This is a genomic window from Proteus terrae, assembly GCF_003144325.1.
GTDB classification, from domain to species: Bacteria; Pseudomonadota; Gammaproteobacteria; order Enterobacterales; family Enterobacteriaceae; genus Proteus; species Proteus terrae.
Genome location: NZ_PENS01000013.1, coordinates 1 through 57,671, shown reverse-complemented (window position 1 = coordinate 57,671; position 57,671 = coordinate 1). Strand labels below are relative to the sequence as shown.

61 protein-coding genes and 1 pseudogene (1 of these 62 running past the window's edge) are annotated in these 57,671 nt (G+C 35.7%); 33 read left to right on the top strand and 29 right to left on the bottom strand.

Annotated elements, in window-relative coordinates; all coding sequences use genetic code 11:
* A protein-coding gene (locus DK857_RS13850; protein WP_109394281.1) for an MATE family efflux transporter crosses the window boundary here: on the bottom strand, positions 1 to 765 show its 5' portion. The gene continues 609 nt to the left of window position 1, outside the view; the window shows 765 of its 1,374 coding nt (coding positions 1-765); its start codon is at positions 763 to 765; its stop codon lies beyond the left edge, outside the window.
* Between the two features lie 313 nt (positions 766 to 1,078).
* Between DK857_RS13850 and DK857_RS13845 the strand changes: the two genes are divergently transcribed.
* Positions 1,079 to 1,750: a riboflavin synthase subunit alpha gene (locus DK857_RS13845; RefSeq protein WP_109394282.1), complete on the top strand. Its 672-nt coding sequence runs from the start codon at positions 1,079 to 1,081 to the stop codon at positions 1,748 to 1,750.
* Between the two features lie 80 nt (positions 1,751 to 1,830).
* On the opposite strand, the gene cfa is transcribed toward DK857_RS13845, so the two are convergent.
* Both cfa and punC read right to left on the bottom strand, forming a co-directional pair.
* Positions 1,831 to 2,985: a cyclopropane fatty acyl phospholipid synthase gene (cfa, locus tag DK857_RS13840; RefSeq protein WP_109402470.1), complete on the bottom strand. Its 1,155-nt coding sequence runs from the start codon at positions 2,983 to 2,985 to the stop codon at positions 1,831 to 1,833.
* 305 nt (positions 2,986 to 3,290) lie between these two features.
* Positions 3,291 to 4,508: a purine nucleoside transporter PunC gene (gene punC, locus DK857_RS13835; RefSeq protein WP_109394284.1), complete on the bottom strand. Its 1,218-nt coding sequence runs from the start codon at positions 4,506 to 4,508 to the stop codon at positions 3,291 to 3,293.
* A gap of 118 nt (positions 4,509 to 4,626) precedes the next feature.
* Here punC and punR point away from each other — a divergent pair, with 118 nt between their 5' ends.
* On the top strand, positions 4,627 to 5,529 hold the full coding sequence (gene punR, locus DK857_RS13830; RefSeq protein WP_109394285.1) for a DNA-binding transcriptional activator PunR: 903 nt from the start codon (positions 4,627 to 4,629) through the stop codon (positions 5,527 to 5,529).
* A gap of 26 nt (positions 5,530 to 5,555) precedes the next feature.
* Here punR and purR read toward each other — a convergent pair whose 3' ends face one another.
* Positions 5,556 to 6,581, bottom strand: a complete 1,026-nt coding sequence (gene purR / locus DK857_RS13825) for an HTH-type transcriptional repressor PurR (RefSeq protein WP_075673235.1) — start codon at positions 6,579 to 6,581, stop codon at positions 5,556 to 5,558.
* Positions 6,582 to 6,849: 268 nt separating this feature from the next.
* Between purR and cydH the strand changes: the two genes are divergently transcribed.
* Positions 6,850 to 6,933, top strand: a complete 84-nt coding sequence (gene cydH / locus DK857_RS19600; protein WP_103004765.1) for a cytochrome bd-I oxidase subunit CydH — start codon at positions 6,850 to 6,852, stop codon at positions 6,931 to 6,933.
* Positions 6,934 to 7,070: 137 nt separating this feature from the next.
* On the opposite strand, the gene sodB is transcribed toward cydH, so the two are convergent.
* The gene (gene sodB, locus DK857_RS13815) at positions 7,071 to 7,649 is read right to left on the bottom strand and encodes a superoxide dismutase [Fe] (protein ID WP_072062546.1); all 579 of its coding nucleotides are present in this window, start codon (positions 7,647 to 7,649) and stop codon (positions 7,071 to 7,073) included.
* Between the two features lie 374 nt (positions 7,650 to 8,023).
* Here sodB and DK857_RS13810 point away from each other — a divergent pair, with 374 nt between their 5' ends.
* Both DK857_RS13810 and DK857_RS13805 read left to right on the top strand, forming a co-directional pair.
* Positions 8,024 to 8,383, top strand: coding sequence for a hypothetical protein (locus DK857_RS13810; protein WP_109394286.1), 360 nt, complete (start codon positions 8,024 to 8,026; stop codon positions 8,381 to 8,383).
* Positions 8,384 to 8,558: 175 nt separating this feature from the next.
* Complete coding sequence (locus DK857_RS13805) at positions 8,559 to 8,966, top strand: hypothetical protein (protein ID WP_157957609.1); 408 nt, start codon at positions 8,559 to 8,561, stop codon at positions 8,964 to 8,966.
* A gap of 186 nt (positions 8,967 to 9,152) precedes the next feature.
* Here the strand turns inward: DK857_RS13805 and DK857_RS13800 are convergent, their stop codons facing one another.
* Positions 9,153 to 9,968, bottom strand: a complete 816-nt coding sequence (locus DK857_RS13800) for a sulfite exporter TauE/SafE family protein (RefSeq protein WP_109402469.1) — start codon at positions 9,966 to 9,968, stop codon at positions 9,153 to 9,155.
* Between the two features lie 545 nt (positions 9,969 to 10,513).
* Here DK857_RS13800 and DK857_RS13795 point away from each other — a divergent pair.
* Both DK857_RS13795 and DK857_RS13790 read left to right on the top strand, forming a co-directional pair.
* A complete protein-coding gene (locus DK857_RS13795; protein ID WP_109394289.1) occupies positions 10,514 to 10,978 on the top strand; it encodes an OB-fold protein in 465 nt (154 codons plus the stop codon).
* Positions 10,979 to 11,333: 355 nt separating this feature from the next.
* The gene (locus DK857_RS13790) at positions 11,334 to 11,675 is read left to right on the top strand and encodes a Grx4 family monothiol glutaredoxin (RefSeq protein ID WP_109402468.1); all 342 of its coding nucleotides are present in this window, start codon (positions 11,334 to 11,336) and stop codon (positions 11,673 to 11,675) included.
* Positions 11,676 to 11,797: 122 nt separating this feature from the next.
* On the opposite strand, the gene rnt is transcribed toward DK857_RS13790, so the two are convergent.
* Both rnt and gloA read right to left on the bottom strand, forming a co-directional pair.
* Positions 11,798 to 12,436 carry a ribonuclease T gene (gene rnt, locus DK857_RS13785; protein WP_075673239.1) on the bottom strand — a complete coding sequence of 213 codons (639 nt, stop codon included), beginning with the start codon at positions 12,434 to 12,436 and terminating at the stop codon, positions 11,798 to 11,800.
* Between the two features lie 96 nt (positions 12,437 to 12,532).
* On the bottom strand, positions 12,533 to 12,940 hold the full coding sequence (gloA, locus tag DK857_RS13780) for a lactoylglutathione lyase (protein WP_109402467.1): 408 nt from the start codon (positions 12,938 to 12,940) through the stop codon (positions 12,533 to 12,535).
* 185 nt (positions 12,941 to 13,125) lie between these two features.
* Between gloA and DK857_RS13775 the strand changes: the two genes are divergently transcribed.
* Positions 13,126 to 13,365 (top strand): DUF1289 domain-containing protein, encoded by a 240-nt coding sequence (locus DK857_RS13775; RefSeq protein WP_109402466.1) that lies wholly within the window; start codon positions 13,126 to 13,128, stop codon positions 13,363 to 13,365.
* Between the two features lie 453 nt (positions 13,366 to 13,818).
* Entirely contained in the window at positions 13,819 to 14,247 is a 429-nt protein-coding gene (slyA, locus tag DK857_RS13770; RefSeq protein ID WP_075674400.1) for a transcriptional regulator SlyA, read from the top strand.
* 311 nt (positions 14,248 to 14,558) lie between these two features.
* Here the strand turns inward: slyA and DK857_RS13765 are convergent, their stop codons facing one another.
* Positions 14,559 to 15,026 carry an outer membrane lipoprotein gene (locus DK857_RS13765; protein ID WP_075672187.1) on the bottom strand — a complete coding sequence of 156 codons (468 nt, stop codon included), beginning with the start codon at positions 15,024 to 15,026 and terminating at the stop codon, positions 14,559 to 14,561.
* Between the two features lie 221 nt (positions 15,027 to 15,247).
* Here DK857_RS13765 and anmK point away from each other — a divergent pair, with 221 nt between their 5' ends.
* The 4 genes from anmK to pdxY all read left to right on the top strand — a co-directional run bounded on the left by anmK (position 15,248) and on the right by pdxY (position 19,456).
* Entirely contained in the window at positions 15,248 to 16,360 is a 1,113-nt protein-coding gene (anmK, locus tag DK857_RS13760; RefSeq protein WP_109394292.1) for an anhydro-N-acetylmuramic acid kinase, read from the top strand.
* Between the two features lie 43 nt (positions 16,361 to 16,403).
* Positions 16,404 to 17,057, top strand: coding sequence for a pyridoxamine 5'-phosphate oxidase (gene pdxH / locus DK857_RS13755; protein WP_109402465.1), 654 nt, complete (start codon positions 16,404 to 16,406; stop codon positions 17,055 to 17,057).
* Between the two features lie 132 nt (positions 17,058 to 17,189).
* The gene (tyrS, locus tag DK857_RS13750; protein ID WP_109402464.1) at positions 17,190 to 18,464 is read left to right on the top strand and encodes a tyrosine--tRNA ligase; all 1,275 of its coding nucleotides are present in this window, start codon (positions 17,190 to 17,192) and stop codon (positions 18,462 to 18,464) included.
* 122 nt (positions 18,465 to 18,586) lie between these two features.
* Positions 18,587 to 19,456: a pyridoxal kinase PdxY gene (pdxY, locus tag DK857_RS13745; RefSeq protein ID WP_109394293.1), complete on the top strand. Its 870-nt coding sequence runs from the start codon at positions 18,587 to 18,589 to the stop codon at positions 19,454 to 19,456.
* Between the two features lie 68 nt (positions 19,457 to 19,524).
* On the opposite strand, the gene gstA is transcribed toward pdxY, so the two are convergent.
* The 9 genes from gstA to pspF form a co-directional block, all read right to left on the bottom strand.
* Positions 19,525 to 20,136: a glutathione transferase GstA gene (gene gstA, locus DK857_RS13740; RefSeq protein ID WP_109402463.1), complete on the bottom strand. Its 612-nt coding sequence runs from the start codon at positions 20,134 to 20,136 to the stop codon at positions 19,525 to 19,527.
* A 212-nt stretch (positions 20,137 to 20,348) separates the two neighbouring features.
* On the bottom strand, positions 20,349 to 21,053 hold the full coding sequence (locus tag DK857_RS13735; RefSeq protein WP_109394295.1) for a DUF3592 domain-containing protein: 705 nt from the start codon (positions 21,051 to 21,053) through the stop codon (positions 20,349 to 20,351).
* Between the two features lie 244 nt (positions 21,054 to 21,297).
* The gene (gene fabI / locus DK857_RS13730; RefSeq protein WP_006537026.1) at positions 21,298 to 22,086 is read right to left on the bottom strand and encodes an enoyl-ACP reductase FabI; all 789 of its coding nucleotides are present in this window, start codon (positions 22,084 to 22,086) and stop codon (positions 21,298 to 21,300) included.
* A gap of 207 nt (positions 22,087 to 22,293) precedes the next feature.
* Positions 22,294 to 23,103: a putrescine export ABC transporter ATP-binding protein SapF gene (gene sapF / locus DK857_RS13725; RefSeq protein ID WP_109394296.1), complete on the bottom strand. Its 810-nt coding sequence runs from the start codon at positions 23,101 to 23,103 to the stop codon at positions 22,294 to 22,296.
* Positions 23,093 to 24,094: a putrescine export ABC transporter ATP-binding protein SapD gene (sapD, locus tag DK857_RS13720; RefSeq protein ID WP_109394297.1), complete on the bottom strand. Its 1,002-nt coding sequence runs from the start codon at positions 24,092 to 24,094 to the stop codon at positions 23,093 to 23,095. The genes sapF and sapD overlap by 11 nt, the downstream gene beginning before the upstream one ends.
* Entirely contained in the window at positions 24,094 to 24,987 is an 894-nt protein-coding gene (gene sapC, locus DK857_RS13715; protein WP_023582324.1) for a putrescine export ABC transporter permease SapC, read from the bottom strand. Before sapC ends, sapD begins: the two co-directional genes overlap by 1 nt.
* Positions 24,974 to 25,939 (bottom strand): putrescine export ABC transporter permease SapB, encoded by a 966-nt coding sequence (sapB, locus tag DK857_RS13710; RefSeq protein ID WP_088496042.1) that lies wholly within the window; start codon positions 25,937 to 25,939, stop codon positions 24,974 to 24,976. The genes sapC and sapB overlap by 14 nt, the downstream gene beginning before the upstream one ends.
* Positions 25,940 to 25,942: 3 nt before the next feature.
* On the bottom strand, positions 25,943 to 27,628 hold the full coding sequence (sapA, locus tag DK857_RS13705; RefSeq protein ID WP_109402462.1) for an ABC transporter substrate-binding protein SapA: 1,686 nt from the start codon (positions 27,626 to 27,628) through the stop codon (positions 25,943 to 25,945).
* Between the two features lie 294 nt (positions 27,629 to 27,922).
* Positions 27,923 to 28,918, bottom strand: coding sequence for a phage shock protein operon transcriptional activator (pspF, locus tag DK857_RS13695; protein WP_109394300.1), 996 nt, complete (start codon positions 28,916 to 28,918; stop codon positions 27,923 to 27,925).
* 215 nt (positions 28,919 to 29,133) lie between these two features.
* On the opposite strand from pspF, the gene pspA reads away from it, so the two are divergent.
* The 8 genes from pspA to tyrR all read left to right on the top strand — a co-directional run bounded on the left by pspA (position 29,134) and on the right by tyrR (position 35,889).
* Complete coding sequence (gene pspA / locus DK857_RS13690) at positions 29,134 to 29,802, top strand: phage shock protein PspA (RefSeq protein WP_072062534.1); 669 nt, start codon at positions 29,134 to 29,136, stop codon at positions 29,800 to 29,802.
* Between the two features lie 36 nt (positions 29,803 to 29,838).
* On the top strand, positions 29,839 to 30,069 hold the full coding sequence (gene pspB, locus DK857_RS13685; RefSeq protein ID WP_069369279.1) for an envelope stress response membrane protein PspB: 231 nt from the start codon (positions 29,839 to 29,841) through the stop codon (positions 30,067 to 30,069).
* A complete protein-coding gene (gene pspC, locus DK857_RS13680) occupies positions 30,069 to 30,425 on the top strand; it encodes an envelope stress response membrane protein PspC (RefSeq protein WP_098943052.1) in 357 nt (118 codons plus the stop codon). Before pspB ends, pspC begins: the two co-directional genes overlap by 1 nt.
* 118 nt (positions 30,426 to 30,543) lie before the next feature.
* Positions 30,544 to 30,798, top strand: a complete 255-nt coding sequence (locus tag DK857_RS13675) for a peptide permease (RefSeq protein ID WP_227003174.1) — start codon at positions 30,544 to 30,546, stop codon at positions 30,796 to 30,798.
* Positions 30,779 to 32,173, top strand: coding sequence for a YcjX family GTP-binding protein (locus DK857_RS13670; protein ID WP_109402461.1), 1,395 nt, complete (start codon positions 30,779 to 30,781; stop codon positions 32,171 to 32,173). The genes DK857_RS13675 and DK857_RS13670 overlap by 20 nt, the downstream gene beginning before the upstream one ends.
* Complete coding sequence (locus DK857_RS13665) at positions 32,170 to 33,213, top strand: YcjF family protein (RefSeq protein WP_109394303.1); 1,044 nt, start codon at positions 32,170 to 32,172, stop codon at positions 33,211 to 33,213. The genes DK857_RS13670 and DK857_RS13665 overlap by 4 nt, the downstream gene beginning before the upstream one ends.
* Positions 33,214 to 33,750: 537 nt before the next feature.
* Positions 33,751 to 34,170 (top strand): hypothetical protein, encoded by a 420-nt coding sequence (locus DK857_RS13660; protein WP_202611117.1) that lies wholly within the window; start codon positions 33,751 to 33,753, stop codon positions 34,168 to 34,170.
* A gap of 153 nt (positions 34,171 to 34,323) precedes the next feature.
* Positions 34,324 to 35,889 carry a transcriptional regulator TyrR gene (gene tyrR, locus DK857_RS13655; RefSeq protein WP_109394304.1) on the top strand — a complete coding sequence of 522 codons (1,566 nt, stop codon included), beginning with the start codon at positions 34,324 to 34,326 and terminating at the stop codon, positions 35,887 to 35,889.
* Between the two features lie 68 nt (positions 35,890 to 35,957).
* On the opposite strand, the gene tpx is transcribed toward tyrR, so the two are convergent.
* Entirely contained in the window at positions 35,958 to 36,461 is a 504-nt protein-coding gene (gene tpx, locus DK857_RS13650; RefSeq protein WP_109394305.1) for a thiol peroxidase, read from the bottom strand.
* A 223-nt stretch (positions 36,462 to 36,684) separates the two neighbouring features.
* On the opposite strand from tpx, the gene DK857_RS13645 reads away from it, so the two are divergent.
* Complete coding sequence (locus DK857_RS13645; RefSeq protein ID WP_109402460.1) at positions 36,685 to 38,304, top strand: peptide ABC transporter substrate-binding protein; 1,620 nt, start codon at positions 36,685 to 36,687, stop codon at positions 38,302 to 38,304.
* Between the two features lie 594 nt (positions 38,305 to 38,898).
* Here the strand turns inward: DK857_RS13645 and DK857_RS13640 are convergent.
* The gene (locus DK857_RS13640) at positions 38,899 to 39,459 is read right to left on the bottom strand and encodes an Ail/Lom family outer membrane beta-barrel protein (RefSeq protein WP_109394307.1); all 561 of its coding nucleotides are present in this window, start codon (positions 39,457 to 39,459) and stop codon (positions 38,899 to 38,901) included.
* Between the two features lie 300 nt (positions 39,460 to 39,759).
* Positions 39,760 to 40,101: a DUF4377 domain-containing protein gene (locus DK857_RS13635; RefSeq protein ID WP_109394308.1), complete on the bottom strand. Its 342-nt coding sequence runs from the start codon at positions 40,099 to 40,101 to the stop codon at positions 39,760 to 39,762.
* Positions 40,102 to 40,480: 379 nt separating this feature from the next.
* Here DK857_RS13635 and zntB point away from each other — a divergent pair, with 379 nt between their 5' ends.
* Positions 40,481 to 41,464, top strand: a complete 984-nt coding sequence (zntB, locus tag DK857_RS13630; protein ID WP_109402459.1) for a zinc transporter ZntB — start codon at positions 40,481 to 40,483, stop codon at positions 41,462 to 41,464.
* A 306-nt stretch (positions 41,465 to 41,770) separates the two neighbouring features.
* Here zntB and ttcA read toward each other — a convergent pair whose 3' ends face one another.
* The 3 genes from ttcA to leuE form a co-directional block, all read right to left on the bottom strand.
* Positions 41,771 to 42,694, bottom strand: coding sequence for a tRNA 2-thiocytidine(32) synthetase TtcA (gene ttcA / locus DK857_RS13625; RefSeq protein ID WP_075672144.1), 924 nt, complete (start codon positions 42,692 to 42,694; stop codon positions 41,771 to 41,773).
* A 323-nt stretch (positions 42,695 to 43,017) separates the two neighbouring features.
* Positions 43,018 to 43,566, bottom strand: coding sequence for a 4Fe-4S dicluster domain-containing protein (locus DK857_RS13620; RefSeq protein ID WP_109402458.1), 549 nt, complete (start codon positions 43,564 to 43,566; stop codon positions 43,018 to 43,020).
* Between the two features lie 270 nt (positions 43,567 to 43,836).
* Entirely contained in the window at positions 43,837 to 44,478 is a 642-nt protein-coding gene (gene leuE / locus DK857_RS13615; RefSeq protein WP_083629078.1) for a leucine efflux protein LeuE, read from the bottom strand.
* A 258-nt stretch (positions 44,479 to 44,736) separates the two neighbouring features.
* Here leuE and DK857_RS13610 point away from each other — a divergent pair, with 258 nt between their 5' ends.
* The 6 genes from DK857_RS13610 to DK857_RS13585 all read left to right on the top strand — a co-directional run bounded on the left by DK857_RS13610 (position 44,737) and on the right by DK857_RS13585 (position 48,134).
* A complete protein-coding gene (locus tag DK857_RS13610) occupies positions 44,737 to 44,949 on the top strand; it encodes a nucleotidyltransferase domain-containing protein (protein ID WP_109402457.1) in 213 nt (70 codons plus the stop codon).
* Positions 44,925 to 45,362: a hypothetical protein gene (locus DK857_RS13605; RefSeq protein WP_109402456.1), complete on the top strand. Its 438-nt coding sequence runs from the start codon at positions 44,925 to 44,927 to the stop codon at positions 45,360 to 45,362. The genes DK857_RS13610 and DK857_RS13605 overlap by 25 nt, the downstream gene beginning before the upstream one ends.
* 469 nt (positions 45,363 to 45,831) lie before the next feature.
* Positions 45,832 to 46,371, top strand: coding sequence for an Ail/Lom family outer membrane beta-barrel protein (locus DK857_RS13600; RefSeq protein ID WP_075672134.1), 540 nt, complete (start codon positions 45,832 to 45,834; stop codon positions 46,369 to 46,371).
* A 202-nt stretch (positions 46,372 to 46,573) separates the two neighbouring features.
* Entirely contained in the window at positions 46,574 to 47,029 is a 456-nt protein-coding gene (locus DK857_RS13595; RefSeq protein ID WP_109402455.1) for a GNAT family N-acetyltransferase, read from the top strand.
* A 193-nt stretch (positions 47,030 to 47,222) separates the two neighbouring features.
* Complete coding sequence (locus DK857_RS13590) at positions 47,223 to 47,504, top strand: hypothetical protein (RefSeq protein WP_109394315.1); 282 nt, start codon at positions 47,223 to 47,225, stop codon at positions 47,502 to 47,504.
* A 198-nt stretch (positions 47,505 to 47,702) separates the two neighbouring features.
* Entirely contained in the window at positions 47,703 to 48,134 is a 432-nt protein-coding gene (locus DK857_RS13585; protein WP_109402454.1) for a carboxymuconolactone decarboxylase family protein, read from the top strand.
* A gap of 350 nt (positions 48,135 to 48,484) precedes the next feature.
* Here DK857_RS13585 and DK857_RS13580 read toward each other — a convergent pair whose 3' ends face one another.
* Positions 48,485 to 48,814, bottom strand: a complete 330-nt coding sequence (locus DK857_RS13580) for an HI1450 family dsDNA-mimic protein (RefSeq protein ID WP_369961051.1) — start codon at positions 48,812 to 48,814, stop codon at positions 48,485 to 48,487.
* Between the two features lie 111 nt (positions 48,815 to 48,925).
* On the bottom strand, positions 48,926 to 50,386 hold the full coding sequence (cls, locus tag DK857_RS13575; protein WP_109394317.1) for a cardiolipin synthase: 1,461 nt from the start codon (positions 50,384 to 50,386) through the stop codon (positions 48,926 to 48,928).
* A gap of 306 nt (positions 50,387 to 50,692) precedes the next feature.
* On the opposite strand from cls, the gene DK857_RS13570 reads away from it, so the two are divergent.
* Together DK857_RS13570 and tonB are read left to right on the top strand one after the other, a co-directional pair.
* Positions 50,693 to 50,875 (top strand): YciY family protein, encoded by a 183-nt coding sequence (locus tag DK857_RS13570; RefSeq protein ID WP_036913581.1) that lies wholly within the window; start codon positions 50,693 to 50,695, stop codon positions 50,873 to 50,875.
* Between the two features lie 112 nt (positions 50,876 to 50,987).
* Positions 50,988 to 51,701, top strand: coding sequence for a TonB system transport protein TonB (tonB, locus tag DK857_RS13565; protein ID WP_109402453.1), 714 nt, complete (start codon positions 50,988 to 50,990; stop codon positions 51,699 to 51,701).
* A gap of 143 nt (positions 51,702 to 51,844) precedes the next feature.
* Here tonB and yciA read toward each other — a convergent pair whose 3' ends face one another.
* Both yciA and DK857_RS13555 read right to left on the bottom strand, forming a co-directional pair.
* Positions 51,845 to 52,276: an acyl-CoA thioester hydrolase YciA gene (gene yciA / locus DK857_RS13560; RefSeq protein WP_006536988.1), complete on the bottom strand. Its 432-nt coding sequence runs from the start codon at positions 52,274 to 52,276 to the stop codon at positions 51,845 to 51,847.
* 286 nt (positions 52,277 to 52,562) lie between these two features.
* A pseudogene (locus DK857_RS13555) lies at positions 52,563 to 53,111 on the bottom strand (septation protein A); the annotation flags it as partial.
* Positions 53,112 to 53,420: 309 nt separating this feature from the next.
* Between DK857_RS13555 and DK857_RS13550 the strand changes: the two are divergent.
* A complete protein-coding gene (locus tag DK857_RS13550; protein WP_109394320.1) occupies positions 53,421 to 55,241 on the top strand; it encodes a SulP family inorganic anion transporter in 1,821 nt (606 codons plus the stop codon).
* 116 nt (positions 55,242 to 55,357) lie between these two features.
* Here DK857_RS13550 and DK857_RS13545 read toward each other — a convergent pair whose 3' ends face one another.
* A complete protein-coding gene (locus DK857_RS13545; RefSeq protein WP_098943021.1) occupies positions 55,358 to 56,131 on the bottom strand; it encodes a YciC family protein in 774 nt (257 codons plus the stop codon).
* A 433-nt stretch (positions 56,132 to 56,564) separates the two neighbouring features.
* On the opposite strand from DK857_RS13545, the gene ompW reads away from it, so the two are divergent.
* Entirely contained in the window at positions 56,565 to 57,200 is a 636-nt protein-coding gene (ompW, locus tag DK857_RS13540) for an outer membrane protein OmpW (protein ID WP_006536979.1), read from the top strand.
* Positions 57,201 to 57,671 lie beyond the last annotated feature (471 nt).

Sequence of the window (57,671 nt, the reverse complement as noted above, 5' to 3'; positions counted from 1 at the left end):
TAGAGTTACCTCAAAGAATAAGGCTAAGCCAACAGGTAATCCTAAAAACGTAATACGCTTTATCGTGTGAAAATCCGGGCTTACTAAACGTTTCTTTGGCATAACGTCACGTTGTGTTGGCGCTCGCCGCACGTAATAACGCATCATTAAGAACATTGCCCAGAAAACGGAGGCTGTTGCAACACCACAACCAATACCTCCTAATTGTGGGGCACCAAATTTACCGTAAATAAAGGCGTAGTTAATAGGGATATTAATTAATAAGCCAACAAAGCCAATTATCATGCCAGGTTTCGTTTTAGATAAACCCTCACATTGGCTTCTCAATACCTGATAGTAAAGGCAACCTGGTGCCCCCCACATAATGGCATGAATAAATCCAATGGCTTTTTCGGCTAATTCGGGTTCTATGTCATGTTGCGCTTCAATAATAAAACGGCTGTTATAAAGAATAGCAATTACCATGATTGATAAGAAAGTGGCGAGCCAAAAACCTTGTTGTGTGCGATTAGCAATATGTTTTCGTTGTCCTGAACCATTTAATTGAGCAACGATTGGAGTTAATGCCATTAATATGCCTTGGCCTAATAAAATCGTTGGTAACCAAATAGACGTACCTACTGCCACCGCCGACATTTCTGTGGCATTTACAGCGCCCGCCATGACAGTATCAACGACACCCATTGCTGTCTGGGAAAATTGCGCGATGATAACGGGGATACCGAGAGCAAGTAAGCTACGCGCTTCTCTTATGTACTTCTGCACGCATACACCTTTATTTATTATAAGAAAACGAAAGGAAAGGAAGAGAACAAACGTCGCATCATTAAAATGACGTAAAGAGATCCTCAAGACCGCTTATTCTAATGATAAAAGTTTAATAAGCAACGAAAGAAGTTTAGCTTTTCAAACACAGGATTTTGATAATTTATTAGGTGTTTTTACGTTATATTTAACGGCAATCATCGATAAGGAATAAATACGATAATTGTTCCTTTGTATTAATACGAGCTATGTTATCCTTAATGGTATAAGCCTAAATTGAGTTTACCAATTTATCGATCCAAGGAGATGTAAGATGTTTACAGGTATTGTTCAGGGAAAAGGGCGGGTTATTGCTATCGAAGATAAAGGCGATTTTCGTACCCATATCATTGAATTACCCAAAGAGTTAGTCGGCAATTTAGAAACAGGTGCTTCTGTTGCAAATAATGGTTGCTGTTTAACGGTCACTAAAATTGAAGATACACATATTAGCTTTGATTTAGTGAAAGAGACATTACGTTTAACTAACCTTGGTGAATTAAAAGTTGGTTCTGAAGTGAATATTGAACGTGCAGCTAAGTATGGTGATGAAATTGGTGGCCATGTTATGTCTGGTCATATTGTAACAACTGCTGAAGTTGCCAAAATTATTACATCAGAAAATAATTTACAAATTTGGTTTCGCATTTTTGATAAAGCATTAATGAAGTACATTTTACACAAAGGTTTTATTGGTATTGATGGAATAAGTCTAACTGTGGGCGATGTGGTTAATAACCGTTTTTGTGTACATTTAATTCCTGAAACGCGAGATAGAACGACATTAGGTCGCAAACGCCTTGGTGATAAAGTCAATATTGAACTTGATCCTCAAACCCAAGCAATTGTTGATACAGTAGAGCGCGTTATGGCGCAACAAGCACAGCAACAAGCTTTATTAGCAGCACAACAAATTGAAAATGAAGAACAAGCTTCACATAATTAATGTTGTTGCTCTTAAAACAGAACTAAAAAAAAGCCAGTTTGATTGATAAACTGGCTTTTCTCTTTTTATAAAAAGAATAATTAGCGAGGGATCTGTAAACCGCCAATATGACCTTTAGGGCTTAGTACGATTTGCCATAGCTGAATATCTCTAGCACGAAAGGCACCAGCACAGGCATTAAGATAATAGCTAAACATACGTTTAAAACGCGGTGTGTAATTAGATTCAATATCTGGCCAACAGGCTAAAAAACGCTGATACCATGCCATTAATGTTTTATCGTAATCAGCACCAAAATTATGCCAATCTTCCATCACAAATTTACAGTCCATTGCATGAGCAATTTTTTGAATAGACGGTAAACATCCATTAGGAAATATATATTTGCTTATCCAACTATCTACATTCACTTTATCGCGGTTAGAGCCAATGGTGTGCAATAAAAACAGACCTTCTTCCTTTAAATTACGACGAACCACATCAAAATAAGTGGCATAATTTTTGGGCCCTACGTGCTCAAACATACCCACTGAAACTATACGATCAAACTTTTCATGTAAATCACGATAATCTTCTAAAATAATATTTACATCAAGTCCTTGGCATCGAGCTTGTGCCAATTTTTGCTGTTCACCAGAAATGGTGACTCCCGTGACAGAAACACCAAAATGTTTGGCTGCATAGCCTGCAAGTCCACCCCAACCACAGCCAATGTCTAATAAGGTCATTCCTGGTTTTAAATCTAATTTTCGGCAAATTAAATCTAATTTATGTTCTTGAGCTTGAGTTAAATTATCTGCGTTTTTCCAGTAACCACAGGAATATTGCATATTAGGATCGAGCATGGCTGTAAATAAATCATTACCAAGATCGTAATGCTCTTTACCTACCATCCATGCACGTTTTTGAGTTTGTAGATTAAAAAGGCGGGCTGTCGCAATTTTAACAATATCACGTAGATTTTGTGGGAGCTTATTTTCAAGACCAGCACGTAAAACTTTATGAAAGAATATATCCAGTCGCTCACAATCCCACCAACCATCCATATAGCTTTCACCGAGACCTAATGAGCCTTGTTGCAATACTCTTTTATAAAAATTTTGATTATGAACCTGAATATCATAAGGTTTTGAACCGTTGACTCGAATATCAGCGTGAGTTAGTAGTTCTGTAGCAATCCTTTCATAAGGATCATTGGAGGTCTTTCGGCCTTCTTCTACACAAGATGTACTCATATACTCTCCGGCGTAAACTAAGCGGGTTTTGAGACATAAGCTAAGAAAGAGTGTGTGCAGATTGACAGTATTAAAATGGTATTGTGTTCAATATGGGTTGAACGAATAGAATTAATAAGACAACTAATCTGACATAATCAGCTAATAATCTATTTAATGCCTCAAAATCCGAAAGAAAAATAGATAAAACGCTATTACAGCGTATGGATAAGTATAGAGACGTAAAATATTTTTCTCTAGAAAAGAAAAAGGCTATTTTTTATAAAATAGCCTTTTTAAGATAATTCTTAAAAGAGTGGGCGTGATTATTCTGCGGTTTGAACTGTGTGTTTGGTAACAGATTTATTACGCTGAATAAAGTAGCCAACTGCCATTGGAATTGCTGTTAACGCCATAATTGCTGTGGTGTTAATCAGAGGTTGTTGGCTAATAAATGCAGATACAATAAAACTTGCTAAGCTACAAAGACCCAGTTGAAGTGCATTTTGTAACGCAGCTGCTTTACCACTAATTTCAGGATAAGCAGATAAAGCATTAGAGACTGCTATTGGATAAGATGCACCATTCATTGCAGCCATAATACAGAACGGAATTAAAATAGTTGTCAATGTTGGTTCCGTAAATTTAGCTACAAGGTATAACGCAGTCATACTGACAGCATAACCAATTAATAACAGCGGTAGCAGTGTTTTACCTGTCATTTTTGACAGTAAAATACGACAACCATAACCACCGACCATAAAGGCAATAGTTTGTGGAATATAACTTAAACCGATATCCTGTGGAGAGTAGCCCATCTTTTCAAGAATGATTGGGGAGCCTGCTAACCAAGCAAAGAAACCTGCACTACAAGAAGCATAAACTAATACATTACCAGTGTAGAGAGGGGATTTTAGTAAAGTTATAAATGATGCAGAAGATTGGTTTGCATCTATAACTGATTTTTGTTTAATATTTTTTAGCATTAGTGTCGGTAACATGAGAACTAACGTTACGGCCATTAACAGCATAAAAATCATACGCCAGCCACCGTGATTTAATAACGATGCACCGATTAAAGGTGCAAGTGCTGGTGATAATGCAACCAGTGGCATAATTAAAGCAAAAACGTGCTGAGCGCGAGATTCATCAAAACGGTCGATGACAAGAGCTTGCCAAATAACAGCAGCAGAGCAGACGCCGAAAGCTTGTAGGAAGCGCATAGCAAGTAAGCCAGTTGCACTTTCAACCCATAGCATACCAAGGCAGCCTAAAGAGAAAAGGCTTAAACCAATAAGAAGAATAGGTTTACGACCGACTTTGTCAGAAAGTGGTCCCCAAAGTAACTGAGCAACAGCAAAACCAAATAAAAAGATACTTAAGCTATTACTAATAGCACCTTCGCTGATAGAGAGCTCACGTTGCATCATACCAAATGCAGGTAAGTACATATCAATAGCTAAGTAACCTAGCATACTCAAACCGGCTAGGTACACCATAAAGCTCATAGGTGTTTTTGATTGTGTGGATGTTTTAGAATTCATTTTATTTTCTATGCTATGTGATGTAGAACATTTTATGTATTGTAACTAAGACCTATTTTACTTGTGAAACGGGAATATTTGGTTAATGCTGTGAAAAATTTTCAAAGGAATAAACTCTATGTGGTCAGAATACTCTTTAGAAGTTGTTGATGCAGTCGCAAGAACAGGAAGTTTTAGCTCGGCTGCTCAAGAATTGCACAGAGTGCCATCCGCTGTTAGTTACACTGTTCGGCAATTAGAGGAATGGCTTGCCGTTCCTTTGTTTGAGCGCCGTCATCGTGATGTAGAATTAACCGACGCAGGTAAAATTTTCATCAAAGAAGCACGATCTGTTATCAAAAAAATGAATGACACTCGGCATCTTTGTCAACAAGTTTCTAATGGATGGCGCGGTCAATTTAGTATAGCAGTTGATGGCATTGTTAAACCTGAAAGAACACAACAACTTATTCTCGATTTCTACCGCCATTTTCCGGATATAGAACTGTATGTCTACCCTGAAGTGTTTAATGGCGTATGGGACTCCTTAGTTAATGGTCGTGTTGATTTAGCCATTGGTGCAACAAGAGCCTCACCAATCGGTGAGCGTTATAGTTTTAGAGATATGGGATTTATGCCTTGGCGCTGTGTTTGCCATGTTGATCACCCTTTAGCGAAAGCACTGCATCCATTAACGGATGATGAAATGCGACCTTATCCAAGTTTATGTTTAGAGGATACCTCACGCAGTTTACCAAAACGTGACACGTGGGCACTCAATAATCAGCGTAGAATGGTTGTTCCGACATGGGATATGGGGCTTGAGTGCTTGTTAGCGGGATTATGCGTTGGAATGGTGCCTTGGCACCGTGCTGAACCTTTAATTGAACAAGGTAAGTTGGTAACTTTACAACTGGCACAACCATTGCCAGACAGCCCATGCTGCCTGACTTGGGTCGATAAAAGTGAATCACCCGCTTTGACATGGTTGTTAGATTATCTTGGAGATAGCCAAACCTTAAATGAGGAATGGCTTCGCTAGAAATCCGATAGCTAAATAAATATGAATTAGCGACGATAGTCGATAAAAGGACCGTCAGCAACTGAACGGCGCTCAACTAATCGTGGATGAACTTCGATTGTTTGGGCGTCTTCGCGTTTATTGACGATACGATCAAGTAGCATCGATAATGCCATTTGACCTAGACGTTCTTTTGGCTGGTGGACGGTTGTTAGTGCAGGTGTAAAATAACGTGCATTACGAATATTGTCATAGCCAACAATAGAAATATCTAAAGGAACACGCAGGCCAAGTTCATCCGCAGCGCAAATTGCACCCATTGCCATCACATCACCACCACAAAAGACAGCAGTCGGTCGATGTTTTTGGTTTAGCATTTGGTACATGGCTTTATAGCCAGATTCTGGCTCAAAGTCGCCTTGTACAATCCACTCGTCTTTAACTGTGATTTTGGCTTCTTCCATGGCTTTTAAGAAACCTTGTAAGCGGCCACCACCTGTATTGCGTTCTAATGGGCCTGGGATAATACCAATATCACGATGACCTCGCTCAATAAGGTAACGACCCGCAATATAACCACCATGGAAAGCGTTATCAATAATGGTATCTGTAAAGTCACCACGCGCTTTGCCCCAATCCATGACAACCATTGGAATATTACGATAGCCCTCTAAAAGAGTAAGAAGGTGATCGGGATATTCAGAACACATGACTAATAATCCATCAACACGTTTTTGTGCCAGCATCGCTAAATAGGCTTTTTGTTTATCGAGGTTATTATGTGAATTACATAAAATCAGTGTGTAGCCTTTGCTATAACAACTATTTTCAACAGCTTCAATCACTTCAGCAAAGTAAGGAGCTTCACTGGACGTGGCTAACAGGCCAATAGATTTTGTGTGATTGACTTTTAAACTACGCGCAACGGCACTAGGTGAATAATTTAATTCTTTTATAGCGGCCCAAACTGCTGCCCGTGTGTTCTCAGCAACAAAACGTGTTTTGTTGATCACATGAGAAACAGTCGTGGTTGATACGCCTGCGCGTTTTGCCACGTCTTTTATTGTTGCCATGGTGTGGAAAACTCCTGACCTTCATTGGTCTCTTTTATCTAATTTTATGGTTTAACTGCCAGTATAGTCATACATAGGGCAAACACTGGCAATAATTTAGCGATTAGCTGTGAATTTTGTATGATCTAGCTCAAAAGTGAAAGTATTAATCAATGTTATAAATTGTGCACTGGTCGCTATTTTAGCAAATTTTGATATGTGATAATAATTAACCATGACAAGGTTATGGTTAAAAATGTGTATTATAATCATTTTGAGGGAGAAATAGATGGATACGGATCTGAAATTTGGTTTGAGTACAGCAGTAGCAGCGCTTGTTATGATTGTTTTATTTTCGACTATGTTGTTCTAATCACTGCTTTATAGAATATCCGATCAATTTAAATTGTAGATTATCGAATATCTGAATATAACAAAGGGCTCAAGGCCCTTTGTTATTTTGTCACCAAAAATGAATCTCAATCACTCACCTTTGATTATCAAGCTCAATTAAGCAAGATTAGCTTCAACAAATGACCAGTTAACCAGTGCCCAGAACTCTTCTAAATATTTAACGCGCGCATTGCGGTAGTCGATGTAGTAAGCATGTTCCCATACGTCTACTGTTAACAGTGGTTTGTCTGCTCCTGAAACTGGAGTTGCAGCATTAGAGGTGTTAACAATTGCAACTGAACCGTCCGCTTTTTTAACTAACCAAGTCCAACCTGAACCGAAGTTTTTAGCAGCAGCATCATTAAATTGCTTTTTGAACTCTTCAAAAGAGCCAAATGCTTTGTTGATAGCATCAGCAATTTTACCTGTTGGTGCGCCACCTGCATTTGGTGCTAAGCAGTTCCAGTAGAAAGTGTGGTTCCATACTTGAGCAGCATTATTAAAGATACCGCCATCAGTAGATTTGATGATTTCTTCTAAAGATTTGCTTTCTAAATCAGTACCTTTAACCAGATTATTTAAATTGGTTACATAGGTCTGGTGGTGTTTGCCGTAGTGATATTCTAAAGTTTCTTTAGAGATGTGTGGCTCAAGAGCATCTAACGCATAAGGTAATTTTGGTAATTCGAAAGACATTGCGTACTCCTTTAAACTATCTATTTCGGGTTTTGTGCCTGAAATCATTCAATCAAAAGCATTTGAATTGATGGAATGAGGCAAATGAATCACTAAGTTGTTACTATTTTGCTAATTATTTTAACAAAAATCTGCTGAAATAACAGCTAAATATCTTTTATCTATAGTTATAAGCCATATAGATTAATTATATTCATAAGAGTATATCCCTCTTGTCTGCACGTAAAGTAGCAAAAGCGCATTTGTAAGAAGAGATGTAAAAATGAAGGGGAGTATGAATTTTATTCTATTTATGTGATTTAATGAAATTTGTATATTTATTGTAGCAACCGTATTTTATATTGAAATTATACAAATAGAGTGTAGGAGTTAAAATGAGTTATAATATTGCACTATTTGATTTTCCCATTCCGAATGATTTTGAAAAAGCGTGTGAGTGCTTCGAAAAATATGAAGATGAAGATATTCAGGAATTAAGCCCATCAATGTTGTGTTTTTATCAAGAAATTTCTCATCTATATCCGTGCCTTTGCGAATTACCTGATGATGAAATAGATGATAGTGTGTGGTGTGATGGGCCTTTAATTAATAACTTTATGACCAAAATCCCAGTTATTGGTTTTGTTTACTCCAAAGTAGATGAGGCTCTCCCTGTAGTTATTAAATTAGCAAATAAAATGGGAGTTTCAGTCCTTGATTGGCAGCAAGGAGCGGTATTTAATGCTAAACAATAAAAATGATATTTGTGATGATATAAGGATTGATTTAAATTTTTCGACAATGGTTTAAGTTTTTTCAATGGAGTGATAAAGCATGCATGGAAGTATTATTTTTAAGTGTTTTTCTATAAAAAGTTTAGTTCAAAGTTTATTTTTGCTTATTTTTTGTAGCGTGCTAAATGGCTGTAGCATGTTCTATGGTATTGCATGCAGTACCAGTATTTTATTTACACCGTCAGAATCACAAGAAAAAATCTATATGCCAGAAGCTGTTATTAATCAAAATTATGATCAACAGATTGAACTTGGTGTATTTTCTGGTTTAGCTCCATATTATATTGTGGAAAGTCCTGAATGGGTTACTGTTACATTAATGGTAAAAAATAAAGATGGGGAGTGGTTTTCTCTTATTACACATGAAGATTGGCAAAAGCATGTCATGCATCAAGAAGAGCGTCCTATCATTTTTGCTCGTTTACAAGGAACAGCACCTAAAAGTGGCAATGTACGGATAAAATTAAAAGCCACGGTAGGGCGTACTATGTGTGGTACAACGGATCCTGTTTTTGCTTTACAAGTCAAAGTGAGAAAAGAATAAAGTTATCCGTGATACTTAAATATATTTATTTTAATTAAGTGAAGATTGCCTAATAAGACTCGTCCATTTTATCTTATCTATAAATACTCTAACTTACTAAAATCTAAAATTATTATAAATGTTAGATTTTAGTATTGCTTGTTTGTATAGAATAATTTAATGGAATACAACTTTCAGATCACGTTCTTATCCTGTAATAAGTGTATACATCATTTTCACTACAACTAAGAATAGGAATAATGCAAATATTTGGCGAACTCTAGGAATTGGTAGGCGATAAGCAACTTTTACACCTACAGGTGCGAAGAGTACGCTGGTAATGCTTATTCCGATAAAGGCAGGTAAATAGATAAAGCCGAAATAATAGTCATCAATATTTGTTTGATTCCAACCATAGATAATACCCATGATTGTGCCTATAGAAGCAATGATGACACCAATCATTGAAGAGGTTGCAATACATTTACGTGTATTAAATCCCCAGTGACTTAAAAGAGGAATGGTGATAGTACCACCAGCAATACCGATAAAACTGGATATAAAACCAATTAAAGAACCACCACTTGTTAACGCTGATTTTGAAACAATAGGATCTTTCACATTTTCAATGCGTTCCGCTTCTTTCTTTTTAGTTAATAAACCATAGATGGTATATACCATGAAAATACAGAACACGATTTGTAATATCGTGTTTGACATTTTTTGTACCAGAAATGTCCCCACAAGCATACCAATGATGGTGCCGAGAGATAATAGAGGGAATTGCTGCCATAAAATGGCTTTATGTTTGTTATGAGAATATGCTGAAGATGCCGTGGAAAATATAATGACAGAGAATGAGGTAGATAAGGCAATTTTCATTACCATATCTGTTGGGATAGCTTGTTGACTGACTACATACATAACCACCGGAACAATGATTGCACCGCCTCCTATGCCAAGTAGCCCAGCAAAAAAGCCAGTGATACATCCCACTAAAAGAAACAGCAAAATCATGTCCATAGTTAATACTCATCAGGATTTATAATAAACCCATTTATATACATTATATCTTTTTAAGAAGGTAGTGTTTTATCTTAATGTATAGATTATGAAATTTAATGTGTTTATTTTGATATGAAAATTGTTATTTCTTCTCTTGTTACCTCTTTAATATTAAAGGATATATAGCTAAATATAATTCCAATAAAGAGATATGTTAAATATTTAATCTTGAGTTTTATAATAAATTATATTTTTAAACTACAAACTAAAATAATAATATTAATTTTATAGGTAAAACCAATCGGAATTTGACTGGCTTATTTTTATTTATTTATGGAAGTCTAGGGTGGCAAGATTTTTCTTATTTAAAATAAGTTAACGAAAAGTTATAGTGCTATTTTTTATAATCTATACTGTCAGATCAAAATATTAAGCGATTTAGAAATAGTCATACATTTATCCATAATGTTGGCGAGGGCGTTGTTTTATTTAATTAAAATCGATTTTTATCTTATTGGATTTATATTTTATCTATCTTTTTTTGACTTTATAAAGGAATTTGTATGAAGAAGACGGTGTTATTACTATCTATAATCACATTATTATCAGGGTGTAAAATAAACGAGGCTATTCGTTCAGTTAATAGTGCTGTAAATCAAATCGTTCCATCAATGGAATCTCCAGTAACTGAAGCGACTTATGCGGGAATATGTAAGGACTTTAGTGATAATGAGATTGCGGCGAAGAAAAAATGGAGAGGGAAGTGGGTTATTTTAGAAGGAAGAGTGACCACTATTGCAAGTTTAGAAGAAGTAGTCAGATACGACCTCTATAAACCAACACCACCTAAAGTTGTTGCTATTTCATTTAATAATAAAGCCAGTGCTTCATATACTTTAAAACCAAGTGAAGAAGATAATGTTCTTAAAATTAAGAAAGGACAAACTGCAAAAATAAAAGGTGAAATAAGCGATATTACTTATACACTGGGCTGTTTGATCCTTTTAGAGAACGGAACCATACAGTAATAAGTCATTTCAATTGAACCAATCGATTCGAGCATTGACGATTTTCTTAATTGAAATGCTCTCAGCCTCTTAATTGAGGCTTTTTATTTCTCCTAACATTTTGGTCAGTGATTATGTCAGTAGTAAGAGATGAAATAATAAGATAAAACACACTCATAAGCATCTGTAACGTATTGATTTATTTTTTATGTTTTATTGTGTGTTTTCTCACCAATAGTACTGTAATTTAGTACCAACTTGTTGTTTTATATCGATAACTAAACTTATATAGAGGTTTCTAATATAAAGTGGTATTCTTCTTTCATGTTTTCCCCTATAAAGCATATCGAATATAAAAGGCTGTAAGGACTTACAAATGACGACTATTGAAAAAATTGAACGCCAGATCAACGAAAACCCAATTATTTTATACATGAAAGGTTCACCAAAATTACCAAGTTGTGGTTTTTCTGCTCAGGCAGTTCAAGCTATCTCTGCTTGTGGTGAGCGTTTTGCGTATGTTGATATCCTGCAAAACCCAGATATTCGTGCAGAATTACCAAAATATGCACACTGGCCAACCTTCCCACAATTATGGGTAGATGGTGAATTAGTCGGTGGATGTGACATTATTTTAGAAATGTATCAGCACGGTGAATTACAAAAGTTATTAAAAGAGACTGCTGATAAATATCGTGGTGAAGAAGAAGCACAGTAATTAATTTTTATCGTTTCGGTATTGAAACGTATAAAAATAGTGAGATCTTCAGTAAAAAAGCCAGTTCATCTTTGAACTGGCTTTTTTCTGTTATTCATAAATGTACCAGAGACACCATGACTTTAAGGTGTAGGTAATGGCCATCCACCAAGCTTTTTCCAGCGGTTAACTAATTCACAAAAAAGTAATGATGTGCGATTTGTATCGTATAACGCGCCATGCGCTAATTTGCTATCAAAGGGAATACCAGCAGTGATGCAGGCTTTAGCTAAAATTGTCTGCCCTAATACCAATCCGCTTAAAGCTGCTGTATCAAAGGTGGCAAATGGATGAAAAGGATTGCGTTTTAATCCAGCTCGCTCAGCGGCAGCCATTACAAAGCTGTGATCAAAATTTGCATTGTGAGCCACAATAATGGCGCGATTACAATCTGCATCCTTCATTCCTTTACGTACCATTTTAAAAATGGCATGAAAGGCTTCATATTCACTGACTGCACCACGTAAAGGATTGGTCGGATCAATACCTGTAAATTCTAAGGCTGCTGGTTCAAGATTAGCCCCTTCAAAGGGTTCAACATGAAAATGTAAAGTGTTGTCTGGTTTTAGCCAACCTTGTTCATCCATTTTTAATGTAATAGCGGCAATTTCAAGTAAACCGTCTGTTTTCGCATTAAATCCACCTGTTTCAACATCAATGACAACAGGGTAGTAACCCCGAAAACGGTTACAAAGCTTATTGGGATTATTTATATCAGGCATTAAATTGTACTTATCCGACAAAAAATAGAGTATCGGAAATTGATAATCAGTAAGGCCAGAAAGATAAGCATGTTATCTTTCTGGTTTTAATAAAAATTATTTACCTAGAGCGTGACTTGCACTTTTGTTTTCGATGAGCTCGATTTTGTATCCATCAGGATCTTCAACAAAAGCAATAATTGTTGATCCGCCTTTTACTGGGCCTGCATCACGGGTAACATTACCGCCAGCTTGGCGAATGGTTTCGCAGGTTGCAGCAACATCATCAACTCCTAATGCTACATGCCCAAAAGCAGTTCCCATTTCGTAGCTGTTTACACCCCAGTTATAGGTTAATTCGATAACCGCACCGGTGCTTTCATCACCATAACCAACAAAAGCTAACGAGTATTTATATTCCTCATTCTCGCTAGTGCGTAGAAGTTGCATACCTAAAACCTTGGTATAAAAGTCGATAGAACGTTGCAAATCGCCCACTCGGATCATGGTATGAAGTACTCGCATATAAACCTCTTGTGTTTTTCTAATGATTAAACCCTACAGATAAACTGATGGCGGAGTACTATAACGCGTTAAAGCCCTAAAGTTCAATTTTACTACGCCTTTAACAGTTCAATAAATCATGTTGTGCAGATAATATCTCTATTAACTATACTCTATTGTAACAAACAATAGGGAGGGAAAATCAATTGCAAGAACAATTAGAATTTTTTGATATTCCTAGTCCTTGTATTGGACGTTGCGAAATGAATGCACAAGGATATTGCATGGGGTGTTATCGTAGCCGTCAAGAGCGGTTTAATTGGTCAAAAATGAATCAACATGAGAAAAGAAATATATTACGACTTTGTCAGCAACGTTATTTAAGAACATTAAAAAGAGTGGGTTCTTCAATTGAAAAAGAGAATGAACAACTCAATTTATTTTAAATGTTCCACTTATTTTTTAATATTAAAATAATAATTAACTATCTTTTTAATTCATTGTTTTTATTTATTGTAGTTATGTAGTTTATTATTTTTTCTTTATTAATATAAAGTTATAACTTTAAAGTGTTACTCTGGTTGTTTGTTTTTTTAACCATTTGATAATAATGCTATTTTTATTGTTTTTTAGTGTTGAGTTTAAAATAATAATTATTATTATGTAAAAAAATATAGATTAGTTTTTATAACAAGGTTATTCTTTATGGACTTTCGTTGCTAGAAAGAAATGATTTAATTACATCTGGAAAATAATTACTTATCTAATAAATAGGATTATAACTATATTAGTTATTAAAGGTAATATTTTAATTAAAAAGAATAGGTAAATATTGCATTAAAAATGAATATCTAAACTTTGTAATAAGTTGACTGAAAATGCTAATTAAGGAGAGATAAGTGGAATCAACATTAGGAGCTGATTTAGCGCGTTTAGTTCGATTATGGCGTGCTTTAATTGATCATCGTCTCAAACCGTTAAAATTAACCCAAACCCATTGGGTTACTTTGTATAATATCAGCCAATTACCTCCAGAGCAGTCACAAATCCAATTGGCAAAAGCAATAGGAATCGAGCAACCATCTTTAGTGAGAACCTTAGATCAACTGGAAGAAAAAAAACTGATATGTCGGCATACATGTGCAAATGATCGCAGAGCAAAACGTATAAAATTAACAAAAGAATCTGAGCCTTTTATTAATGAGGTTTACACAGTAATAGAAAAAACGAGACGAGAGATATTGGGTGGTATCCAACTAGAAGAAATCGAAAGGTTAATAGGTACAATCAAAAAATTAGAAAAAAATATAAATAGGCTAAATGACTAATAATTTCAAATTTAATATATATTCTATTTAAATGATATTAATTACATGATGGTAACTATACTCTAAATAATTCAGTACTCAGCTAGATAACAAGTGAATGAGTCACTAGGACATATAAAATATGTAACTGGTGTGAGTAAACGATGTCTACAACACTGAACTTGAAATATGACGAGTATATAACGTAAATCATTATATAGTTTGAATTGTGATAACTAGATTATATATTCGCGCTCTCTTTCGGTTACTTATTATTAAGTCATAAAATAAAACAGGCAACTTTAATGTTGCCTGTTTTTTGTTGCTAATTATTAGCGAGGAGAAACAGTTAAGTTATTTCCGTTACCGATAACGGCAACACGTTGACCTTGGCTGTAAACAGTATTATCTGCTTTTTGAACGATAGCGACAGTTCTACCGCTATCTAAACGAACTTCAATTTGAACACCCTTAGTAGTGTTTAATGCGCCTTGTGCTTGTTGTCCTGCCATACCACCAGCAATTGCACCAGCGGCTGTTGCAAGGTTACGGCCTGTACCACCACCCACAGTGTTACCTAACATACCACCGAGAACGGCACCACCAATCGCACCTAAAATATTCTCATCGCTACCCGCTTGAATATTCACTGCACGCACAGAAACCACTGTACCATAAGTAATATTTTGAGCTTGTTTTGCTTGGCTTGCGGTGTAAGTATCACCGGACAGTGAATTTGTATTCACACAACCAGTAAGTACAGTCATTGTAAAAAGACCAATAAGTAAATGCTTAAACATAGTTACTCCTAAAGAAAACCTGAGGCGAGTTGCTCAGATTATACCAATGTTATCTAGTATCAGTTATAGCTCGTTTTTTGCGTTTGTCGACACTGATTTTAATAATATATAGCTTACTATATAGTAAAGGCCGATAGTAAAAACAGAAGAGATTTCTGAAAAAAGAGAATATAACATTATATGTTAAAAATTTGCATCATCTTGATTATAAGGAAAAGAACATGATAGCAGGGCGGTACATTGGTGTGATGTCTGGCACTAGTTTAGATGGTGTTGATGTTGTATTAGCTGCAATCAATAATAAGTTCGTTGCACAACAAGAAAATCACTTTCTGCCTTACCCACAGAATCTACGCCAACGAATTTTAGCTGTTTGCCAAGGGCAACCTACTACCTTACATGAAATCGGCCTATTAGATGCCCAATTGGGCGAGCTTTATGCGCAAGCAATTATAGAGTTACTTGCAAAAGTAAAACTTAGTGCGAGTGATATTACGGCGATAGGGTGCCATGGACAAACCATTTGGCATGAGCCAGAAAGTGATATGCCATTTACTATGCAAATTGGTGACAACAATCGTGTTGCTGCATTAACAGGAATTACGACGGTTGGTGATTTTCGTCGCAGAGATATTGCTTACGGCGGGCAAGGTGCACCTTTAGTACCTGCTTTTCATCTTGCTGTATTAGGACATTCTGTTGAAAAACGTATTATTTTAAATATCGGTGGTATCGCCAATATTTCATTGTTATTACCTGGTGTTGCAGTTAAGGGCTACGATACAGGTCCTGGAAATATGCTATTAGATAGCTGGAATTGGATCCATAACCAAACACCTTATGATGATAATGGTAAATGGGCTGCTACTGGCACTGTAAACCCAATTTTATTGAAAGATATGCTTTCGGATCCTTACTTTTCGCGTTCAGCACCTAAAAGTACAGGGCGAGAATATTTCAATACACAATGGTTAAATTACCATTTAGCAAGAGTACCTAATGTTTTTCCTGAAGATGTACAGGCAACTTTAGTCGAATTAACTGCAATAAGTATTGTGCAACAGATCCAACTAAACGGTGGATGTGAACGTTTACTCGTTTGTGGTGGTGGGGCGCGTAATGGGCAAATTATGCATCGTTTAGCTTCACTATTACCGGGTACAGAAGTCGCGACAACGGATAAATATGGTTTAAGTGGTGATGACATGGAAGCGTTGGCATTTGCTTGGTTAGCCGCGCGTACTATTGCAAATGAATCAGGGAATTTACCTTCTGTAACAGGGGCATCAAGAGAAACCGTTTTAGGGGCGATTTACCCTACAAATCCTCGTTAAGCGTGATATGCTGAATGCAGTTTCTCAAAAGAGAGAGTGAAAAATGACAGAACTTGATTTTATTGACGTCGCAGATTTACGCCGTGAATATATGAACGGTGGACTACGACGTCATGAATTAACTGAACAGCCGTTAGTTTTGTTTGAAAAGTGGCTAAAGCAGGCTTGCGAAGCGCGTTTGAGTGATCCTACTGCAATGTGTGTCGCAACAGTTGATGAAAATGGGCAACCTTACCAACGTATCGTGTTATTAAAACACTTCGATGAACATGGCTTAGTTTTTTATACCAATTTGGGTAGTCGTAAGGCGAGTCATTTAGAGCACAATCAACGAGTTAGTTTATTATTTCCTTGGTATCCCTTAGAAAGACAAGTTTGTTTTTTAGGGAAAGCAGAAAAACTTTCTCCTATTGAAGTGATTAAATATTTCCATAGCCGCCCTAAAGATAGCCAAATTGCGGCCTGGGCTTCTCAACAGTCTTCTCGCATTTCCGCAAGAGGTGTGTTGGAAGGTAAGTTCTTGGAATTAAAACAGAAATTCCAAAATGGAGAAGTGCCGTTACCGAGTTTCTGGGGTGGATATCGTGTGACATTTGATTCTGTTGAATTTTGGCAAGGTCGAGAAAATCGTCTGCACGATCGCTTTATCTACCAAAAATCACCACAAGGATGGGACATTGAGCGATTAGCACCTTAATAGTGTGTTAATAAATTTGCCTCAAAAAGTCTTTTTCTACTGGTACTTAATGTAGTGGCGCTTTATGCTATACCACTTATGTTTCACTTATATTTTAAATAGACAAAAAACAATAAACCGATGGAGTCATTGATGTCTAGCAAGAACCTAATCACACAATTGCAGGAGCGTGGGCTAATAGCTCAGGTCACGGATGAGGCAGCTTTAGTAGAGCGTTTGGAGCAAGGTCCTGTCGCTCTCTATTGTGGCTTCGATCCTACCGCTGATAGCCTGCATTTGGGGCATTTGGTTCCTTTGCTGTGTTTAAAACGATTCCAACTAGCCGGGCATAAGCCTGTGGCGTTGGTGGGTGGTGCAACGGGTCTAATTGGTGATCCTAGTTTTAAAGCCACCGAGCGCAAACTGAATACCCAAGATACTGTTCACGAATGGGTAGAAAAAATTCGTAAGCAGGTGTCACCTTTCTTAGATTTCAACAGTGGTGAAAACAGTGCGGAATTAGCAAACAACTATGACTGGTTCGGTCAAATGGATGTGCTGACATTCCTGCGTGATATCGGTAAACACTTCTCTGTGAACCAAATGATCAACAAAGAAGCGGTTAAACAGCGTTTAAACCGTGACGATGTGGGTATCTCTTTTACTGAATTCGCCTATAACCTATTACAAGCTTATGACTTTGCGTCATTAAATACGCATTTGGGTGTTGAATTACAAATCGGTGGCTCTGATCAGTGGGGTAATATCACTTCAGGTATCGATTTAACCCGTCGTTTCAATCAGAAACAAGTATTTGGTATGACCGTACCATTAATTACTAAATCTGATGGAACTAAATTTGGTAAGACAGAAGGCGGTGCGGTTTGGTTAGATCCTAAGAAAACCAGCCCATACAAATTCTACCAGTTCTGGATCAATACAGCGGATGCTGACGTTTATCGCTTCTTGAAATTCTTCACATTTATGAGTATTGAAGAAATTAATGCACTTGAAGAGGAAGATAAAAATAGCGGTCAAGCGCCTCGTGCTCAGCGTGTATTAGCAGAATTGGTTACTGGTTTAGTTCATGGTGAAGAGGGTTTAATCGCCGCTAAACGTATTACTGAAAGCTTATTCTCTGGTGCAATTGCAGACTTAACACAAGCTGACCTTGAGCAATTAGCACAAGACGGTATGCCAACTATTGAGTTAGAAAAAGGCAGTGATTTGCAACAAGCGCTGGTTAACGCAGAATTAGTTCCTTCTCGTGGTCAGGCTCGTACAATGATTGGCTCTAACGCAGTTTCAATTAATGGCGAAAAACAGGACAATCCTGAATACGTCTTTGAAGAAAAAGATTTCTTATTTGGTCATTACTCCATTTTACGTCGCGGTAAAAAACATTACTGCCTCGTTATCTGGAAATAATTGACAGTAAAGGGCAGCCGGTGAGTTGCCCTTTTTCTTAATAACAATAAATAAACGTATATACCTCGCCTATGATGATAAAGCTTGGGTGTTGTGTGTATTCACAATAATCGGTTTATGTCATGAAAAATATACTCTCTATTCAGTCACATGTTGTTTTCGGTCACGCAGGTAACAGCGCCTCTGAGTTCCCAATGCGTCGTATGGGGGTGAATGTTTGGCCTCTAAATACAGTGCAATTTTCAAATCACACGCAATATCCAGAAAAATGGACTGGGTGTGTTATGTCAGCAGAGCACATTACTGAGATTGTTGATGGTATTGCCGCAATCGGTAAACTCTCACAATGTGATGCAGTGTTAAGTGGTTATTTAGGATCGGCTGAACAAGGTTTGCGTATTGTTGATATTGTGAAAAAAGTGAAACAAGCGAATCCTAACGCATGGTATTTCTGTGATCCTGTAATGGGACATCCTGAAAAAGGGTGTATTGTTCCTCCTGCTGTTTCAGGTGTACTGTGTGAAGAAGCATTACCTATCAGTGATATTATTGCACCTAACTTATTAGAGCTTGAAACATTAAGTGGTGGCAAAGTCCTTCATAATGTTGATGAGTGCGTAAATGCTGCTCGTGAATTGTGTAAACAAGGCCCTAAAGTTGTATTAGTAAAACACTTATCACGTGCTGGATATCGTCATGATCGCTTTGAAATGCTGTTAGTAACCGCGGAACACAGCTGGCATGTTAGCCGTCCATTAGTCGATTTTGGTGAGCGTCAACCTGTGGGTGTTGGTGATTTAACCAGTGGTTTAATGCTGGTGGATTTACTCAAAGGTGTTGAATTACAAACCGCATTAGAGCACGTTGCCGCAGCAGTTTATGAAGTGATGCTAAAAACAAAAGAGATGAATGAGTATGAACTGCAACTAGTTGCTGCTCAAGATCAAATGGTGCATCCAACACATAGATTTTGTGCAACACAATTAGATTAATAGTGCTATAACAAGCTTAAAAAATAGCTCAAATTATTTTATATAACTTGAGCTATTTAAATCAAAAGTTACTCTTTAATTAACCCTTCAGTTACTAGTGCACTGTGTACATTAGGGCGTTGTGCAATACGTTTTAGGTAGTTTTGTAGATGTGTTAAATCAGTTAAATCTAAACCAACATGTGGCGCCCATTGGCTTAATGTGAATAAATAGGCATCAATAACCGTAAAATGCTCACCACATGCACATTTTTGTTTGCTCAATACATCATTAATGTAAGTGAATTTACTTTTTAATTTAGTTTTAACGACAGGTATATAGCTTTCAGGTGTATCTGGTGAAAATAGCGGGCCATAGCCTTTATGTACTTCACTTGCGAGAAAGTTTAACCACTCAATTTGATGGTAACGTTCTAGTGATTTTGGTGGTGCAATTAAATTTCTATCAGGTTTTAAGTCTGCAAGATATTGAACAATAGCAACACCTTCAGTCAAAATATCACCATTATCTAATTGAAGAACAGGGACTTGGCCTTTTGGATTGATGGTTAGAAAGTCTTTCCCCGACTCTGTCTTCTTAGCCTGTAAATCGATACGCTCTATTGAAAAATCTAAACCTGTTTCACGTAAAACGATATGAGGGGAAAGCGAGCAACTACCTGGCGTGTAGTACAATTTCATGTTGAATAGCTCCCTATCAATAAGGTGGTGAATTAACTTACAGATATCAGAATATCTTCATTAATATAAGATGATAAAAGGTTCTAAGAAATTAGCAAACTCAAATGATGCGAATAAAAAAGGCTTTTGTAAATCTGTGAACAAGGCTGTTAATTGATGAAAATATACGAAATAAATACTCCTTATATTAATAACATATAAGGAGTATTTTATTATGACTCTTCAAACGAAGGTAAGAATGAAATATCAAGGTAATAAATTTTGGGATTCTTTTTATCAACATAGACTGTAACAAGCTCTCTATTAATATAAGGTGTGGGATCAAAGAAGATATAACCACTCTTGTAACGAATCAATCGATTGTTTAATGTATCATGATAATCAGCAATAATTTGATAGGGAGAGCGGTGATTAAAACTGATATTACTATTAATAATAATTTCAGAAATTTTCACATTAATAGGCATTCCATCACGTTTTAATCGTTGATCCCTTGTAGCTCTTCTTCTGATAAAATACAAGGGGATAAGCCCTATTGATGCAAATACCAATCCGAAAATACTTAATATAGTCCCAGCACCATATAAGCCTAAAAAGTTGTTAATAGTCGCTCTTTGTGGATCACTTGGGAGATAAATAACATTAATTTTTTCACCAAGATAAAAGCGGGATTGACTGCCACCTTCTGGTGAACGAAACGTTATTTCTCTATTATCTTCAGTATAGAATTGAATAATAGGGTGATAAAAATAGTTACCATCAGAAGATTTACTCACACTTTGGTCAATAACAACACCAGTTGTTTCTATTCCATTCCTTACTACATTTAATTCAGATTTAATAACAAATAAAGCTACAACAAAAATAATCGCACCAATAAGAGCAAAAATATAAAACAGAAATTTAAATTTCTTCATACATTAAATCCTTTTATTAATAGATTATTATCTTATCGCTAATATACAAAAAGATTATAGGAATAAGCTAAAAAACAAAAGTGAAATCTATCTAATACGTAGCATTATTAAAAATAAAAGGGATAAGGGAGATATTAGATAAAAATTCGATAGTTAATGGAGTTAAGAAGAGTAAAAATAGTAGAACAACATAAAAAAACCAGCCTTAACAATGAGGCTGGTTTTTATTATTCATAGAATAGAATTATTTCAGTTCTAATTCATTCATAGCAGCGATGCTGAAACCACCATCTACGTGAACGATTTCACCTGTAATACCACCAGATAAGTCAGAGCATAAGAATGCTGCTGTATTACCTACATCTTCGGTTGTTACAGTGCGACGCAGAGGAGTGACTGACTCGCAATGGCTTAACATTTTACGGAAATCTTTGATACCAGATGCCGCTAATGTACGGATTGGGCCAGCAGAGATACCGTTAACACGAATACCTTCAGGACCCATAGCATTTGCCATATAACGAACGTTAGCTTCTAAAGAAGCTTTCGCCAGCCCCATAACGTTATAGTTAGGGATTGCACGTTCAGCACCTAAATAAGTCAGAGTTAACAGAGCTGAGTTTGGATTTAGCATTTCACGGCTTGCTTTCGCCATAGCAACGAAGCTGTATGCACTGATGTCGTGAGCAATTTTAAAGCCTTCACGAGTTACTGCATTAACGTAGTCGCCATCTAATTGGTCAGCAGGAGCAAAACCGATAGAGTGAACAAAACCATCATATTTTGGCCAAACTTTTGCAAGTTCTGCATACATAGTATCGATGCTTTCGTCTTTTGACACATCACACTCTAATACGATATTTGAGTCTAATGATGCTGCAAATTCTTCAACGCGTGGTTTCAGTTTTTCATTTTGGTAAGTAAATGCAAGTTCTGCACCTTGGTCACGCATAGCTTTGGCAATACCATAAGCAATTGATAATTTACTAGCAACACCAGTAATAAGAATGCGTTTGCCGGTCATAAAGCCCATAGCTGTATCCTTGTTTTTTCGTAAATCGCGATAATAACATCATTCACAGTTTTATTTATCTGTTAGGTTATCACGCTTATTGTTAATAAACGTGGCTGATTCTACCACGACATTTGTAAATTTGTTTAATTTCCCTAGCACCTCCGAGGAGTTAAGGGAAAAGGGTGAAATAATGTGCAATCAACATTATGCCTATATTGTTTACACTTAAATTAAATCTTGGCGCCAAGCTTCTGCTGTTAAGGCTTCACCAAAGTGACTAGCGACTAATCTTCGTGTGACTTCATGTAATGGCGATGCAAGAACTTCTGCTGTATTGCCACGTTCAACGACTTCACCATTATCCATCACAATAATTTTATCGCTAATATGTTTTGTCATGCCTAAGTTTTGTGTCACATAAATATAGGCAATATTATGAGTCTCTTGCAGTTCTAACATCAAATTTATAATTTGTGAGCGCAAAGACATATCCAGCGAAGCTATAGCTTCATCGGCAATAATAACTTGAGGTTGTAATATTAATGCTCGTGCAAGCGCAATTCGTTGGCGCTGGCCTGATGCAAACATATGAGGATAATAGTTTGCATGTTCAGGTAAAAGGCCCACTTGGCGTAATGTTTGATAAATTCGTTTCTCACGCTCAATTGCACTTAAGTCTGTATTCAGGCGTAAAGGGATTTCTAATGTTTGACCGATACGCTGGCGTGGGTTTAATGAGTTAGTGGGATCTTGAAATATCATTCTAATTCGCTGACTACGATAAGGGTAATCACCAAAAGTTAGTTGATGTCCATTAATAAAGATATCACCACCCGTAGGCTCAGTCACACCTGATAGCATTCTCGCGAGTGTAGATTTTCCTGAACCATTAGCGCCAATAATGGCTAAAGTTTGCTTGGGTTCTAGCGTAAAACTTATAGGTTTTACGGCTTCTAACTGTTGACGCCGAAATAATCCAGTACGATAACGAAATGTCTTTGATAGGTTTTTTACCTCAAGCAGTTTATCGAACATCAGTTGGCTCCACATTTAATGGAAAATGACAAGCCACGGCATGGTTTTTAAATAAACGTAACCGAGGTGCTTCAATACATTGTCGCTGTGCATAAGGGCAACGAGGCCCTAAACGGCAACCCACAGGTAAATGCTCAAGTGAGGGGATTGCACCGGGTAATGTATTTAAACGGCTCTTATGTGCCAATGAGTTGGTAAAGTCAGGAATAGAGCGGATCAACGCTTGAGTATAAGGATGATAAGGTGTTATTAACAACTCGTCAGGGGATGCTGTTTCGACAGTTTGCCCACAATACATAACCGTAATTTTATTCGCCAATTTACTCATCCATTGCAAATCATGGCTAATCAACAAAATGGTCATATTGTTATTTTGATTGAGTCGAGTCAGTAAACGAAAGATTTGGGTCTGTGTTGCGGGTTCCATTGCGTTAGTAGGTTCATCCGCAATCAGTAATCGAGGTTGATTTGCAATAGCAATAGCAATCATCACTTTTTGGCATTCACCCTCAGTTAATTCATAAGGGTAGCTGCGCATAATGTCTTTATGATCTTTAATACCCACACGGTGCAATAATTCAATTGCGCGGCGTTTTCGCCAATGAAATCGTTGCCACCAATGTCCTTTAAAAGTCCAGCCAGGAATTGCCTGTATAAGCTGCTGCTCAATTTTTGTGGCAGGATCAAGACAAGATTGTGGCTCTTGGAAAATCATTGATACATTATGGCCAATGACACGACGCCGTGCTCTGGGTGATAATTTAAGTAAGTCGATATCATCAAAACGGAAACGATCGGCTGTCACGTTGATATTATCTTTCGTAACGCCACAAATTGCTTTTGCAATTAAGCTTTTACCTGATCCCGATTCGCCAACAAGGCCTCTCACTTCACCTTCATTTAAGGTAATAGAAACACGATCTACCGCTTTTACTGGGCCATCGGGAGTCATAAATTCAATGGTTAAATTGCGTATATCCAATAAAGGCATTATTCAACTCCCTCATTTATTGCACGCTGTAAACCATCACCTAAAAGGTTCACCAGTAAAACGCTTATCATAATAGTGGCGCCCGGAATTAAAACTGTCCAAGGAGCAACATAAATTAACTCTAAGGAATCGCCTAACATCGCTCCCCATTCGGGTGAAGGAAGTTGAGCACCTAAATTGAGAAAACCTAATGCTGTAATATCAAGAATAGCAATTGAGAATGCGCGTGTTAATTCAGAAACTAATACAGGCGTGATATTAGGTAGTACGGTGTACCATAAAATGGAAATGTTTGATGCACCATCAAGTCGAGAAGCAATCACATACTCTTTGTTTAATTCATCATTAACAGCAGAGTAAATCATTCTGACTAAACGAGGTAACAGCGCCAACCAAATCGCTATCATGGCATGACCAAGACTTGTTCCTACAAAAGCTACAACAATAATAGCAAGTAGCAGGGATGGAATTGATAATAAAGTGTCTAATATATGATTAAGAATGGCGGATTTTAAGCCATGGGTCATGCCTGCAAAACAGCCGATAATTAATCCCATTAGTGTTGCTGCAAAAGTGACAATAAATGCGCCACCAAAGGTCATGCTTGTACCAATTAAAATTCGGCTAAATACATCGCGCCCTAAATCATCTGTACCAAAAAAATAGGAGACATTGCCGTTTTGATACCAAGACGGTGGCGTTAGTTGATGACCAAAAAACTGTTGATCAAGCGCATAAGGCGCAATATAAGGGCCTATAATACTGAGCACTAAGAGAAAAAGAACGCCATAAAATCCTACCATTGAGATAACGTCTTTAGAAAAACATTGCCAAATCACCGCTGCAGGTGTGGGTGTTTTTTTCTCTTTATAAAATTGGCTATCTAAAGGCATATCCCACCTTGTGTTTCATCGGGTTGCTCATTGCGCCCACAATATCGGATAAGACGTTGACGATAATGACCATTGAACCCACCAACATTACACCAGCTGAAATAGCAGAATAATCTTGTTGGCGGATTGCTGTGACTAACCAACGACCAAGCCCTGGCCAGTTAAATACAATTTCTGTCACCATAGTGAGTGTAAGCATGGTAGAGAACTGTAAGCCTAATTTAGGGATGATAGGGGGTAAAGCATTATGAAGAATATGGCGACGAATAATTGTAAAACGTGAGAGACCTCGAGTCGCGGCTGCCTTCACGTAGTTTTCTGACATAATTTCTTCCGTACTGTTTCGCATTAATCGAATAACTTCAGTGGTTGGTGCAATAGCCAGCGTTATTACGGGTAAAATTAGATGTTGTAATACATTAATGATCATTTGTTGGCGATAAGGTGAATCAGATAACCATGCATCCACTAATGCAATGCCAGTAATAGGTTGCAAGTTATAAAGCAAATCAATACGACCTGAAACAGGTAGCCAACCTAATTTTAATGAAAAGAATAGAGTTAACAGCAATGCAAGCCCAAATACAGGGACAGAAAAACCTAAGAGCGCGAAGTTACTGATAATAATATCAGCGGATTTATTACGCCAAACCCCAGCAATAATACCAGCAGGAATACCTACAATAAGGGCAAAAAGAAAGGCTAATGTACAAAGCTCCATGGTTGCTGGAAGTGCTTCCACTAATTGTGCTTTTATAGGTTCACCATTGATAGAGGAAATACCAAAATCAAAGTGGATCATATTATGGGCATAAAAAAAGTAGGCATCGGTGAGTGATGCACCACTTAACGGGGCATTGGGCGTGTAATAGCTGAGGCTAAAGCTCACTAGCGACAAAAAGAACAGAGTCACAAGTAATAAAAGTAATCGACGTATTGAATAAATAATCATGGATTATTCTATAGCCTCTTTCTTGTGAGTTTGTTCGTTTACTTCTGCCTCTCGATAAACACCAGCAAAAGACGCATTACCAAAGGTACTTAATACCAATCCTTTAATATCATAACGATATGCTTGCATACGTAAAGAATTAGCTAAAGGTAATACCGGTAACTCTTGAGCAAGAACATCCTGAGCTTCATGATAATAATCCATTCTTGAAGCAAGTTGCTGACTATAAAGCGCTTTTTTCAAAATATCATCAAAACTAGGTAAACACCAATGACTCAAGTTAGTTTGTGAGCCAATGGCTGCACAGCTAAAGAGAGGACGGAAAAAACTATCGGGATCGTTACTGTCAGTTGACCAACCAGATAGGGTCATATCATGGGTGCGATCCATCATACTCGTTTCTTGATATCGACCTTCAATAGGCCGAATATTCATTTGAATACCAACTTGCGCTAAGTCTGCTTGAATAAGTTCAGCCATTTTTAATGGGCTTGGGTTATAAGATTGCGAAGCGCTAGGTACCCAAAGATTTAATTTCAGCCCATCAAGGCCTAGTTCTTTAAGGATTTGTTTCGATTTCTCAGGATTATACTCTGTAATTTTTGCTCGGTTATCATAAGCCCAAGATGCACGAGGAAGTACTGATGCTGCCGTTTCAGCCGTACCATAATAAATAGACTCCATTAAACGTTCATTATTAATGGCATAAGCAATAGCTTGACGAACTTTAAGATCATTGAGTGGTGGTTTACTGGTGTTAAAGGCTAAATAAGCGATATTCATACCAGAACGCAACGTTAATCTTAGTCGCGGGTCGTCACGTAAGACTTTTAATTGGCTTGCCGCTGGATAGGCTAGAACATCACATTCACCCGTGAGTAATTTAGATATACGGCCTGTACCACCTGCACCCATATCAATAACAATCTGTTGCATCTTTGGTTGGCCTTTCCAGTAATCTTTATTTCTAAACAAACGAACAAATTGTCCCGGCTGATATTCATCTAAAAAGAAAGGACCTGTTCCTACTGGTTTCCAATCAAGCAGCGATTGATCGCCTGATTTTTCTAAATTCTGCGCGTATTCAGCAGAAAGAATAGGGGCGTAATGTGTTGCTAAATGCCATAGAAAAGAAGCGTCAGGCTCTTTTAAACTAAATTCTACCGTATATTGGCCTAGTCTTTTTATCGATTTGATATTATTGGCAAAACTTAAGCTGTCAAAATAGGGATATTTACCGCCATTAACTTGATTGAAAGGATTTTGTGGATTAATCATCCTTTCAAAACTAAAAATAACATCATCAGCGGTAAGTTTTCGTGTTGGTGTAAACCAAGATGTTTGTTGAAAAGAGACATTTTTACGTAAATAAAAGCGGTAGGTCGCGCCGTTATCTAATGCTTCCCATCGAGCTGCGATTTCAGGGATCAAACGATAAGTGTAAGGGTCAACATCTAAAAGACGGTCATAGAGCTGTGCAGCTAGAGGATCAATAATTAATCCACTACTTGATAATTGTGGATTAAAGGTATTTACACTGCCATCAACACAATAAACAAAGCCATTTTGATTAATTGGAGTTGGCTCAAGCGTTATAGATGGCGCTTGTGTTTTGGGTGCTACATCCGCGATACAAGTTGCACTTGTAAAGGTGAGTAGCAAAGTACCAATAAATAAAATAGGGCGCATAAATAATGTCTTTTAGAGAAACGATTTTGCTATTGTAACTTAAAAAACTTTCTATCCCCAAATAGTCAAAAAAAACAAAGTGAGAAAAATTCTCAATAAAATGCTTTACAAACGCTAATGATAAAGATTATCATCCGTATTGTCCTTTGTCGGTAAGAGGTTTTCCGTCAAGGGCACGACATTGCTCACATTGCTTCCAGTATTTTTTTACTAGCCAGCTCGGGTGCTGGCTTTTTTTTTGTCTACTGTTTACTAGATTCTCTAGTGATTTAAAAAACTAAATTTATCAATATATTAAGTTATTATTTGATGCTTTTTAATTAACCCTCTAAATTGATCGTAGCTTAGTGATAATTTTTCAGCCGCCTCTTTCTGGTTATATAAACATTCTTTTAATGCTTCATTTACTAATTTTTTTTCTACATCATTTTGCCATTGGCGTAAATTCAACGGTAATGTAGGTATTGAAAAATTTTCTTTAGATGAGTTTTTTAATATGGGTGTTTTTGGTGTTTGAAGTCCAGCAAAGGGATCAATAATAATATTATTGAGTACATTATCACTGGTTCCATGACGATAAACTGAACGTTCAACAACATTTTTTAGCTCACGAATATTACCTGGCCACGAATAATCCAAAAGTACTTGGCACGCATTATCACTAAAACCAGGAAAGAAGGGTAAACCTAACTCTTGACACATTGAGATAGCAAAATTTTCAGCAAGCAACATAATATCTGCTCGTCGCTCTCTTAATGGCGGGAGCCTAATCACATCAAACGCCAATCTATCGAGTAAATCGGCTCGAAATTTACCTTCCTCTGCCATTGCGGGTAAATCTGCATTTGTCGCGCAAATAAGCCTAACATCAACATGTAGAGATTGACTGCCTCCAACACGCTCTAAATGACCATACTCAATGACGCGCAAGAGCTTTTCTTGTACAAGCATAGGCGCTGTCGCCAGTTCATCAAGAAAAAGAGAACCGCCATCAGCACGCTCAAAACGGCCTTGATGACGATTTTTAGCGCCCGTAAAAGCACCGGCTTCATGACCAAATAGTTCAGAATCAAGTAAATTATCATTGAGTGCAGAGCAGTTGATTGAAATAAAAGGCCCTTGCCACCAAGGAGCAAGATAGTGTAATCGATGAGCGATCAACTCTTTACCTGTACCTCTTTCACCAATAATTAATACAGGTTTTTTTAATTGAGCAAGTGCTGAAGTTTGTTCTAATACATCAATAAATTGATTATCAACGCCGATTATTGTCTCTAAATTCTCATTCATTGGTTAAATTCACCATATTGAGGTGTTTTTTGCCAGTTTATCAGGTGTTCGAAAAATAGGCGAATAATATAAATCGCTAATTATTAATAGTTTAAGTGAATTTCAAAAGTTGGCACGCAAATTGTATTAATTAAAGTAAGCAGGGCGTTACGACAGTGCGCCATTATTGAAATAATTCAACGTTACTAATTAGCATAGCTATTAAGGATGACATCATGGGTATATTTTCACGTTTTGCTGACATTATTAATGCCAACATCGCTTCTTTATTAGATAAAGCGGAAGATCCTGAGAAAATGATCCGCTTAATGATCCAAGAAATGGAAGATATGTTAGTTGAAATTCGCACAACTTCTGCACGTACTTTAGCTGAAAAGAAAGGACTAGAACGCCGTATCGAACAAGCTGAAAAACAGATGAAAGACTGGCAGGATAAAGCAGAGTTGGCTCTTATTAAGGAAAAAGAAGATTTAGCTCGTGCGGCATTAATCGAAAAACAACGTGTAGCATCAGTTAATGACACATTGAAACACGAACTCATTATTATTGATGAAACGTTAACTCGTTTAAAAGGTGAAATTAGCGAGTTAGAAAATAAACTGACTGAAACACGCGCAAAACAGCAGTCTTTAGTTGTGCGTCATCAAGCAGCAAACTCATCTCGCCAAGTTCGTCGTCAATTAGACAGTGGCAAAATGGATGCAGCAATGGCGCGTTTTGAGCAATTTGAACGCCGCATTGATCATATGGAAGGTGAAGCTCAAAGTTACGGGTTAGGTAAAGAGAAATCATTAGACCAACAGTTTGCTGAATTAAAAGCTGATGACGAAATTAGCGCGCAATTAGCGGCATTAAAAGCTAAAATCAATATCAACAAAGAGTAACAGCAAGCGTAATAACCATCTTATAAAGGATATGTAATGGGCTATATATTTCTGGGAATACCACTGACCATTTTTATTTTGTTTATTCTCCCTATCTGGCTGTGGTTGCATTACAACAGTCAGAAAGGTGGAGGTAATGTTCAGCTAACCCAACAAGAAATGCAGCGACTGAGCGCGCTGGTGGATAAGGCTCAGCAAATGCAGGAGCGCATTAAGACATTAGAACAAATACTTGATGCAGAACATCCTAACTGGAGGCAATCATAATGACGATGCAGAGCAAACAATTGTATCGCTTGCCACAAGAGGGCGTGATCCGTGGCGTATGCGCAGGCCTAGCCCATTATTTTAATATTCCTGTTTTACTTGTCAGGGTTATTGCGGTGATTGCGCTGTTTGCTGGCTTTTTCGGTTTAACTATTATTGCTTATCTTGTCTTAAGTTTCTTTATGGAGCCCGCTCCTGCTAATTACCAGCAAGGTGAAAATCAGCAAGAGAGCTTAAAAGAAATTTTAAGCGGAGTTGATAATCAATTGATGCAAGGTGAAAAACGTTTACAACAAATGGAACGTTACATTACCTCTTCTACTTATCAGTTAAATAAACGCTTTCGAGATTTGTAATATTTTTGCCATTTAATCACATAAGACGCTCCTAAAATGGAGCGTCTTTCTTTCAAGTCGTTTGTCTTTTCAACGCTTATATTATGAGAGAGTAAAATTTTTGATTGAGGAGCGTATTGTGAATTCTAATCAAGTATTCGTTTCTTTAAAAACAAATAAACTCACCCAATTAGCCAAAAAAGGGTTAACATTTGGGTTAATGTTATTCACTTTATTTGGGCCAGCAGCAATTACAGGCGGTATATTAAAAAGAGTAAGTAGCAAACCGCTACGTTGGCTGGTTCTATTGATAGCTGAACCTGTTATTAAGGCAGGTTTAAATAAGCTATCGCGTCAAGTGTCTTGGGAGAAACATGAAACGCCTACAAAATGAACTTACAGCTTTTATTAATCGCGGTGTTGATAGACATCTTCGTTTGGCCGTAACGGGATTAAGTCGAAGTGGTAAAACAGCATTTATTACCTCGTTAGTTAATCAACTTATTAATGTGCACACTGGGGCGCGTTTACCGCTATTTTCGGCAGCACGAAATAAGCAGCTACTAGGTGTAAAGCGTATTCCTCAACATAATTTAAATATTCCCCGTTTTACTTATGATGAAGGTATGGAGTCGCTTTATCATACGCCTCCAAGTTGGCCTGTTCCTACTAAAGGGGTTAGTGAAATTCGTTTACAGCTTCGTTATCGTTCTAATGAATCTTTAACACGTTTTATAAAAGAGACATCTTCACTTTATTTAGAAATTGTTGATTATCCCGGCGAATGGTTATTAGATTTACCTATGCTCGAACAAGACTATTTTGAATGGTCAGATCAAATAAATAAGGTCAATCGCCAAAGAACATCACCAGAACAAAATTGGCAATTACTTCTTAAAAAGTGTGATCCCTTTGCACCAGCTGATGAAACGTTATTAGCTGATATTGCCTCTGCTTACACTGATTATTTATTAGCATGTAAAAAAGAAGGGCTTCATTTTATTCAACCAGGACGCTTTGTATTACCGGGTGAATTAGCGGGAGCACCTGTTTTGCAATTTTTCCCTTGGGCTGATTTACAAAAATATGATATTGCTAAATTAAAGAACGCAGATAAACGTACTAATATTAGCATGCTTAAACAGCGTTATGAATATTATGGACAGCATGTGGTAAAAGGCTTTTATCGTGATCATTTCCAAGGATTTGATAGACAAATTGTTTTGGTTGATTGCCTACAACCTTTAAATCAGGGAGCGGATGTTTTTAATGATATGCGCCAAGCATTAACACAATTAATGCGCAGTTTTCATTATGGAAAAAGAACCTTACTTAGACGCTTATTTTCACCTTGTATCGATAAACTTTTATTTGCAGCCACAAAAGCTGACCATATCACTGTTGATCAACATGAAAATTTAGTGTCATTGCTCCAACAGCTTATTCAAGATGCTAAACAAAATGCTATTTTTGAAGGGATCAGCATTGATTGCATGGGGCTTGCTTCTATTGCAGCGACTGAAAGTGGGATCGTTGATCATCACGGTGAAAAAATTCCAGCATTAAAAGGTTTCCGCTTAAGCGATAACAAACCGTTGGTGTATTTCCCTGGTGAGGTTCCTAAGCGATTACCTGAAAAAGCATTTTGGGAAAAACAAGGTTTTAGTTTCGAATCTTTTAGACCACAGCAAATATCAAGAGATAGTGCGGTTCCTCATATTCGTATGGATAGTGCAATGGAATTTTTGTTAGGGGATAAATTAAAATGAATGAGCCATTAAAATCGCGAATTGATTTTAAAGAGCCCATACTTCAAGAAGAAGTCATCTTGAAAAAAGGTGTTGGCTTTAATGAAAATGAGCAATTTTTACCTATTGATCCACAATTAGATGAAGAGAATGAAGGGCAATTAGAAGGTGATGTTCAATCAATTTTAAAACCGAAAAAAAGTGTCTGGAAACGGTTATTAACGATTGCGAGTACCATTTTAGGGGTTAGTGTTATTGCTCAAACTGGACAATGGATTTATGACTCATGGACAAATTCTGACTGGATTGCGTTGGGTGCAGCCAGTGCAGGCGGGTTAATTGTTGTTGCTGGAATAGGATCAGTTATAACAGAGTGGCGTCGTATTTATCGTTTACGTCAACGCGCAGATGAAAGAGATAAAGCAAAAGAATTACTTTATAGCCATGCGATGGGGAACGGTCGACCATTTTGCGAAAAGCTCGCTAAACAAGCGGGTATTGGCTCTCAACATCCAGCATTAATTCGTTGGCAAAGTGCATTACATGACACACATAATGATAAAGAGGTATTAGAACTTTATAGCCAACTTGTTCAACCTATTTTAGATAAACAAGCAAGGGCCGAAATTAGCCGTTCTGCCGCTGAATCAACCTTAATGATCGCGGTTAGTCCACTAGCGATGGTTGATATGGCCTTTATTGGTTGGCGTAATATCCGTTTAATTAATCGCATAGCGGAAATTTACGGTATCGAATTAGGCTACTATAGTCGTTTAAAACTCTTTCGCCTTGTTCTGGTTAATATTGCATTTGCGGGTGCGACAGAACTGGTTAGAGAAGTCGGAATGGACTGGCTTTCACAAGATCTTGCAGCTCGATTATCAACAAGGGCTGCTCAAGGTATTGGAGCCGGTTTACTAACGGCACGCTTAGGAATAAAAGCAATGGAACTATGCCGTCCTTTACCGTGGATTGATGATAATAAACCTAAGTTAGGCGATTTTAGAAAAGAGCTAATAGGAAAATTAAAAACTACAATTGGTGGCAAGAAAAAGGAATAAATTATTATTCTTACCTTTTAGCAATTTTAAATAAAAACCGTAGAAACCTTTCTGCGGTTTTTTTGTATAAAAATTAGCAAAAGTATTGTTTATATAAAATAACCATAATGAAGGAAGTCATAAGATATTATTTTAAAATAAGGCGTTAAATAATATAAAGTGTTTTTATTATTTTATTGGTAATGATGTTATTATTTTAATAAGAAACTATTGTGATAAAGAATTTTAAGAAGAATAAGTTCTTATGTAAAAAAAGATGATTTTTAACTAATTGTATTTAAATGTTAATGTGTGTTCCTGTAGTGAAATATTTGTAATTTTAATCATAATATTCCTTTTTCGAAAGAAAATAGTATTGAGTTTAGTATGATAAATAGCGTTAAATATCACCACAAAGACGTACCACAGAGCTATTTTCTCAATATATTTTCAAGTGTCTAATTTGTAAGCGACTTGCTATTTAATAAATAGAGAGGTTTTTTATTTATAAAAAATAGAAAAGTGGCTAATAAATAATCCTTCTAACTAGGTTAAAATATGAAAGAAATACAAATGTCAGTAATAAAAAAACTTTCTAAACAAAGGCGTCAACTCTATTTGAGTTCGGCATTTAATGTCTCAAATATCGATAACCAGCTCAGCATTTTAATCCCTATTCTTAGTGAGACGATTAGCGAGATTAAAAAGAGACAATACCAAAATCAACCTAAGTCATTTCAAATAAAAGAGACATCCCAATTTTTTGAATATCTGAGTGAGTCGGATAAGAGAGAAAAGGCAATAAATGCATTAGATTATCTCCTTTTTTGTTTTGATAATGGATGTAAAACTATCAAAAAGGTAATCCGTCGAGAATTAAGCCCTTTGGTAAAGGATGTCGAATATCTTATCGATTTTGAACTAAAAAAAATAATAAAACCCTCTTCATTTTCGTTATTCGGCTTTTTTAAAGCATAAATAATCTTGGTTAAAAATCAGGAGATTAATTTAGTTGTGTAAAAATAAATGCTAGTAGTGTCAACCTTTGCTGACAAGCCTCTTTATTTCGTTGATATTTATGTATAATATCTAGAATTAGTTCAGGGTCACTCAGTATTAAGAAGGTTTATAATGCGTTTAGAGGTCACTTGTGAAGATCGCATCGGGTTAACCCGTGAATTATTAGATCTGCTAGTATTAAAAAATATTGATTTGCGTGGAATTGAAATATTCCCAATAGGTCTTATTTACCTGAATTTTTCACAGATTGATTTTGATATTTTTCAACCGTTGATGGCGGAAATACGTCGAATAAATGGTGTTATTGATGTGCGTACTGTTGCATTTATGCCATCAGAGCAAGAACATCGTGCAATTTGGACACTATTAGAGTCTGTCCCTGTTCCTGTTTTTTCTATTGATACCAAAGGCAAGGTCAAGTTACTCAATCCTGCAACAAGACTGCTTTTTGGTTTATCTCCAGATGACCATTCTGAGAAAACATTTAATCAATTTATTCCAAATTTTAATATTCATCGTTTTTTAGAACAAAAAGAGCACTTTATCCAAATGGTGCCTATTACTGTGAAAAAACAGAATTTTGAAATGGAAATAGTCCCAATTAAACTTACGGATGATAACCAATATAATCATTGTGTTGGAGCTTTTGTTTTACTGAAATATCATGAAATTATTTATGATCATCCTAAATTAGTGGCTAATGATCAAAGTGGGTTTGACCAAATTATTGCCGTAACACCTAAAATGAAGCAGCTTATTATTCGTGCAAAGAAAATGGCAATAATGAATGATCCATTGTTATTAGTGGGTGAAACAGGTACAGGAAAGGATTTATTGGCAAAAGCCTGCCATTTACTAAGTAACCGTTTAAGGTATCCATTTCTTGGCTTAAATTGTGCGTCAATGCCTGATGATGTTGTTGAAAGTGAGTTATTTGGCTATGCAGCAGGTGCTTATCCTAATGCTATTGAAGGAAAAAAGGGCTTTTTTGAGCAAGCTAATGGTGGCACTGTTTTACTTGATGAAATCGGTGAAATGTCACCGCAAATGCAGATCAAACTTCTACGCTTTTTAAATGACGGAACGTTCCGCAGAGTGGGCGAAGAAGAAGAAGTTAATGTCGATGTGCGTATTATTTGTGCTACTCAGAAAAACTTATGGGAATTAGTACAAAAGGGATTGTTTAGAGAAGATCTCTATTACCGATTGAACGTATTAACACTAACATTACCGCCATTAAGAGAAAGAAAGGACGATATAATTCCGTTGGCAACTCATTTTATTAATCAGTACTGCCAAGAACAAAAGATGGGAGTACCATCTATTTCTACCGATTTCTCAAATTATTTAATGCAATATTCTTGGCCGGGTAATATTCGTCAATTACGGAATATTGTTTACCAAGCAATGGCACAGTTAGTCGGAAATACATTACGTGTTCAAGATATTACGTTACCTGAGCATACGGATGAAACATTATTTGATGAGAACTTATTAGAAGGCTCGTTAGATGAAATGACAAAACGCTTTGAAGCTTCTATTTTAACGCGTTTATACCGTGATTATCCAAGTACACGTAAATTAGCAAAACGCTTAGGCATTTCTCATACTGCTATTGCGAATAAGCTAAGAGAATATAATCTTACGAGTAAAAAGGGTGAGAAGTCTGAAGATTAATTGAGTAGTAAGATTTTGTGCATAATAAAAATAGACGAGCATAATGCCCGTCTATTTTTTTATCAGTATTATTTTAATGCGTTTAATGCATCATCATAATTTGGTTCAGTTGTGATTTCATCAACCAACTGGGTGTAGATAACAGTGTTATTTTCATCTAAAACAATTACTGCACGGCTCGTTAAGCCAGCTAATGGGCCTGATGCAATTGCAACGCCGTAGTTTTCTTTGAATTCAGCACCACGCATTGTAGATAAAGTCACAACGTTGTCTAAGCCTTCTGCACCACAAAAACGTGCTTGAGCAAAAGGTAAATCAGCTGAAATACATAAAACAACGGTGTTATTTAATTCATTTGCAACTTTATTAAATTGGCGAACGCTTGCAGCACAAACACCAGTATCTACACTTGGGAAAATGTTTAGAACTTTACGTTTACCTGCAAAATTCGCTAAAGAAACATCATTAAGATCTTTACCAACAAGAGAGAAATCTGCAGCTTTTTGACCTACTGCTGGGAAATTACCCGTTAGTGCCACTGCATTTCCTTGTAAAGTAACTTGATGTGCCATTGTTGTTCTCCTTTATTAGTTGTCAGACTAACTGTTATTAATACTCATTATTAACGATAATTCTCGTTAATGCTTAACCATTATTAAAATTTGCCACTATTGGCATAGTCATCACTAAAAACATAAAAATTTATAAAATATTTGTAATCAGTGATTGTGCCTTTTTATCAGGCTCTTATAATTGTGCTGTTCATTCTCATACAGATTACAGGACGAAACAGACATGCGCAAAATATTCGTCATCTCATGTGCACTTGTCGTTCAAGGATTGCTCACATCGCAGGTAAATGCGGCAGTAGTCCCCGTAGGAACGATACTCGATAAAAAGCAAGAAGTGGTTCGACATTTGAAAGATGAGCCTGCATCACTTGATCCTATTAATGCAGTAGGATTAACAGAAGCTCAAGTGCAACGTGATTTGTTTGAAGGGTTGACGATAGAAGATGAGTATGGACGACCCATTCCGGGAGTTGCTCAGAGTTGGCGCACAGAAGATAATCGCGTGTGGATCTTCACTTTACGTGATAATGCAAAATGGTCCAATGGTGAAAAAGTAACAGCAACAGATTTTGTCTATAGTTGGCAAAGGTTGGTTGATCCTAAAAATCTTTCACCTTTTGCATGGTATGCCTCACTCGCATCGATTGAAAATGCACAAAAAATTATTGATGGAGAATTAAAACCAACATCATTAGGTGTAGAAGCGATTGATGAAAAAACACTAAAAGTCACGTTAGAACGACCAGTTTCTTATTTTCCAAATTTGACGACTAATTTTTCGTTATATCCTGTACCTCGTCATAGTATTGAAAAATATGGTGCCGAGTGGGTTAAAGTTGGCAATTTAGTCGGAAATGGGGCTTTTGTTTTAAAAGACAGAGTCGTTAATGAGAAGATTGTATTAACGCCAAATCCTTATTATTGGGATCATAAAAATACAGTATTAACTAAAGTCACTTTTGTGCCTATTAATCATGAATCACATGCGACTAAACGTTATTTAGCTGGTGATATTGATATTACAGAGTCGTTCCCGAAAAATTTATACCATAAATTAATGAAAGATATTCCTAATGAGGTTTATATTCCTGACCAGTTAGGAACTTATTATTATGCTTTTAATACTCAATCAGGGCCAACAAAAGATATTCGTGTACGTAAAGCATTAGCGATGGCGATAGATAGAAAAATTATCACTGATAAAGTATTAGGAACAGGGGAGAAATCAGCAAACCGTTTCACACCTGATGTAACGGCGGGCTTTACCCCAGAACCTACAATTTATGATGAATACAATCAAGATGAATTAGACAGTCAGGCTAAGATCTTGTTAGCGGCTGCTGGATATGGCCCTCATAATCCATTAACACTCTCATTGTTATACAATAATTCAGAGAATCATCAGAAAATTGCTATTGCAGTTGCTTCTATGTGGAAGAAAAAATTAGGAGTGAAAGTCGAATTACGTAATCAGGAATGGAAAACATATATTGATAGCCGAAATTCGGGGGATTTTGATGTTATAAGGGCATCATGGATTGGTGACTATAATGAGCCTTCTACTTTTTTAAGCCTATTAGGTTCTAAACACACCGGTAATATTTCTAAATATCAGAATAAGCAATATGATGAAGTGTTAGCATTATCTAGTATGGCTATTGATACAAATGAGCGAAATAGTTTGTATAACCGTGCTGAACAAATAATTGCTGAAGATGCACCAATAGCACCTATTTATCAATATACAAATGGGCGATTAATAAAGCCATGGCTAAAAGGTTATCCAATTAAGAATCCAGAAGATGTTGCATATAGCCATACGCTTTATATTCTAAAGCACTAACATAGAAACTAAATTAAAAGTTTAAATTATGCCTCAAAATTAATATCTATTTTGGGGTGTTTTTTTATTTTTATGTACAAATAGAATGTAAAGAAGTTGTGATTTATACGTTTGCATGTATCAATAATAAGAAAACTAAAGAAGTATGAGAAAATAGTAGAGAGTGTCAATAAAAAAGAACCCCTTTAAAAAAAGGGGCGTAGCAAAATAAAGCAGGGTGATTTATTGTCTGGATATAAATTATATTCTTAAGGCTTTCTTTGCACGCTTTTTATTGTATCTAACTGTTACAGTAATTAATAAAATATTATAACAAAAAAAATCCCTCTGCTATAAAAACAGAAGGAGACTCAAAAGGAATAAACATTGCAAGTGATATGTTAATACATTTTTATGGTATTGTTTTGACCAATTGTGCAATGTGCTTGATGTTAAATATTATGTTTTGTTTTATTTATAGATATAAATACTTAATTGTAATAAAGCCTAATATATTTATTATGGTGTTTGAGTAATTTAAAAGTAGAATTATCCATTCATTTTTCTTTATAATTAAATTAAATTATGGATTGTCAATAATTATTAGAAAGTCGTTTAAAAACGGAATCCTAGAGATAATTGTAAAACACTTAATTCAAGATGTCGCTTATTTGCTGTGGTATCAGAGTAAAGATAGCCCAAGCTAAACGAGATATCCTTAACAGGATTATAATCGATGCCAATTTGACCAATTACACTTGTTGTATTTACAATATGAGAGTCTGTTGTATTTATTTTAGAGTGATGTTTGTCTTCCTGATACTTTAATTTATTAGGACCCATTTGAGCATAAACAGAAATTTCAGGTGTTATTCTATAAGTTGGGCCGATTAATAGGCCTGTGGTTTTGGTTCGGTATTTTATTGTTGACGGTGTGGTAAAGCGTGGATCAATAAAATATTCTTTATGATTTGTATTTAAACGCAGTAGAGAAATTAATATTCCCCAAGTATTTTCTGTTTCATATCGATAACTGATTATCTCTCCTTTTGCGGTGTCACCTTTTATTTTGCCGTAAATATAACCAGCAGAGAGGGTATGTGTTTTATCATTGGCATGTAATGTAGAAGAATAAGATAAAGCAAAGCTAATTAAAGTAAGGGCTAATTTATTCATTGTAGGGTTTCTATGTTGATGTGTAGAACGCTATTTTTAGTAAAATAAATGTTGATTTCAATATTAATTGATTGAAATTACTCTTAAAAAAAGTTTGTTTGCTTATTTTTAAACTCAATAAAAATAAAATTATTATAAATAGCCAATTATTAATTAATATAAAATTTATTGATAATTTTAAGTGGTAATATAATGAGGTGTTATTATTTTAATGGTAGGTAGCAGAAATTGAGTGTAATAGGTGAAAATACTCACAATAAGTTTTAATACCTATTGTGAGCTAGATTTTAGAGTGGTGTTTTATTTCTTATCTACAACTTCAATCAGTGTATATTTCACACTTGGTGCATCTGCTGGAGGGTTAGGAATATCTGTAACATTAACTTTTAATGTGTATTCAGTTCCTGCTTTATATTCAAAACCATCAATATTTTGATAGAACAAAGACCATTCGCCAGAAGGTAACTCTTTCACTTTCATACACTTCATTGGTGCGACACCAACACAATCATACAGTTGTGAATCTACTAGAAGCGTTTTTGTTGTTCCCGTAGTAGGTGTTGTATTTGCACTTTTAGTTGAAGTTGCATCATTGCATCCAGCTAAAAGCAAAAATAAAGGAATAGCGATAAATTTTTTCATATTGATGACCTTATTTTTAGGGTGCAATAAATGTATTAAAGAATATTTAGTATACACCAGACAGATAATTATTATAAATTACAGCAGGTAATTTTTTTCCTGTAAACAAAATAAGTTACCTGCTGTTATTCTAAGTATTAATATCCTAACGTAACTATCAGTATTTAATTTAGTGTAATAATCCTAAAGTGATGAAGATAAATAGAAGTTTTAGATGAATTAAACAAAAATAGGGTTGATATACAGATAACTAGAAAAAAGTATAGAATAACAACTCAAAACATAACGTTATAAAATGAAGGTAGATCAATCATATTTGACAATTGAGCATTGAGTTTAAGTATTACCTTTAAAAAGCAAAAGTTATGGAGGAAGCTAAGTGAAAACAATTAATGACTCTGTTATACAAGATTCAGATGCTATTTACATAGCACAACTTAATGGGCATGGAGGAGTAACAGAAATCACAGCAGAGACTGTTGCAACAAATGAAAAACCATACTGGGTGCACTTAGATTACCGTAAACCACAAAGTGCTCAATGGATACAAGAGACAGAATTACTTCCACCAATTGCTAAAGATATATTGCTTGCAGAGAACGTCAGACCAAAAGCACAACGCATTGGTGAAGGTATCGTTATCAATCTGCAAACAATTAATAATAATCCTAATGATCGACCAGATGAGCTTGTTGCTTTTAGAATTTATATTAACAGTCAAACTATCGTTTCAAGCCGTCACCGCCGAGTTAATTCTGTAGATTCTGTTATTCATACTTTAGAACTAGGTAATGGGCCTGAAAATAGTGGCGATTGGCTAATTACGATGGCTGATGCTGTGACTGATGAAATAGGCGAATTTGTTGAGACTTTGCATGACCAATTAATTGAATTGGAAGATATGATCCTTGATCAACAAATACCCGCGAGAGGTGAACTCGCATTATTAAGAAAGCAGTTAATAGTTTTACGTCGCTATATGGCGCCTCAGAGAGACGTATTCTCAAGACTTTCTATTGAAAAATTACCGTGGATGAGTGATAGCGATAGAGTTACGATGTTAGAAATTTCAGAAAGGCTTTCTCGACGTTTAGAGGATTTGGATAGTAGTATTTCTCGTACCGCGGTGATTGCTGATGAAATAACATCAATGATGGCTGATGCGATGAATAGACGTACTTATACGATGTCGCTAATGGCGATGTTATTTTTACCAACAACATTTCTAACAGGGCTATTTGGTGTCAATTTAGGCGGAATACCCGGAAATGAGTTTCCTTATGGTTTTACCATCTTTTGTTTATCTCTCTTTGTTTTGATTGTGATTGTTACTTGGTGGTTAAAGCGTAGTAGATGGTTGTAAATTTTCAGCAAATTAATCGTAACTAAATGGATTTAAAAAAGAATTCTCTAACCCTGTTTGAGATATATCAATTTTTTAAAATAGAACATCTGGCATTATAACTCTCGCAGGTGAATACAACGTTGAGCGATGAACGTTGTGCTCCATAATTGTAGTTTTTCTCATATTGAGTTCTTAATACAGAATAATTGACCATTATTACACCGATGTTTATTAACATCGGTTTTTTTTGCTTAAATTTATTGTTGGCTATTATTTAGTCATAAAAATCCTAAGCCCTGAATGTAAGGCTTAGGAGATAGTGCATTATTTCACTTCAACAATATCGAGTTTGTTTTGGCTAAAGTCAGGACGTTCGTCATCTTCTTCTTGGAACATCACTGGAACGGTTGGAATATCGTCTTTATCAAAAGCTAAGTCGCCACCATTAATGACTTCATCACCATGCTTGATGTTAACAAAATCAAATAATTGAGTATCACATAAATGTGAAGGGACAATATTTTGAGTTGCTCTAAACATAGTTTCAATACGACCAGGATAACGTTTATCCCAATCTCTTAGCATCTCTTTAATTACTTGGCGCTGAAGGTTAGGCTGTGAGCCACAAAGATTGCATGGAATAATTGGGAATTGCTTAGCTTGTGCAAAACGCTCAATATCTTTCTCACGAGCGTAAGCTAGAGGACGAATAACGATTTGTTTGCCATCATCACTCATTAATTTAGGTGGCATACCTTTAAGCTTGCCACCATAGAACATATTTAAAAATAATGTTTCTAAAATATCATCACGATGGTGACCTAAAGCAATTTTAGTTGCACCAACTTCTGTTGCTGTGCGATATAAAATACCACGACGTAAACGTGAGCATAAAGAGCAGGTTGTTTTACCTTCAGGAATAATATCTTTAACGATCCCATAGGTATTCTCTTCAACAATTTTATATTCCACACCAAGCTCATTTAAATACTCAGGTAGAATATGCTCAGGGAATCCAGGTTGTTTTTGGTCTAAATTGACTGCAATAAGTGAAAAGTTAATTGGCGCACTTTTTTGCAGATTCATTAAGATAGAAAGTAGCGTGTAGCTATCTTTACCACCAGAAAGGCAGACCATGATTTTATCGCCATCTTCAATCATATTAAAGTCAGCGATAGCTTGCCCAACATCGCGGCGTAAGCGTTTTTGTAGTTTGTTGAAATTATACTGCTCTTTTGGGATGCTCATTTTTTACGGTTCTATATCGTTGCTGATTATTCTGTAACTTGCTAACCAAGGCTTTGTTCTTCGCTGTTTTGATACCTTAACAACATGATAAATCAATAAAATATCTTATAGGCTCAAATGATAAGTTGTGTGAAAAACAAAGTTATTTATGGCAAGAAAATTGATAAGTCGACAATGATACCAGATGGTAGGGTGGTTTCGATATAGATAACTACAGTTAAGCGCTTTCAAGGTGGTAAAAAGTAAGAAGTAATAGCCTTATATAAACTGAATAAGGCTATTAAATTTTTTGTGCCACGTAGCGATTATTATAGGAATAAACCTTAGTAAGACGTCGTTGGTAACTCATGTAAAATAGAGTTTTTTCTGCGTTGAGCAGTTAATTGTGACAATTCATTATCAGAAACAAAGATTAAGGCGTCTTGAGGACAAAACTCAACACAAGCAGGGCCCTGCTCTCTATGATTGCATAAATCACATTTAACGATATCAATTTGAAATTGCTGGCCAAGATCTAAACAAGAGGTAGGCGCTGAATGTGCTTTTTTCTCAAGCTCAATGACTCCAAATGGGCAAGCTAAAAGACAAGCTCTACACCCAATGCAATTTTCAGGGTGCGTTTCGACAAAGTTTTCACCACGCACTAATGCTTTTGTCTGGCAAGCTTGGGCACAAGGTGCATCTTCACACTGATGGCAAACAGAAGCTGTAAACTGATGCATTAATTTAATAATGCGGATCCTTGGATGAAAATTCTTTTTATTGAGAAAATCATTTCCATTTTTTTCTGATGTATGACCGACTGAACAAACAACTTCACATGTTTTACAGCCAATACATTTTTTAGAGTCAATAACAATTTGGCTATTCATCTCAATACCTATTTATAGAGCTATATACTTTATAATATATCGATAGGTAAGTTATTTTAGTAATATTAATCAAATTTATATCGAATAAATTAGGTTAAATAATAACAATAAAATAAAAAACACTTATTTAAACTAAATTCAAATGAGAATAAATACTATTTAATAAGATAATAGGAATGTAATTTTATAAATATACGTAAATGATCGTAGATAAAAAATGGCAATCTTATTTCGATTGCCATTTCTCTAATTAGTATCTGTTATTAAAACTTATGATGTTAATGTCGCTAATTTAGTCGCAAATCCCATAAAGAAAAGCCCAATAACACCATTACCTAGTTTAGCGATATTTTTACGTGAGCCGAAGAAGCGAGCAAGGGCGACACCACCAAATATCAGAAAAGAGAGATAGATAAAGCTAAAGGCTTCAAGCATGGAAGCCAGGATTAAATAAGATAATCCCGTATGTGCATAATTAAAATCGATAAACTGAACAAAAAATGAGATATAAAATAAAATCGCTTTAGGATTAGTCATACTTAATGTAAGTGCTTTTCTAAAAACGTGTTTCTGTACAGTTGTTGTTTGTTCTGAATGTACTTTTTTGGAGAAAAAAGTTGCATGAATAATTTTTATTCCCAAATAGAGAAGGTAAAAAGCACCTAAAAAGCGAACAATAGTAAAGAGTAAAGGAGAGGCTTTTATTACAGATGCAACACCAATAAAGGCGAGAAAAATTAAAATAGCATCACCTAAGAAAACACCAAATGCAGCACGATATCCATCACGAACACCGCCTGATGCGCTTGTTTTTAGCACATAGAGTGTATTGGGGCCAGGAACAAGAATAATAAAAAACATGCCTGCAAGGTATGTCCAAATATTGAGTACACCAAATTGTTCAAGCCACATGTTAACCCCCCAAATCTCACTTTCTCTGCATTACTTAATGAATTGCTATTATATAAAGAGAATCCACATTATTTAAACGCATATTTTCATTCATACAGAAGATAAATGTTTGATGCTTACTGCTTTCTGGCTAAAACGGTACCTCTTTACCACTTCAACAGATTACTGAACTGTTTCACCTTTGTTTCCAAAATTGGTTCACGATTAAAAAAATGATAGGGGTTCAAATAGAAAAATAAAACCTTACAAAGGAAAATTATGGTTTTTTCTCAAGTAAATGAAATAAGCTTACCACCTACAACAGGTTTTCAAACACTATTTCAACCTGTCATTACAGATGTTGCTGAGCACCTTTCCCAATTATTAAAAGAGAATTTACACAGCATTTATGTTTATGGGAGTTTTGCTAATGGATGTGCAATAGCAGAAAAATCAGACTTGGATATTTGTTTGATTTTAAAAATAAAATAGATAAATTTGAAAATCAGCAATTAGATAAAACAAGAGTAATGCTAGGTACATTACATCCTATTGTTAGCAAAATTGATTTCGATATTGGTGTTTTAAGCAAAGTCTTGGCGCCTAACAATTTATACAGTTGGGGATATTGGTTAAAACATCATTGTCGCTGTATTTTTGGTGATGAGTTAACGGAAATAACCAGGGCAACCCATACTTGGTTATTTCCTGATGGTATCATTTTGAAATGTACAGAAGAGATAGAAACAGAACATTATGATAATGACGCTCAATGTCCTGAACATTGGATCACTTGGGAAATTGTCGAATCGAATAACAAACCTATCTCTCCTTATAGAAAAGAATTTTTTAATTTATGTCAGCAAAGCTTTTGGTTAAAAATGCAACTTTCTAATAATAAATAAAAAAGAAAGCCACTTTATAAGTGGTTTTTTTATACGTATTAAAATTAATAAAATAACTTATTTCCATACTGTTTTAAATTTTATATTAAATATTAATTAACATTTTATAGACTAAGATAAGTTAATTTGACTTAGTGAGTTTTTTTTATCCTAATGATTAAGCATAAATAGAACGACAATAGTGGTTTTAAGAAAATTAAAACTGATGAAGATTAAAATTAGTCTTTTTTTTCATAATGTTATGATCTTAATATTTACTTAATAATAGTGAAAAATAAGGTAAGTTTGTTGTTGAGAGAAATGGTGTTTTAATTATAACTTTAATCATAAGATTTTCTTTATAAAATATTATTGTTAATGTATTATTCATAAATAAATTTTATTGAGTGTTACACTCAATTTAACAAGAGAGCTAAATTATAATTTAGTTCCATTTGTCTATCCTTTTGTTTTTATATAGAGAATAAAGATGCGTCGTAATTTATTTATTTCAACTTCACTGTTAGCTATTTCTACACTTTCTTTTAATGCACAAGCAGCATTAGATAATACTTTATCTGTGGGTTATGCCCAGACTTCAATTAAAGTTGATGATAAAATGGATGATGATCTTAAAGGAATTAACTTTAAATATAATCATGAATTTGATAATAACTGGGGAGTTATTGGATCACTAACGTATACAAAATTAACTTATAATTATTATGGCCGCTGGGGAAAAATTGGTTCAACTGAAATTGATTATGTTTCATTAACAGCGGGTCCTAGCTACCGTTTTAATGACTATTTTAGTGCGTATGGTTTAATTGGCCTTGGTCATATTAATCAAGAAGATAATTTTTTCTATGATAATGACAATGATAAGTTAAGTAAATCGTCTATGGCTTATGGATTAGGTTTACAAATCAATCCAATTCCAAACGTGGCCATTGATGCATCTTATGAATATTCAAAAATAGATGATGCAAAATTTGGTACTTGGATATTAGGTGTTGGTTACCGTTTCTAGTATTAATCTGATAAATAATATTTTAAAAAGGTCACGTTATGTGGCCTTTTTTGTTTTATATGAATGTAAATACTTATCGCTATATTGGGGATTTTGTTTTATCAAAACTTATTTAATATACACAATATGTGTGTTTTTTCTTTGGGTGGCTTGACTGTTAATAATGGATCTCTAAGATGCAGTATTTTATGGAGAGAGAAGTATGTTAACTATAATAAAAGCAGAGCCTTTGCACTATGATGAAATGATTGCAGTTTGGGAATCATCAGTTAGAGCCACACATACATTTCTATCTGAAGATATCATTTTGTCTCTCAAAAAAGATATTGTAGAACAGTATTTTCCTATGCTTAATACCTATATTGCGATAGACGATAATAATGTTATTCACGGGATCTTAGGTACAGCAGAAAATAAGTTAGAGATGCTTTTTGTCGATGCGAATTCTAGGGGGCATGGCTGTGGTAAATTGCTTACAACTTTCGCAATAAATACACTGCATATTGATGAATTAGATGTAAATGAACAGAATCCTCAAGCAATTGGTTTTTATTTTTATATTGGGTTTGAGCAAATAGGACGTTCTGAATTAGATGGACAAGGCAATCCTTTCCCATTGTTACATTTAAAATTAAATAAAAATAAGTACAAATACTAAATAAAAATAAGTACAAATACTAAATAAAAAATATTAAAGATACAAAATAGGGAGGGGAATAAAAAAACCTCTCTTTTATCTTATATAAATAACAATTATCCACTTAAATTTGATTTATGTCGTAATAATTCCTCTGCTTTAATGAAATAATTTTTTCATAATTAAATAAATTTAACACAACAGTGGCATAGTTATGAACAAAACCTTAATTGTTATTTTATCTTTATTTTTACTACCAGCTTGCTCTGAATCACAAGAAAATAAAGTTATTGAATATTGTATGGATACATTAAATGTCTATAGTAACGTGAGTAAAGATCAATGTTTGTGTTTTTATAATGAAACGAGTGATAAATTTTCCTCAACGGAAATAGATAGAATGGTCAAATCCCCCCCCATAAAGAAAGAAAGCACACTCACAAGAGAAGGCACAATGTTTTTAACTATTGCTCATTCATCCAAATGCTTTGAGTAACAGTTATTACGCGTAATAAGTGACAATAATCTAACAAAGAATAAGTAGTAAATTAAGTCACTTATACCGAAGATCATTGCCTCTAAAAGCAAATACCACAAAATTGATAAACCCATCTCTATAAATTGAATATATTACCACTGTTTTTATATACAGTTTTTTTGTAGGTTTACCTTTATTGTAAATTGTGAGGAAATTATGTCAAAGCTTCGCTTATCTTACCCAAAACTCAGCCCTCAAGCTTATGCTGGTTTAATTCAATGTAAAACCGCACTAGAAGGTAGTTCATTGGATATAACGTTGATTGAACTTGTCTATTTAAGAGTGTCTCAAATTAATGGCTGCGCTTTTTGTTTGGAGATGCATAACAACTCATTACGTAATCATGATGTTGATCAAAATAAGTTAGATGCACTAAATGGTTGGCAAGTGAGTGAACGTTTTACTGATAGAGAGCAAGCTGCATTATTATGGGCAGAGGCAGTCAGTAATATTTCAGCGAAAAATACAGATGATAATATTTATCTGCAGGTTAAAGCATATTTTACAGACATAGAAATGAATGATCTGACATTGGCAATTGGGTTAATGAATGCCTTTAATCGTATTGCTGTGAGTTTGCGTCAGTAATGAGTATTATCTATGCAAATTATATATCATTAAATAATGATAAAAGAGAAAAGCGCCGATAGAGCGCTTTTAATTTTTTAGGTTTAATTTTTACCAAAGATATTGCATAAAGGGTAAATAAGCAAAAATTAAAGCAATAAGTATAAATAAGATACGAAATAACGTTTTTTGTGTTTTTATTGTGGCGTAAAGCATTACTATAATAATAGCTACGCAGACATACCAGTAAAATGCACCAAAGAAAGCTAAGGCAAAAATAGCATCAATAATAAAGTTACTTTTACTTATTTTATTTCTCTCTGAAATAAAAAATCACCCGCTAAAATATAAGCAGGTGAAGATAAAAGTGATTATGATTTCCAAATAATATGGAACATAGGTTGTAATGGATCGCGGCTAATTAGGACACGACCAAAAATATCATCAATATCGGAATCATCGTCTGGAGCAAGACCAATAATTACTTCGCTAAAACGGGCTGATGTGACAGGCAGGCCAACAATAAATTGCCAATCATTACCTAATGGAACCACTTCAGCTGCGCCTCTTTCTTCAAATTGCAGGTTAAACAATAATTGATCTGCAACATCTAAATTATCCGCTGCTTGGGCTAAGAATAGATCATAAGCTTGTTCTAAAGCGTCGTCTTCACTGATTAAAGTTGGTTCATTCATGGTAATGCCTGTCTATTATTCCAATAATTATCGCGTTATTTGTATCGCATTTTTACTAATTTAGCACGGTTATCTGTTACCCGTTTTTTTAGTAGTCTCTTGATTATAACATTTCTGTTATAGCAGAGGACTAAAGAAATAGCAGATACGCTCTAATACACGATTTAAGAATGGTCGTTTTTCCCATTCATCCATAGTTAATTCTGTCGAGCGAGCAATATAATCATATTGAACAATGCTTAAATCACAGCCAAAACCTTCATCATCAATGACAACGGTAATTTCAAAATTTAACCACAAGCTACGCATATCAAGGTTAACTGAACCCACCATACTGAGTTGTCCATCAACCATCACGCTTTTGGTATGTAATAAACCATCTTCAAATTGGAATATTTTCACACCAGATTCGAGCATTTCAGTAAAGAATGAACGGCTTGCCCAACGTACAAGGAATGAGTCATTGCTACGAGGAACGATAATACTTACATTAACACCTCGCATCGCAGCGGTTGATATTGCATGGGCAAGATCATCGCTAGGTACAAAATAAGGTGTTGTCAGTACTAATTCTTTTCTCGCAGAGTAAATGGCTGTAATAAGTGACTGTTGAATTAGCTCATCAGGAAAACCTGGGCCTGAGGCGATGACTTGTGTTGTATGGCCGCTTTCTTGTTCACAAGGCATAATATTATCATCAGGAGGAGGGGGTAAATGGCGCTCACCAGTTTCCATTTCCCAGTCAAAGGCATAAATCATTCCTAATGTGGTCGAAACAGGGCCTTCCATTCTGACCATGATATCAATCCATTGACCTACACCAGAATCTTGCTTGAAATAACGAGGATCAACCATATTCATACTTCCTGTGTAGGAAATATAGTTATCAATCAATACGATTTTTCGATGTTGACGCAAATCCATGCGGCGTAAGAAGAAACGGAATAAATTAACATGTAATGATTCAACAAATTCAATACCCGCAGCTCTCATTACATCTGGGCCGTTAGTACGGAAGAAATTCCAACTACCCGCAGAGTCAACCATGACTCGGCATTTTACACCACGCTTAGCTGCTCTAATTAAGGCGTCGGTTACTTCATCAACTAAACCACCTGATTGCCAAATATAGAAAACCATTTCAATATTGTCACGGGCATTATTAATATCGCGTGTAATTGAATTGAGCGAATCTTCACAGGTGGTTAAAAGTTCAATTTTGTTACCTTTAACACCTTTAATACCTTGGCGTTTAGAGGTTAATTGGAAAAGAGGCGTTGCCACATCGCTCGTACTTGTAGCAAAGATATGCTTACATTTTTTCAAGTCTTCAAGCCATGCAACAACTGAAGGCCACATCTGCTTAGCATGTTCAACACGTCGTTTTCCTAGATGTAATTCACCAAAAGCAAAATACGCAATAACCCCGACTAATGGCAGGATGTAAATGATCAATAGCCATGTCATTGTTGATGTAACAGGTCGTCGGTGCATTAGGACACGAAATGTGACCCCCGCAATTAATAGCCAATAGAAGAAAAAGGTTAGCCAACTTAATACAGTATAAAATGTTGTCATAGTAGAGCTATTTTCCGTTGAAAATGAATTGCATGGATAAGCTAAAGGCAATTTAATAAAAATAGTTCATTATTTTTGTTATTTGCCGAATGTTGTTATTAAATCAGGATTATTATCTCTGTCAAATCTCTTTCTTAAGAGATAAGCATTAAATAAGCAATAAGATACAACTCTTTATTCATTTTATCTTTGTGAGAAATGCTCAAATAATGGATGAAATTTAAGCAAACCATAAATCCCCCCTTGGATCACAAAATGAACGTCTTATAATAGTCCACTTATTCGAAAAAAATAGGTGCTGATAGTATGAGACACAGTAGGACTGAAGTAGCTCGTTGGCGAATGATGAGACAAGCTATACGTAAACGACGTCGATGGTTAGAAGGGCAATCTCGTCGTAATTTCCGAATTTATAAACTGCGTAAACTTGATACTTCTAGAAAACATAGAGCACTTTTATTTGTACAACACATAGAATGGAACTCATAATTTCACTTTTTAGTGGCTAATATCAATCATTTTGCTAAACGTTATTGAATATGATTGCTATTTGCATTTAAACTAGGGGCATATTTTTTCTTTAGGTGAAATAAGATCAGTTATGCGTTGGAAGTTTTGGGTACTCATATCACTTTGTCTACATGCCTCACTTGTTGCGGCTGCGATGTTATATGTTGTAGAAGATAAGCCAGTTACACCTGAGCCTATCTCTATACAGATGTTGGCATTTGCAGCAGATGAGCCTGCTGGCGAACCAGAACCTGTGGTTGAAGAAGTTACTCCTCCAGAACCTGAGCCGGTTGTTGAGCCTGAACCCGAGCCAGAACCTATTCCTGACGTAAAACCTATTATCGAAAAACCAATAGAGAAAAAACCAGAACCAAAACCGAAGCCTAAGCCAAAACCAGTAGACAAACCGAAACCGCCTGTTGAGCGACCACAACCTTTAGTTGTTAATAAAGGTAATGATCTCAAAAATCTTAATCCGACGGCAAAGCCAAGTGATAAAGGCGATGAAAAACCGGTTGCAGTGGCAAGTAGTGGGGAAGGTAAAGTACCTAATGCAGTACGCCAAGGTTTACCTGAATATCCATCACGAGCACGAGCAGTAGGTATGGAAGGTACAATCAAAGTTCGTTTTGATGTTGATGCCGATGGAAGAGTCGATAATGTAGAAATTATTTCAGCTGATCCTAAAAACGTGTTTGAGCGAGAAGTAAAAAGAGCAATGCGACAGTGGCGTTATGAAAAAATTCCTTATAAAGGAAAAGTGGTTCTGATTGAATTCAAAATGACAGGGATCTCAGCAAGCTAATTTTTATAAAACTAGCGCTTAAACAGATCGATATCACTATTTGATACCAGATAAATAAAAGGCACTTTAATAAGTGCCTTTTTTAGTTTCAACTTTTAATGCTTTCACGCTATTCGTCGTAATCGAATTGTCTTAATGGCGTTTTATTCCATTGTACTTGTTAGAGTGAAATGTGCTTTACCTTCAGGTAAGCGACGAGCTGAATTGTTCTCATCAACGGCAACGTAGGTAAATACAGCCTCTGTTGCACGATAGCGTTGGCCGACAGGTTCTGTGGCGACTTTCTTAACCCAGACTTCAATATTAACAGTAATTGAAGAGTTACCTGTTTTTAAGCAACGTGCATAGCAACAAACGACATCGCCAACAGCGACAGGTTTAAGAAAGGTAATGCCTGTTACGCTTACAGTAACGACACGACCTAACGCAATTTCTTTCGCTAAAATTGCACCACCGATGTCCATTTGGGACATTAACCAGCCACCGAAAATATCACCATTGGCATTAGTATCAGCAGGCATGGCTAGAGTACGTAAAACGAGCTCACCATTAGGCAAAGATTGTTGTTCAGTCATGGGTATAAAGTATCTGTAAATAATGTTAAAACCAAAGAGATGTCTACTCGTCATACTTTAAGCTGTAGCGTTGTTGGCTACACTCACTCACACTAGTCACAGCTCCTAGCGTCTCATTCGCTTGCCGCCTAGCTGCACTTGAGTTATTTAGAGCACACATCTCCCAATAAAATAAAAATGATTATTCAGATTTTGAATGAGCATCGTGTGATGTCGATTTAGATACTTGTTTTGTCATATCATCTGATAATTCGTGTTCACTATTTTCTGTGGTTTCATTTTCAGTTTGTTCTTCTGGTAAACGGTTATTCCAGATATAAACCACACTGGCGATAGTAAAGACAAAGGTCAAAATAGTTAAGCCAAAGACTTTAAAATTAACCCAAGTCTCTTCTGCCAAAGAAAATGCCACATAAATATTACCAAGAGCACAAGCAAAAAAGAAAATTACCCATGCAATATTGAGTTTCTTCCAATTTGCAGGTGGCATTGCAAGCTCTTTGCCTAACATTCTTTCCATTAGCGTTTTGGGCGTAAATAACTGCATACCAATTAAAACGATGGCAAAAATGGCATAAATAGCCGTCACTTTCCATTTAATAAAATCGGCAGAATGAAAGAAGATGGTTAATGAGCCAAAAATAGTAACCACAATGGCGGTAATGAGTGGTGCTTTCTCAACTTTATGGAAAATAAGCCATGTCAAGCCGACTGAGACCCACGTCGCGATAATTAATGCACCTGAAGCATAGAAAATATCTTGCCATTTATAGAAGATAAAAAACACTAATAGTGGAGCAAAATCAAGTAATTGCTTAAGCCAGCCATTTTTCATAACAGATAGGAACCTATGGTAATTAAATTCATAAACTTGGCTATTCTAATGCAAAGCGACAGAAAATGGGTAAACAATTGCATATCTTTAACGACAGAGTGTTAATTTATACAAAAAACGCTATTTTTATCTGTAATAACTCAATGAAAAATCAACGTAATTGCATTTATGTAAAATTAAAACACAAGCTTGAGTTATGAAAGAGGATTTAAATATTACACTAGTATATGATTCATTAACTCATCATTATCACGCGCCACTTTTTGATGAATGCATAAATAAAAAAGTATTTCTGATAAGAGGAAATCAATGAACGGAAAAAGAATAATAAAATGGATGCCAGGACTAGGCTTATTATTTAGCTATAAGCGTGAATATTTTGGCTATGACTTAAAAGCAGGGCTTTCTGTTGCTGCTGTCGCGCTACCAGTTGCCATTGCTTACACCGAATTATTAGGCATTAATGCTATTGTTGGATTATATGCCTGTATTTTCCCTATGATTATTTATGCATTATTTGGTACTTCTCGTCAATTAATTACAGGGCCTGATGCTGCAACGTGCGCCGTTATTGCTGCGGTCGTTATTCCATTATCTGCTGGTGATGAAAATACACGATGGCAACTAGCAATTATCATGACAGCAATGACGGGTTTTTGGTGTATTTTAGCCAGCCACTTTCGATTGGGGGCTTTTACTGATTTTCTATCTCGTCCGATCCTTCAAGGGCTATTAAATGGTGTTGCGATCACTATTATGGTGGGACAAATTAGTAAAGTATTTGGTTTTGACACTTCCCCAGATCATTTAATCGAAAAACTAATTGAAGTCCCATTTCGATTAATGGATGCACATTTACCCACGGTATTGATGTCTGGGATAACACTCGCCTTATTATTGGGTATTCGCTATTTTCGTAGCCGATGGCCGGCACCATTAATTGCTATGGTTGTGATGACTTACCTTAGCTGGCAATTTGATTTAGCCAGCTATGGTATTGCTATTGTGAATAAAGAAGCGGGAAATGTTGATCTCTTTCTACCCGTTGTATCAATGAGTGGATTTCATCCTGGTGTATTACGAGAGTTATTGGTTCCATCCATAAACTTGGCTGTCATTAGCTTTGTGAGTTTTATGATGACAGCCCGCAGTTTTGCTAGCAAAAATGGTTATGATGTTGATGCGGATCAAGAATTAAAAGCATTAGGTATTGCGAATATTGCGGCAGCGCTTTCTCAAGGATTTGCTGTAAGTGCAGCAAGTAGCCGTACCGCAGTCAATGATTCTGTTGGTGGCAAAACACAATTAGTTTCTATTATCGCAGCACTGGTAATTTTGCTAGTGCTATTATTTATGACTGATTTTCTCGCTTATATTCCATTATCTTCGCTAGGAATTGTGTTGATCGTCTCTTCATGGTCATTGTTGAGTATTCGTCATATTTGGTCTTATCGCAAACGTAATAAACAAGCATTCACATTGGCATCATTTACATTATTAGCTGTGTTATTGGCAGGACTAATTAACGGTATCGGCTTTGCGGTTTTATTAGGTTTGTTGCAGTTTTTACGTATTGTTTTTCGTCCGAGCGATCAATTGTTGGGTGTTGATGAACAGGGTATGGTTCACTCAATGAATAAGGATAATGGTATTGAACCTATCGATGGCTTGATGATGTATCGTTTTAATTCACCACTGACTTATTTTAATGTGGGGTATTTTAAAAAACGGGTACTTCAACTTGTTGATAGCGCGCCTCAACGACCAGCATGGTTAGCCGTAGATGCGGCTGTAAGCTTTACCTATGACGATGTCAGCGTGTTTGCTGCTATTGATGAACTAATACGGGAATTGCGAATAAAAGGCGTGAAATTGGTTTTAGCAGGGCGCAGAACCGAACTAAATCGCTGGATTGAGCGTAACAGAATTTCGCTAAATGAAGATGACTTAATTATCGCTCCCGATCTCTATTTTGTGATCCGGCTTTATCAAAGCCGACAGCAGATCAAAGAAAAACAGAAAGAAGCAAGAAAAGAGGCATTAAAGCAAGAAGCTGAAAGCCAAGAAACAGAGAATAACGAAGATGCGATATTAGAAGTGCCGATAGAAAGTCATACATCAACACCTTAAGTATTTTGGCTAAGTTTTACGAGTAGTAGTAAAAAGTAAAATCCCGTGATAAGACGTTCACTTATACACGGGATTTTTTATCGGTAAATTTTATGGATAGCTATGTTTTGAATAGACTAGCGCGTCTGTTGCGTTATGTATTTGTTCTCAACCAACATAAACAAACGAAATAGGTAAATAATCATCCACGCTGAAGCCATATTTTTCAGAAAATAGAATAAGAAGTTATGGATAAGATCAGGTAGTTGAATTGTAAGATTACTCACAAAACCAATACCAAACTGCAATAAGATCCAAATACCTAAAGCAGGAATAAGTGAGCCAGACTCACTAAACCCAATCTTCCAACCTAAACGTATTGCACTTCCCATATTTTGTTGGCGCACTAAGACAACGGGCGCTAATGCAAAACCGATTAGCAAAATGATGCCAGGAATAATCATCACCATAAAACCTGCGCTAATCAAAATAGAGCACAGAACAATCAGTAAAAACATTTTTGGTAAGCGAGGTAAACATGCGTTAAATGTTTGACCAAGGGTGACGTTGTGGCCTGCAGAGATTGCCATAGCGAACATCAATAAGGTTAGTACCAAGATGCTCTGCTGTAGTGTTTCAAATGCATACAGTGATAAAACTTTTTTGGCGATACCCACGACACTGTTTGACATTGCTTCTAATTCAGCAGGAGAAGTAGAAGAAAGCTGTGTATTTTTAAAATTAGCCACAAATTCAATCATCAATTGGTATTCTTGAGGATTAGGGCCAATTAAGACATGAACTATCGCTAACACAACAGCAAGGATAGCGGAAAGGGTAACAATACTACGTCGTTCATTCTTATAAAAATTCAGACTGTCTCGGTAGATTGTGCGTGCCGTGGTAGGCATGAAACTGCTCCTATAAAAATAGACTGTGTCAATGCGCGCTATTGTACCTTCAACAACAGCAAAAAGGGATATTTTCTCTTACTTCTCTTATTTGGTTTTTTTCTTGGTGTTAATAATCAGAATATGCTCAGCATTTAAAATAAAACAAACATAATATTAACATAAGAATAACTTTATTTTTAAATTCATCTTTTTAGGATATTTTTTATTCAAAAAGTATTACTAAGAATAAATTTAATTATAAGAAAAAATTGTATTAATAGGTAATTTGATGTGGATCAATTATAAATAATCGCATTGATAAATAATAAAAAGAGAAATAACACTTTCTGCAAAAATAATTCCAAAGTTGTGATCGGTATTAGATCATAATTATCAATAAATGGTTATATTTTTAGCGGAGATTTTACTTATTACAGGAATGGGTTAAATAATGAAAAAACTTTCTGCGCTTATTTTAGCGGCTGCAACTCTTGCGCCTTCTATTTCTTTCGCTCACCAAGCGGGTGATTTTTTATTCCGTGCTGGTACTGCAACTGTTCGTCCAAATGCAGGCTCTGATAATGTATTAGGTATTGGACACTTTGAAGCTAATAATAATACCCAATTAGGTTTAACCTTTGGGTATATGATCACTGATAATATTGGTGTTGAGTTATTAGCAGCTACTCCTTTTGAGCACAAAGTATCATTAACAAACTTTGGTGAGATTGCGACTGTTAAACATTTGCCACCAACATTAATGGCACAATATTACTTCGGTAATGGTGAAGATAAACTACGTCCTTATTTAGGTGCAGGTCTTAACTTTACTACATTCTTTGATGAGAAATTTAATTCAGCGGGTAAAGGCGCTGGTTTATCTGACTTAGATCTCAAGGATTCATGGGGCTTTGCAGCACAAGCAGGTTTAGATTATAACCTTGATAAAAACTGGATGCTGAATGCGTCTGTTTGGTGGATGAATATCGAAACTGATGTTAAATTTAAAGCTGGTGAAGACAGACAATCAATCAGCACACGCCTAGACCCATTTGTATTTATGTTTGGTGTAGGTTACCGTTTCTAATTATTCTTTCTTTAAAAGAATATCTCTTAATAAAAAGCGAAGATTATCTTCGCTTTTTTTTGCTTTTTAAATTCGAATAAAGCCTTTCATTTTTAGATTATATAAAGTCTCTAGTTTATTGTTGAATACACTATTTATGGGTAATTAAAAATAAAGATAAATAAAAAAAGATGCATTTTAAATAAAACATTTAATATTAGAATTGCAACAAAGATGCATTTAATATATATCTTTTATTTTGCGCCTTCTATATAAGATAAAAAAGCGTATTTTTATTTATTAAAAAATAACGAGCTTTTAATAAATAAAGGAGAGCATTAAATAGATGTATTTAAAATACATCTTTAATTTGATTATGGCTTTAGCCAGTTTAAGTCGCGCTAGCGTCTTAAACATAAAACCACCTGCTTTGCAGGTGGCGTTCAAGGGTTATACCAAGAAAAACACCTTTCCGTTACGATATAGATGTTC

Excerpts from the sequence above, each read along its gene's own strand:
- DK857_RS13845 (WP_109394282.1), top strand. The coding sequence starts at position 1,079 with ATGTTTACAGGTATTGTTCAGGGAAAAGGGCGGGTTATTGCTATCGAA.
- cfa (WP_109402470.1), bottom strand. The coding sequence starts at position 2,985 with ATGAGTACATCTTGTGTAGAAGAAGGCCGAAAGACCTCCAATGATCCT.
- punC (WP_109394284.1), bottom strand. The coding sequence starts at position 4,508 with ATGAATTCTAAAACATCCACACAATCAAAAACACCTATGAGCTTTATG.
- punR (WP_109394285.1), top strand. The coding sequence starts at position 4,627 with ATGTGGTCAGAATACTCTTTAGAAGTTGTTGATGCAGTCGCAAGAACA.
- purR (WP_075673235.1), bottom strand. The coding sequence starts at position 6,581 with ATGGCAACAATAAAAGACGTGGCAAAACGCGCAGGCGTATCAACCACG.
- cydH (WP_103004765.1), top strand. The coding sequence starts at position 6,850 with ATGGATACGGATCTGAAATTTGGTTTGAGTACAGCAGTAGCAGCGCTT.
- sodB (WP_072062546.1), bottom strand. The coding sequence starts at position 7,649 with ATGTCTTTCGAATTACCAAAATTACCTTATGCGTTAGATGCTCTTGAG.
- DK857_RS13810 (WP_109394286.1), top strand. The coding sequence starts at position 8,024 with ATGAGTTATAATATTGCACTATTTGATTTTCCCATTCCGAATGATTTT.
- DK857_RS13805 (WP_157957609.1), top strand. The coding sequence starts at position 8,559 with ATGTTCTATGGTATTGCATGCAGTACCAGTATTTTATTTACACCGTCA.
- DK857_RS13800 (WP_109402469.1), bottom strand. The coding sequence starts at position 9,968 with ATGGACATGATTTTGCTGTTTCTTTTAGTGGGATGTATCACTGGCTTT.
- DK857_RS13795 (WP_109394289.1), top strand. The coding sequence starts at position 10,514 with ATGAAGAAGACGGTGTTATTACTATCTATAATCACATTATTATCAGGG.
- DK857_RS13790 (WP_109402468.1), top strand. The coding sequence starts at position 11,334 with ATGACGACTATTGAAAAAATTGAACGCCAGATCAACGAAAACCCAATT.
- rnt (WP_075673239.1), bottom strand. The coding sequence starts at position 12,436 with ATGCCTGATATAAATAATCCCAATAAGCTTTGTAACCGTTTTCGGGGT.
- gloA (WP_109402467.1), bottom strand. The coding sequence starts at position 12,940 with ATGCGAGTACTTCATACCATGATCCGAGTGGGCGATTTGCAACGTTCT.
- DK857_RS13765 (WP_075672187.1), bottom strand. The coding sequence starts at position 15,026 with ATGTTTAAGCATTTACTTATTGGTCTTTTTACAATGACTGTACTTACT.
- anmK (WP_109394292.1), top strand. The coding sequence starts at position 15,248 with ATGATAGCAGGGCGGTACATTGGTGTGATGTCTGGCACTAGTTTAGAT.
- pdxH (WP_109402465.1), top strand. The coding sequence starts at position 16,404 with ATGACAGAACTTGATTTTATTGACGTCGCAGATTTACGCCGTGAATAT.
- tyrS (WP_109402464.1), top strand. The coding sequence starts at position 17,190 with ATGTCTAGCAAGAACCTAATCACACAATTGCAGGAGCGTGGGCTAATA.
- pdxY (WP_109394293.1), top strand. The coding sequence starts at position 18,587 with ATGAAAAATATACTCTCTATTCAGTCACATGTTGTTTTCGGTCACGCA.
- gstA (WP_109402463.1), bottom strand. The coding sequence starts at position 20,136 with ATGAAATTGTACTACACGCCAGGTAGTTGCTCGCTTTCCCCTCATATC.
- DK857_RS13735 (WP_109394295.1), bottom strand. The coding sequence starts at position 21,053 with ATGAAGAAATTTAAATTTCTGTTTTATATTTTTGCTCTTATTGGTGCG.
- fabI (WP_006537026.1), bottom strand. The coding sequence starts at position 22,086 with ATGGGCTTTATGACCGGCAAACGCATTCTTATTACTGGTGTTGCTAGT.
- sapF (WP_109394296.1), bottom strand. The coding sequence starts at position 23,103 with ATGTTCGATAAACTGCTTGAGGTAAAAAACCTATCAAAGACATTTCGT.
- sapD (WP_109394297.1), bottom strand. The coding sequence starts at position 24,094 with ATGCCTTTATTGGATATACGCAATTTAACCATTGAATTTATGACTCCC.
- sapC (WP_023582324.1), bottom strand. The coding sequence starts at position 24,987 with ATGCCTTTAGATAGCCAATTTTATAAAGAGAAAAAAACACCCACACCT.
- sapB (WP_088496042.1), bottom strand. The coding sequence starts at position 25,939 with ATGATTATTTATTCAATACGTCGATTACTTTTATTACTTGTGACTCTG.
- sapA (WP_109402462.1), bottom strand. The coding sequence starts at position 27,628 with ATGCGCCCTATTTTATTTATTGGTACTTTGCTACTCACCTTTACAAGT.
- pspF (WP_109394300.1), bottom strand. The coding sequence starts at position 28,918 with ATGAATGAGAATTTAGAGACAATAATCGGCGTTGATAATCAATTTATT.
- pspA (WP_072062534.1), top strand. The coding sequence starts at position 29,134 with ATGGGTATATTTTCACGTTTTGCTGACATTATTAATGCCAACATCGCT.
- pspB (WP_069369279.1), top strand. The coding sequence starts at position 29,839 with ATGGGCTATATATTTCTGGGAATACCACTGACCATTTTTATTTTGTTT.
- pspC (WP_098943052.1), top strand. The coding sequence starts at position 30,069 with ATGACGATGCAGAGCAAACAATTGTATCGCTTGCCACAAGAGGGCGTG.
- DK857_RS13670 (WP_109402461.1), top strand. The coding sequence starts at position 30,779 with ATGAAACGCCTACAAAATGAACTTACAGCTTTTATTAATCGCGGTGTT.
- DK857_RS13665 (WP_109394303.1), top strand. The coding sequence starts at position 32,170 with ATGAATGAGCCATTAAAATCGCGAATTGATTTTAAAGAGCCCATACTT.
- DK857_RS13660 (WP_202611117.1), top strand. The coding sequence starts at position 33,751 with ATGAAAGAAATACAAATGTCAGTAATAAAAAAACTTTCTAAACAAAGG.
- tyrR (WP_109394304.1), top strand. The coding sequence starts at position 34,324 with ATGCGTTTAGAGGTCACTTGTGAAGATCGCATCGGGTTAACCCGTGAA.
- tpx (WP_109394305.1), bottom strand. The coding sequence starts at position 36,461 with ATGGCACATCAAGTTACTTTACAAGGAAATGCAGTGGCACTAACGGGT.
- DK857_RS13645 (WP_109402460.1), top strand. The coding sequence starts at position 36,685 with ATGCGCAAAATATTCGTCATCTCATGTGCACTTGTCGTTCAAGGATTG.
- DK857_RS13640 (WP_109394307.1), bottom strand. The coding sequence starts at position 39,459 with ATGAATAAATTAGCCCTTACTTTAATTAGCTTTGCTTTATCTTATTCT.
- DK857_RS13635 (WP_109394308.1), bottom strand. The coding sequence starts at position 40,101 with ATGAAAAAATTTATCGCTATTCCTTTATTTTTGCTTTTAGCTGGATGC.
- ttcA (WP_075672144.1), bottom strand. The coding sequence starts at position 42,694 with ATGAGCATCCCAAAAGAGCAGTATAATTTCAACAAACTACAAAAACGC.
- DK857_RS13620 (WP_109402458.1), bottom strand. The coding sequence starts at position 43,566 with ATGAATAGCCAAATTGTTATTGACTCTAAAAAATGTATTGGCTGTAAA.
- leuE (WP_083629078.1), bottom strand. The coding sequence starts at position 44,478 with ATGTGGCTTGAACAATTTGGTGTACTCAATATTTGGACATACCTTGCA.
- DK857_RS13610 (WP_109402457.1), top strand. The coding sequence starts at position 44,737 with ATGGTTTTTTCTCAAGTAAATGAAATAAGCTTACCACCTACAACAGGT.
- DK857_RS13600 (WP_075672134.1), top strand. The coding sequence starts at position 45,832 with ATGCGTCGTAATTTATTTATTTCAACTTCACTGTTAGCTATTTCTACA.
- DK857_RS13595 (WP_109402455.1), top strand. The coding sequence starts at position 46,574 with ATGTTAACTATAATAAAAGCAGAGCCTTTGCACTATGATGAAATGATT.
- DK857_RS13590 (WP_109394315.1), top strand. The coding sequence starts at position 47,223 with ATGAACAAAACCTTAATTGTTATTTTATCTTTATTTTTACTACCAGCT.
- DK857_RS13585 (WP_109402454.1), top strand. The coding sequence starts at position 47,703 with ATGTCAAAGCTTCGCTTATCTTACCCAAAACTCAGCCCTCAAGCTTAT.
- cls (WP_109394317.1), bottom strand. The coding sequence starts at position 50,386 with ATGACAACATTTTATACTGTATTAAGTTGGCTAACCTTTTTCTTCTAT.
- DK857_RS13570 (WP_036913581.1), top strand. The coding sequence starts at position 50,693 with ATGAGACACAGTAGGACTGAAGTAGCTCGTTGGCGAATGATGAGACAA.
- tonB (WP_109402453.1), top strand. The coding sequence starts at position 50,988 with ATGCGTTGGAAGTTTTGGGTACTCATATCACTTTGTCTACATGCCTCA.
- yciA (WP_006536988.1), bottom strand. The coding sequence starts at position 52,276 with ATGACTGAACAACAATCTTTGCCTAATGGTGAGCTCGTTTTACGTACT.
- DK857_RS13550 (WP_109394320.1), top strand. The coding sequence starts at position 53,421 with ATGAACGGAAAAAGAATAATAAAATGGATGCCAGGACTAGGCTTATTA.
- DK857_RS13545 (WP_098943021.1), bottom strand. The coding sequence starts at position 56,131 with ATGCCTACCACGGCACGCACAATCTACCGAGACAGTCTGAATTTTTAT.
- ompW (WP_006536979.1), top strand. The coding sequence starts at position 56,565 with ATGAAAAAACTTTCTGCGCTTATTTTAGCGGCTGCAACTCTTGCGCCT.